Annotated in this window: 62 protein-coding genes and 5 pseudogenes (2 of these 67 only partly in view); 28 read left to right on the forward strand and 39 right to left on the reverse strand. The window is 42.5% G+C overall.

Features of this window, described 5'->3' with window-relative positions:
- The 12 genes and pseudogenes from MKP07_RS41410 to MKP07_RS39495 form a co-directional block, all read right to left on the reverse strand.
- A protein-coding gene (locus MKP07_RS41410; protein WP_317236099.1) for a discoidin domain-containing protein crosses the window boundary here: on the reverse strand, positions 1-38 show its beginning. 1,675 nt of this gene lie to the left of the window's left edge; only the first 38 of its 1,713 coding nucleotides appear in the window; its start codon is at positions 36-38; the stop codon falls past the left edge of the window.
- Between the two features lie 112 nt (positions 39-150).
- Positions 151-582 (reverse strand): alpha-L-fucosidase, encoded by a 432-nt coding sequence (locus tag MKP07_RS25145; RefSeq protein ID WP_240849873.1) that lies wholly within the window; start codon positions 580-582, stop codon positions 151-153.
- Between the two features lie 179 nt (positions 583-761).
- Positions 762-1,226, reverse strand: a complete 465-nt coding sequence (locus MKP07_RS25150; RefSeq protein WP_240849875.1) for a hypothetical protein — start codon at positions 1,224-1,226, stop codon at positions 762-764.
- A gap of 62 nt (positions 1,227-1,288) precedes the next feature.
- Positions 1,289-1,666, reverse strand: coding sequence for a hypothetical protein (locus MKP07_RS25155; protein ID WP_240849877.1), 378 nt, complete (start codon positions 1,664-1,666; stop codon positions 1,289-1,291).
- The gene (locus MKP07_RS25160; protein ID WP_240849879.1) at positions 1,629-2,609 is read right to left on the reverse strand and encodes a family 20 glycosylhydrolase; all 981 of its coding nucleotides are present in this window, start codon (positions 2,607-2,609) and stop codon (positions 1,629-1,631) included. The genes MKP07_RS25155 and MKP07_RS25160 overlap by 38 nt, the downstream gene beginning before the upstream one ends.
- A complete protein-coding gene (locus MKP07_RS25165) occupies positions 2,576-2,803 on the reverse strand; it encodes a hypothetical protein (protein ID WP_240849880.1) in 228 nt (75 codons plus the stop codon). Before MKP07_RS25165 ends, MKP07_RS25160 begins: the two co-directional genes overlap by 34 nt.
- Before the next feature lie 384 nt (positions 2,804-3,187).
- Positions 3,188-4,227, reverse strand: a pseudogene (locus MKP07_RS25170) (DUF4998 domain-containing protein).
- A 36-nt stretch (positions 4,228-4,263) separates the two neighbouring features.
- Positions 4,264-4,697, reverse strand: a pseudogene (locus MKP07_RS25180) (DUF5000 domain-containing lipoprotein).
- A 32-nt stretch (positions 4,698-4,729) separates the two neighbouring features.
- A pseudogene (locus MKP07_RS25185) lies at positions 4,730-5,499 on the reverse strand (DUF4959 domain-containing protein).
- A gap of 19 nt (positions 5,500-5,518) precedes the next feature.
- Positions 5,519-7,450 (reverse strand): RagB/SusD family nutrient uptake outer membrane protein, encoded by a 1,932-nt coding sequence (locus tag MKP07_RS25190; protein ID WP_240849885.1) that lies wholly within the window; start codon positions 7,448-7,450, stop codon positions 5,519-5,521.
- A gap of 33 nt (positions 7,451-7,483) precedes the next feature.
- Positions 7,484-9,196, reverse strand: coding sequence for a SusC/RagA family TonB-linked outer membrane protein (locus tag MKP07_RS39490; protein ID WP_317235891.1), 1,713 nt, complete (start codon positions 9,194-9,196; stop codon positions 7,484-7,486).
- On the reverse strand, positions 9,193-10,599 hold the full coding sequence (locus MKP07_RS39495) for a SusC/RagA family TonB-linked outer membrane protein (RefSeq protein ID WP_317235892.1): 1,407 nt from the start codon (positions 10,597-10,599) through the stop codon (positions 9,193-9,195). Before MKP07_RS39495 ends, MKP07_RS39490 begins: the two co-directional genes overlap by 4 nt.
- A 739-nt stretch (positions 10,600-11,338) precedes the next feature.
- On the opposite strand from MKP07_RS39495, the gene MKP07_RS25200 reads away from it, so the two are divergent.
- Positions 11,339-12,175, forward strand: a complete 837-nt coding sequence (locus tag MKP07_RS25200; RefSeq protein ID WP_240849886.1) for an AraC family transcriptional regulator — start codon at positions 11,339-11,341, stop codon at positions 12,173-12,175.
- A 222-nt stretch (positions 12,176-12,397) separates the two neighbouring features.
- Here the strand turns inward: MKP07_RS25200 and MKP07_RS25205 are convergent, their stop codons facing one another.
- From MKP07_RS25205 to MKP07_RS25240, 8 genes are all read right to left on the reverse strand, one after another.
- The gene (locus tag MKP07_RS25205) at positions 12,398-12,847 is read right to left on the reverse strand and encodes a hypothetical protein (RefSeq protein ID WP_240849888.1); all 450 of its coding nucleotides are present in this window, start codon (positions 12,845-12,847) and stop codon (positions 12,398-12,400) included.
- A gap of 137 nt (positions 12,848-12,984) precedes the next feature.
- Positions 12,985-14,055 carry a hypothetical protein gene (locus MKP07_RS25210; RefSeq protein WP_240849890.1) on the reverse strand — a complete coding sequence of 357 codons (1,071 nt, stop codon included), beginning with the start codon at positions 14,053-14,055 and terminating at the stop codon, positions 12,985-12,987.
- Entirely contained in the window at positions 14,055-15,350 is a 1,296-nt protein-coding gene (locus tag MKP07_RS25215) for a glycoside hydrolase family 2 protein (protein ID WP_240851062.1), read from the reverse strand. Before MKP07_RS25215 ends, MKP07_RS25210 begins: the two co-directional genes overlap by 1 nt.
- A 77-nt stretch (positions 15,351-15,427) precedes the next feature.
- A complete protein-coding gene (locus MKP07_RS25220) occupies positions 15,428-15,709 on the reverse strand; it encodes a hypothetical protein (RefSeq protein WP_240849892.1) in 282 nt (93 codons plus the stop codon).
- A gap of 19 nt (positions 15,710-15,728) precedes the next feature.
- Positions 15,729-16,013 (reverse strand): hypothetical protein, encoded by a 285-nt coding sequence (locus MKP07_RS25225; RefSeq protein WP_240849894.1) that lies wholly within the window; start codon positions 16,011-16,013, stop codon positions 15,729-15,731.
- 146 nt (positions 16,014-16,159) lie between these two features.
- Positions 16,160-16,720: a hypothetical protein gene (locus MKP07_RS25230; RefSeq protein WP_240851132.1), complete on the reverse strand. Its 561-nt coding sequence runs from the start codon at positions 16,718-16,720 to the stop codon at positions 16,160-16,162.
- A complete protein-coding gene (locus MKP07_RS25235) occupies positions 16,603-17,985 on the reverse strand; it encodes a glycoside hydrolase family 2 TIM barrel-domain containing protein (RefSeq protein WP_240849897.1) in 1,383 nt (460 codons plus the stop codon). The genes MKP07_RS25230 and MKP07_RS25235 overlap by 118 nt, the downstream gene beginning before the upstream one ends.
- An 11-nt stretch (positions 17,986-17,996) precedes the next feature.
- Entirely contained in the window at positions 17,997-18,569 is a 573-nt protein-coding gene (locus tag MKP07_RS25240; protein ID WP_240849899.1) for a sugar-binding domain-containing protein, read from the reverse strand.
- A gap of 718 nt (positions 18,570-19,287) precedes the next feature.
- On the opposite strand from MKP07_RS25240, the gene MKP07_RS39500 reads away from it, so the two are divergent.
- The 5 genes from MKP07_RS39500 to MKP07_RS25260 all read left to right on the forward strand — a co-directional run bounded on the left by MKP07_RS39500 (position 19,288) and on the right by MKP07_RS25260 (position 23,985).
- Positions 19,288-19,536 (forward strand): MFS transporter, encoded by a 249-nt coding sequence (locus MKP07_RS39500; RefSeq protein ID WP_262919465.1) that lies wholly within the window; start codon positions 19,288-19,290, stop codon positions 19,534-19,536.
- Between the two features lie 103 nt (positions 19,537-19,639).
- Positions 19,640-20,041, forward strand: coding sequence for an MFS transporter (locus tag MKP07_RS39505; protein WP_262919466.1), 402 nt, complete (start codon positions 19,640-19,642; stop codon positions 20,039-20,041).
- Positions 19,975-20,625, forward strand: a complete 651-nt coding sequence (locus tag MKP07_RS25250) for an MFS transporter (RefSeq protein WP_240849901.1) — start codon at positions 19,975-19,977, stop codon at positions 20,623-20,625. The genes MKP07_RS39505 and MKP07_RS25250 overlap by 67 nt, the downstream gene beginning before the upstream one ends.
- Before the next feature lie 151 nt (positions 20,626-20,776).
- A complete protein-coding gene (locus tag MKP07_RS25255; protein WP_240849903.1) occupies positions 20,777-23,599 on the forward strand; it encodes a DUF5107 domain-containing protein in 2,823 nt (940 codons plus the stop codon).
- 2 nt (positions 23,600-23,601) lie between these two features.
- A complete protein-coding gene (locus MKP07_RS25260) occupies positions 23,602-23,985 on the forward strand; it encodes a hypothetical protein (RefSeq protein WP_262919921.1) in 384 nt (127 codons plus the stop codon).
- Between the two features lie 272 nt (positions 23,986-24,257).
- On the opposite strand, the gene MKP07_RS25265 is transcribed toward MKP07_RS25260, so the two are convergent.
- The 7 genes from MKP07_RS25265 to MKP07_RS25295 all read right to left on the reverse strand — a co-directional run bounded on the left by MKP07_RS25265 (position 24,258) and on the right by MKP07_RS25295 (position 31,890).
- The gene (locus tag MKP07_RS25265; protein ID WP_240849905.1) at positions 24,258-25,862 is read right to left on the reverse strand and encodes a hypothetical protein; all 1,605 of its coding nucleotides are present in this window, start codon (positions 25,860-25,862) and stop codon (positions 24,258-24,260) included.
- A gap of 2 nt (positions 25,863-25,864) precedes the next feature.
- On the reverse strand, positions 25,865-26,737 hold the full coding sequence (locus tag MKP07_RS25270) for an NHL repeat-containing protein (protein ID WP_240849909.1): 873 nt from the start codon (positions 26,735-26,737) through the stop codon (positions 25,865-25,867).
- A 547-nt stretch (positions 26,738-27,284) separates the two neighbouring features.
- Positions 27,285-28,106: a hypothetical protein gene (locus tag MKP07_RS25275; RefSeq protein ID WP_240849910.1), complete on the reverse strand. Its 822-nt coding sequence runs from the start codon at positions 28,104-28,106 to the stop codon at positions 27,285-27,287.
- A 64-nt stretch (positions 28,107-28,170) separates the two neighbouring features.
- Entirely contained in the window at positions 28,171-28,335 is a 165-nt protein-coding gene (locus MKP07_RS25280) for a hypothetical protein (protein ID WP_240849911.1), read from the reverse strand.
- Between the two features lie 160 nt (positions 28,336-28,495).
- The gene (locus MKP07_RS25285) at positions 28,496-28,732 is read right to left on the reverse strand and encodes a hypothetical protein (protein ID WP_240849913.1); all 237 of its coding nucleotides are present in this window, start codon (positions 28,730-28,732) and stop codon (positions 28,496-28,498) included.
- Positions 28,725-30,500 (reverse strand): glycoside hydrolase family 2 TIM barrel-domain containing protein, encoded by a 1,776-nt coding sequence (locus MKP07_RS25290; RefSeq protein ID WP_240849915.1) that lies wholly within the window; start codon positions 30,498-30,500, stop codon positions 28,725-28,727. Before MKP07_RS25290 ends, MKP07_RS25285 begins: the two co-directional genes overlap by 8 nt.
- A gap of 595 nt (positions 30,501-31,095) precedes the next feature.
- Positions 31,096-31,890 (reverse strand): SDR family NAD(P)-dependent oxidoreductase, encoded by a 795-nt coding sequence (locus tag MKP07_RS25295; protein ID WP_240849917.1) that lies wholly within the window; start codon positions 31,888-31,890, stop codon positions 31,096-31,098.
- A 420-nt stretch (positions 31,891-32,310) separates the two neighbouring features.
- On the opposite strand from MKP07_RS25295, the gene MKP07_RS25300 reads away from it, so the two are divergent.
- Both MKP07_RS25300 and MKP07_RS25305 read left to right on the forward strand, forming a co-directional pair.
- Positions 32,311-33,012, forward strand: a complete 702-nt coding sequence (locus tag MKP07_RS25300; RefSeq protein ID WP_240849919.1) for a hypothetical protein — start codon at positions 32,311-32,313, stop codon at positions 33,010-33,012.
- 30 nt (positions 33,013-33,042) lie between these two features.
- On the forward strand, positions 33,043-34,101 hold the full coding sequence (locus MKP07_RS25305; protein ID WP_240849921.1) for a right-handed parallel beta-helix repeat-containing protein: 1,059 nt from the start codon (positions 33,043-33,045) through the stop codon (positions 34,099-34,101).
- Between the two features lie 105 nt (positions 34,102-34,206).
- Here the strand turns inward: MKP07_RS25305 and MKP07_RS25310 are convergent, their stop codons facing one another.
- Positions 34,207-35,130, reverse strand: a complete 924-nt coding sequence (locus MKP07_RS25310) for a hypothetical protein (RefSeq protein ID WP_240849924.1) — start codon at positions 35,128-35,130, stop codon at positions 34,207-34,209.
- A gap of 52 nt (positions 35,131-35,182) precedes the next feature.
- The gene (locus MKP07_RS25315) at positions 35,183-35,572 is read right to left on the reverse strand and encodes a hypothetical protein (RefSeq protein WP_240849926.1); all 390 of its coding nucleotides are present in this window, start codon (positions 35,570-35,572) and stop codon (positions 35,183-35,185) included.
- A 275-nt stretch (positions 35,573-35,847) separates the two neighbouring features.
- Between MKP07_RS25315 and MKP07_RS25320 the strand changes: the two genes are divergently transcribed.
- The 3 genes from MKP07_RS25320 to MKP07_RS25330 all read left to right on the forward strand — a co-directional run bounded on the left by MKP07_RS25320 (position 35,848) and on the right by MKP07_RS25330 (position 38,279).
- Positions 35,848-37,491, forward strand: coding sequence for a hypothetical protein (locus MKP07_RS25320; protein WP_240849928.1), 1,644 nt, complete (start codon positions 35,848-35,850; stop codon positions 37,489-37,491).
- Positions 37,492-37,638: 147 nt separating this feature from the next.
- Complete coding sequence (locus MKP07_RS25325; RefSeq protein ID WP_240849929.1) at positions 37,639-37,875, forward strand: hypothetical protein; 237 nt, start codon at positions 37,639-37,641, stop codon at positions 37,873-37,875.
- Positions 37,845-38,279: a hypothetical protein gene (locus MKP07_RS25330; protein ID WP_240849930.1), complete on the forward strand. Its 435-nt coding sequence runs from the start codon at positions 37,845-37,847 to the stop codon at positions 38,277-38,279. The genes MKP07_RS25325 and MKP07_RS25330 overlap by 31 nt, the downstream gene beginning before the upstream one ends.
- Positions 38,280-38,362: 83 nt before the next feature.
- On the opposite strand, the gene MKP07_RS25335 is transcribed toward MKP07_RS25330, so the two are convergent.
- The 10 genes and pseudogenes from MKP07_RS25335 to MKP07_RS25370 all read right to left on the reverse strand — a co-directional run bounded on the left by MKP07_RS25335 (position 38,363) and on the right by MKP07_RS25370 (position 45,302).
- Entirely contained in the window at positions 38,363-39,193 is an 831-nt protein-coding gene (locus MKP07_RS25335; protein ID WP_394803696.1) for a heparinase II/III family protein, read from the reverse strand.
- A gap of 87 nt (positions 39,194-39,280) precedes the next feature.
- Positions 39,281-39,861: pseudogene (locus MKP07_RS39515) on the reverse strand (heparinase II/III family protein); the annotation flags it as partial.
- Complete coding sequence (locus MKP07_RS39520) at positions 39,819-40,193, reverse strand: heparinase II/III family protein (protein WP_317236102.1); 375 nt, start codon at positions 40,191-40,193, stop codon at positions 39,819-39,821. The pseudogene MKP07_RS39515 and the gene MKP07_RS39520, both read right to left, overlap by 43 nt.
- A gap of 148 nt (positions 40,194-40,341) precedes the next feature.
- Positions 40,342-41,190 (reverse strand): heparinase II/III family protein, encoded by an 849-nt coding sequence (locus MKP07_RS25345; RefSeq protein ID WP_240849932.1) that lies wholly within the window; start codon positions 41,188-41,190, stop codon positions 40,342-40,344.
- Complete coding sequence (locus tag MKP07_RS39525; protein WP_262919467.1) at positions 41,121-41,705, reverse strand: heparinase II/III family protein; 585 nt, start codon at positions 41,703-41,705, stop codon at positions 41,121-41,123. The genes MKP07_RS25345 and MKP07_RS39525 overlap by 70 nt, the downstream gene beginning before the upstream one ends.
- A complete protein-coding gene (locus tag MKP07_RS39530) occupies positions 41,671-42,360 on the reverse strand; it encodes a heparinase II/III family protein (protein WP_262919468.1) in 690 nt (229 codons plus the stop codon). The genes MKP07_RS39525 and MKP07_RS39530 overlap by 35 nt, the downstream gene beginning before the upstream one ends.
- Before the next feature lie 125 nt (positions 42,361-42,485).
- A complete protein-coding gene (locus MKP07_RS25355) occupies positions 42,486-42,695 on the reverse strand; it encodes a hypothetical protein (RefSeq protein WP_240849934.1) in 210 nt (69 codons plus the stop codon).
- Between the two features lie 38 nt (positions 42,696-42,733).
- Entirely contained in the window at positions 42,734-43,015 is a 282-nt protein-coding gene (locus MKP07_RS25360) for a hypothetical protein (RefSeq protein ID WP_240849936.1), read from the reverse strand.
- 89 nt (positions 43,016-43,104) lie between these two features.
- Positions 43,105-44,292 (reverse strand): heparin lyase I family protein, encoded by a 1,188-nt coding sequence (locus tag MKP07_RS25365; protein ID WP_240849938.1) that lies wholly within the window; start codon positions 44,290-44,292, stop codon positions 43,105-43,107.
- A 26-nt stretch (positions 44,293-44,318) separates the two neighbouring features.
- Entirely contained in the window at positions 44,319-45,302 is a 984-nt protein-coding gene (locus tag MKP07_RS25370; protein WP_240849941.1) for a glycoside hydrolase family protein, read from the reverse strand.
- Between the two features lie 637 nt (positions 45,303-45,939).
- Here MKP07_RS25370 and MKP07_RS25375 point away from each other — a divergent pair.
- The 17 genes and pseudogenes from MKP07_RS25375 to MKP07_RS25450 form a co-directional block, all read left to right on the forward strand.
- On the forward strand, positions 45,940-46,512 hold the full coding sequence (locus MKP07_RS25375; protein ID WP_240849943.1) for a carboxypeptidase-like regulatory domain-containing protein: 573 nt from the start codon (positions 45,940-45,942) through the stop codon (positions 46,510-46,512).
- A 20-nt stretch (positions 46,513-46,532) separates the two neighbouring features.
- Positions 46,533-46,709 carry a TonB-dependent receptor plug domain-containing protein gene (locus MKP07_RS25380; RefSeq protein ID WP_240851066.1) on the forward strand — a complete coding sequence of 59 codons (177 nt, stop codon included), beginning with the start codon at positions 46,533-46,535 and terminating at the stop codon, positions 46,707-46,709.
- Positions 46,710-46,758: 49 nt separating this feature from the next.
- Entirely contained in the window at positions 46,759-47,055 is a 297-nt protein-coding gene (locus MKP07_RS25385) for a hypothetical protein (RefSeq protein ID WP_240849945.1), read from the forward strand.
- Complete coding sequence (locus MKP07_RS25390; RefSeq protein ID WP_240849947.1) at positions 47,034-48,953, forward strand: SusC/RagA family TonB-linked outer membrane protein; 1,920 nt, start codon at positions 47,034-47,036, stop codon at positions 48,951-48,953. The genes MKP07_RS25385 and MKP07_RS25390 overlap by 22 nt, the downstream gene beginning before the upstream one ends.
- Positions 48,954-48,982: 29 nt before the next feature.
- Entirely contained in the window at positions 48,983-49,183 is a 201-nt protein-coding gene (locus MKP07_RS25395) for a hypothetical protein (protein ID WP_240849950.1), read from the forward strand.
- A gap of 160 nt (positions 49,184-49,343) precedes the next feature.
- Positions 49,344-49,754, forward strand: coding sequence for a hypothetical protein (locus tag MKP07_RS25400; RefSeq protein WP_240849953.1), 411 nt, complete (start codon positions 49,344-49,346; stop codon positions 49,752-49,754).
- Positions 49,694-50,605: a RagB/SusD family nutrient uptake outer membrane protein gene (locus MKP07_RS25405; RefSeq protein ID WP_240849954.1), complete on the forward strand. Its 912-nt coding sequence runs from the start codon at positions 49,694-49,696 to the stop codon at positions 50,603-50,605. Before MKP07_RS25400 ends, MKP07_RS25405 begins: the two co-directional genes overlap by 61 nt.
- A gap of 148 nt (positions 50,606-50,753) precedes the next feature.
- Positions 50,754-51,077: a RagB/SusD family nutrient uptake outer membrane protein gene (locus MKP07_RS25410; RefSeq protein ID WP_240849956.1), complete on the forward strand. Its 324-nt coding sequence runs from the start codon at positions 50,754-50,756 to the stop codon at positions 51,075-51,077.
- A gap of 62 nt (positions 51,078-51,139) precedes the next feature.
- A complete protein-coding gene (locus MKP07_RS39535) occupies positions 51,140-51,808 on the forward strand; it encodes an alpha-L-fucosidase (protein WP_262919469.1) in 669 nt (222 codons plus the stop codon).
- Complete coding sequence (locus MKP07_RS39540; RefSeq protein WP_262919470.1) at positions 51,808-52,581, forward strand: alpha-L-fucosidase; 774 nt, start codon at positions 51,808-51,810, stop codon at positions 52,579-52,581. The genes MKP07_RS39535 and MKP07_RS39540 overlap by 1 nt, the downstream gene beginning before the upstream one ends.
- A 417-nt stretch (positions 52,582-52,998) precedes the next feature.
- The gene (locus tag MKP07_RS25420) at positions 52,999-53,874 is read left to right on the forward strand and encodes a heparin lyase I family protein (protein WP_240851067.1); all 876 of its coding nucleotides are present in this window, start codon (positions 52,999-53,001) and stop codon (positions 53,872-53,874) included.
- Positions 53,875-53,919: 45 nt separating this feature from the next.
- On the forward strand, positions 53,920-54,165 hold the full coding sequence (locus MKP07_RS25425) for a hypothetical protein (protein ID WP_240849957.1): 246 nt from the start codon (positions 53,920-53,922) through the stop codon (positions 54,163-54,165).
- Positions 54,166-54,194: 29 nt separating this feature from the next.
- Positions 54,195-54,776, forward strand: a complete 582-nt coding sequence (locus tag MKP07_RS25430; RefSeq protein ID WP_240849959.1) for a DUF1961 family protein — start codon at positions 54,195-54,197, stop codon at positions 54,774-54,776.
- Between the two features lie 23 nt (positions 54,777-54,799).
- On the forward strand, positions 54,800-55,495 hold the full coding sequence (locus tag MKP07_RS25435) for a DUF6250 domain-containing protein (protein ID WP_240849960.1): 696 nt from the start codon (positions 54,800-54,802) through the stop codon (positions 55,493-55,495).
- Positions 55,496-55,959: 464 nt separating this feature from the next.
- Positions 55,960-56,511: a sulfatase family protein gene (locus MKP07_RS25440; protein ID WP_240851070.1), complete on the forward strand. Its 552-nt coding sequence runs from the start codon at positions 55,960-55,962 to the stop codon at positions 56,509-56,511.
- Entirely contained in the window at positions 56,472-57,116 is a 645-nt protein-coding gene (locus MKP07_RS25445) for a sulfatase family protein (RefSeq protein ID WP_240849963.1), read from the forward strand. Before MKP07_RS25440 ends, MKP07_RS25445 begins: the two co-directional genes overlap by 40 nt.
- A gap of 89 nt (positions 57,117-57,205) precedes the next feature.
- Positions 57,206-57,671, forward strand: a pseudogene (locus MKP07_RS25450) (ROK family protein); it runs 472 nt beyond the window's last position.

The following is a 57,671-nucleotide window of genomic DNA, read 5'->3' on the forward strand; positions in this document are numbered from 1 at the left end:
CGGCCTGGTATTTCCCGGGGATTGTGCGCTGCGTATATTTACTTAGGTTTCCGTACAGTCCTTCCGCATTCTCAATCTGAAATAGGTCCGCCGGCGATAAATAGACACCTAATTTTAAGCCATATTTTTTGCAGGATGCAGAAAGGTCTTTTAATACATCCCCTTGCCATTACGAAAGCCGGTTGACATGATGCCATGTTTGGTATAACGGCTCTGCCAAAGCACAAAACCATCATGGTGTTTTGCCGTAAATATGACCATCTTCATCCCGGCGGATTTCATTGCGTCACACCACTGGTCGGTGTTCAATTCTTTTAAATCAAATATAGCGGGATCTTCTTTGCCATTGCCCCATTCCATGCGTGTGAAAGTATTGGGACCAAAATGCACAAATGCAATAAATTCATTTTTCAAAGCTGCCAACTGGTTTTTTGTTGGGACAACATGGGCCGCTTTCTCAATAATCCGCTCTTTGCTATCCGAAGCATCAATACGAATGGTATGCTGAATTTTATGAGAAGCCGATTGCCCATAAATGGCAACTGACCAACAGCAGGCAACAACAGATAATATGAAACGCATATAAAAAATATTAAGCAAGTGTTATTCGATGCATTAAGCACCATTGTTGATAAACATTGAACAAGAGGTGCTTCTTTAACCGGTCTGCGGGAATCCTCCCCAATCTGTTTTCATTCACTCCGGGGCAAGCGAACAATTCAATCCTCTTAACCCAATTTTTAGTACAAGTACTATACGCCTTATTTAAACGCCCGGTAACCCGGGCCCGGTTCATTGATTTCCGTCCACTTTCCATCCTGGTTAAGTTCTACCGGTACCAATGCAAACATCCAGTTCTGTTTTTTATAAGATCGTTTTGATACCACTTCTATATCGTTCCAGCCTTTCTTTAATGAAATTTTAGAAGGCTTTCTGGTCCAATAAAATTCCTCGTCGGTAAACGGGATTTCATTGGCTGGCGAAAACCAGGTGTGCTCCAGATACCGATAGCTGCCTGGTGAGCTAAACACGGGCGCCGGTGCAGCAACCCCATTTATTTTAATGTAGCCTCCATTAGCGTCCCATTCGCCCGTTTTGGGTAAACCCGCGCTTTTTCGTGTAGAACGCTCGGGTGTTTCAAAACCTATCCAGGCATTGATGTTTTTTGCCTGGTCACTGTAAATTTGGGTGGTTAAAACAAGAGAATCTCCTCCTGGTTTTTTCAACTTTCCAAGTTTAAGAAGGTCATCAAAATTAATTACACCGCCGGTAAATTTTCCAGCGCCCTTTATTTCCCACTGCAGGTTGCTAAATTTCGAAAATGGAAACGCTTCGTTCTTAAAAAACGGTCCCGGTGGTTGGCCAGCCTGTTTTCAAACTCTCTGAAATATTTCCATTCCATCGTACCATATTCAGGTGTAAGGTCCTCAAAAATACTTGCGTTTTGCCGGCCGCACCATATGGCTTCGCTGTAGGCTATCATGCCGGGCCAAACCGGGTTATGTTTTAGGATATTGTTTTTATTGTCAACACGGGTATCAGGCCAGCAGCATAATATACCGCCCAGTGCTAATCCTTTTCCCTCCGGTTGGTTACAGATCTGGTGAAAAAATACCGCCTGGTCAGGGTTAGTGCATCGGCAGCATTGAATTGAGGTAGCCGGCATAAGAGTCTATAAAAGGGTGCGTGATTTTTTCCAATTTGGAAGGCGTAATGTCATTCCACAGCTGTTTAATCACTTCATTATTTGCCTTTAAACCCGGGCTCCAAACCATAGCCTTGCGCCCGTTTGCTTTGAGCCGTGCACACATGCGATCAATAAACTGATCCGGATTGGGGATATGTACCTCATCGGAACCGATATGTATGACCGGGCAATCTTTCGCAGGGATTTCCGAACAAAACTCGTCCAGCAGTTTTTCAAGCACGGTCATCCCTTGTTCCGTTTCCATTTTAAAGCCAAATGTGGTCTCAAAATATTCGCTGTGGCCGGGCATATCAAGTTCCGGTATGATCCTGATGTGACGTTCTGCCGCGTATTTTATAATTTCACGTATCTCATCAAAAGAATAAGATCTACCTTCATCTCGACCTGCTTTTCTAAACCCCGGATCATTAAGCTGTGGGAAAAGCTTGCTCTCGGGTCTCCAGGCCGGATTGTCGGTTAAATGCAAATGAAAAGTGTTGTATTTGTATGATGAAAAGCGATCCAACTGAACTTTTAGTGCACTAATTTCTCTAAAATTTCTACCGGTATCATGCATAAAACCGCGGATGGAATAAGCCGGCCAGTCTGTTATAGTACAATTGGGCAGCGATCGTATCTTTTGTTTTTGCATGATCAACTGTCCGATCGTTTGCACACCATAAAACAACCCGGCAGCATCAACGCCTGTAATTTTTGCCGAGTTGGTAACGATGCTTAATTGATAACCTTCTTTCCTGATTTGGAGGTTGGAATCGATGTTTAGTAGAAAGCCCCCTATAGGAGGCGGTTGCAAATTACTAACAGGAATGATATTGCTGTTGACCCCCACGTTAGATAAAATTTTCTGCAGGGCCAGGGCTGTGTTCTTTACATTGGCGTTATCCTGGTAATAAATAGCCATGTTTTTCGAAGTATAAAGTTCCCTTCCTTCCAGGTTACTTTTTGAGGATATGGAATAAGGGAAACAGGTGCCGCGGCCAGTTCGCCCAGATCGTGGGGCGATTTCCAGGTGCCTGACAGGTTTTGCATGATTGCCTGACCCCTGGCTTGTCCCCCGAAAAGTACAATAACCAAAGCGATTATTATTTTTTCCATTTTTTTATTTTAATCCGAAACAGTTCCTGTTGGCATCATTACATGGCTTAAAACAAACGGGATAGGTCCGGGTAAGAACCTGGCAGGCCTTTTAACCAGGACCCATACCTGATTACCGTACCGGTAAAACCAGGCATAGAACCAACATTTAAATAACAACCAGGTAATGGCATGCGTATTTTATCGCAGCTGCAAATGTATTCATCTGTCCAAAGCAAAAGGTGCACAATCGATTGCATCGGCTGCATCTTTGTAACTTATACTAAAATGCTACAATGATTTAAAACTTTACGGCAGCCCGCATTATTATTTCCGGGAAAATAAGCTGAGGTTAAACAATATGCTGCTTCATGCTGTGCGTATTACCGGCTATAACGGAGCGTTTTAAATTCGCTTATATACAATACTTCCCCTTCTGAAAAGATTAGACGTATTAGAATAAGTGAAATTTACTGTGAAGCTTTTCCCGATTGGATCAAATGTACAAGGACCATTTGCAGTAATGGCTACACTTGCCTCTGAACCGCTATTAGGCATAATAGTAACACTATTATCCTCGTTAACCCTAAGATACAACGTAAGCCCCGTGTTATTAAACACCGGCAAAATGGTTTTGAAAATATTATTGCCCTGGTAGGTAATATCTTTATTTTCATTGACCGGCTCTACAGGATTGGGCTGCCTTTCTAAAGTACCCGTACAAAGAAATGTACCTGCAATCTTAGCAGCGTAAAAAATATCTTTACCCTTAATAGTATCTGTACCTGAAACCCAGAAAGTATCTATTGAATTTCTTACCGGTATGTAAGAAGATCGCACCAGAATATTTTCACCTTCTTTCCAGTCAGGCAGTACAATAGTTGACGAATCCGGGTGTAAGAAGGTGTTCACAACAACACCGGCGTTATTTTTATAGGTAAGCTTTGTGCTCACCTGGATGGTGTCTCTTACTTTAGCAAATCCTAAGATAAGTTTGTCTGAACTATTGATCGTTCTTGCGCTATCTGTGCGGTTCCTCAACGAACTATTATAGATAGCTCCATAAACTCTTACCGAACCTAATGTTTGGCCTATAGAGCGGTTGCCTGCTGCATCGTAGGTGTAAATTGTGAAATCCTGTACATATTCTCCCAGCCCGGAAATTGTACTCTTTAATACCTGTGCCGTTGTTTCGCCATTAGCCTGTACAACCAGGAGTCGCGTCGCGAGTTATAGTAAATAACATATTTTGTAATACTGGGATCTGAGCTGGGGTTCCAGGTAAGTTGTACACGTTCATTACCCGGATTGGCTTTTAGGTTCGTAACAATACCCGTATAGATAACCTCCTCGCCATTCAAATATTTATCATAATTGTAACCTTCTTTATCGCACGCAACAAGGGCGAGAACTAAAATAAGAAGGCATGATATTTTAAAAGACATTGCTGTAAGTTTAATATTATTGTAATTCTGTTTATTTCACCGGGGGTCGCCGTAAAATCTCATTTCACTAATGGCTCCGTAGGTATAATTTCCCCATGTAGATTCCACCGATACTCTTATGAATTTAACCCGTGGCGCATTGATGGGTACGTTGAAGTCGAAGCCGCATCCCAGGCAACATTATCGGCGGTAGTGGGAGAAGAAGGTGCATTACCTGAAGGCGGATTTGGTACTACATAATTACCAAGATTAACCCAATCGCCTGAAACCGTACCTACGGGTACACCTTTAGGAAGCGCTATATCTGCCGGAACGTTTTCATTGGACCCCCAAATGGCGAACTCCTTCGCGCTTTCAGCAGCCCAGCGACCTCTGTCAGTTCGCCCCCAATAACGAAACCTGCTTAATTTTGCTTCTATGCCAATCCCGAAAGTGCATGTATAGGGATAGGCAGAAGCCGCGCCAGACAAGACAGCGGTGTGCCATACGTCAACAAAAGTTGTTATATTATTCCAAAGACGATTGACCGTATAATTGCCGTCATAGGGTGGTTTATCTGTAGGTAACGTGTATGCAAAAACTTGCTCCTGTCAAGCGCTACTTCAAATAAAGGCTCTATGGTTTTAAAAAGTGTGTCTGATATATTGCCAAAAGCGTCCGTTACATAAGCCCCTATCTGCTTCGGAAGAGTGTCCAGCCCCGGGTGCTATACTGAATGTTTTCGAAATTATTAAAGCTCTGCTCGCGTATAACGTACCTGCCAAAAGCAGGATCATTATACACCATCACCACACCAATATTTTCTTTAAGGATATTGGTGGCTGTAGCAGTAACACCGGCAAAATCTGCATTGAGTGACAGGGTCTTCCGCACCAGCTGATAGGGCGGAATATCGGGGTGAACCGTTACAGATACAGGGTCAGATTCTATGCCTGCCCGCGATACCACTTTCAACTGCACCTGGTAATCCTTTGATTCAGCAAAACCTTGTACCAGGGTGGTGTCGCTGTAGTAACTTGATTTACTTTGTCTTTTAGCTCCTGTTTTTTCGTTTATGACATAGTCGGCTTTTACGTATAGTATATTGGTAGTTCTGGGAAGGGTATAAGTAATGATTGCAGCTCCATTTAAATTTTGCACTTTTACGTTGGATATGGGTTCAGGCTTCGTTTTATCTGTTGAAACCACCTCATTGCCCTGACCCACTTTAGTGCAGGAGTTGAAGAATGTCAGAATTAAAAAGGCAAAAAGTATTAAAGGCTTATTTTTCATTTTGAATCAGTTTAATAAATTACCATAAAGGATTTTGTACATTCTTTTTGTTATTAAGGATCACCGCATCCGACAGGGGCCATAAATAATCTCTTGAGGTAAATGCCGGTATAAATTGAGTTACGGGCTGATAGAATCCCTGTGCCGTTGTTTGCCTGAAACTCCATCCCTGTATAGGTTTGGAAAGCGCCACCCCCATTTCCTTCCACCTTCTCAGATCCCAACCAGCCTGCGCTTCAAAACATAGCTCATTTCTGCGCTCCCGGTGTATGATCGACCTTACGCCTTCTTTATTGCTTACTGTGCCGGGCGATTTAGAAAAATTTGTCCATGATTCCAATACACCCTTCAAACCTGCTTTGGCCCGTACCTTGTCCACATATTCAAAAACTTCTGCAGAGGGGCCATTGGCTTCATTCAGGCACTCTGCATACAGCAGGTATAGTCCGGATAGCCTCATGCGGGGCAAACGATAAGGCTCAAAGGCCGGCAGATCTGTTCTTACGTAGGAAGACAGGTAGTGGACTAATTTTTTAGGCCAGATAGCAGTAATATTTGTTCTAAAATTATCCATCGGACCGGATATGCTTCCCTGCCCTTTGGCCTGCACACTTACCATAGCATTAGAGTTAAGCGTGCCGCCACCGAACCAATAACCGCCATCAAAACCGATGCTGGCATAATACCTTGGTTCACGGTTAAAATTGGCTTTTATGGTCTGGTAATTGGGTACAACATAGAATTTGTGTGCAGGGTCCGATGTTTGAATTGAAAAGCGGCCTGTGTAGTCCCATGTTTTATCATCTTCAATTGGCACCCCGTTATTAGTGTAAAATAATTCTGTTGTGGAAATGGGAACAGCTAATGTGCCGGGAGCATTATAAGAATTTTCCGAGCCGGAGTTTTCTATATAAAGACGCGGTAAGCTTTGGCCCTGGAAAGGAAATATACCATTTAAGGCCCAGATCAACTCCGGGTTAATATCCCATTTCTCTGTTACTGCATTTTGAATGGTAAGTAATCTTTTAATGGAATCTGATATGTTAACAATGGATGCATTAGGTATAAACTCATACAATTTTTTATTGACCGCTGAGGCCTCATCGATGGCAGCCTTACAAGCAGCAGCAGCGCTAATCCATTTTTGATTATCATAGGTTGGATTGAATAGCTGACTACCTTCTTTGTCTTTAAAATCCAGGTAGTCAGGATTTCCGTTAAAAAGCGGGCTAGCTGCCGTCGCCAGCATCTCTGCTTTAACAGATAGTGCAATTAATTTAGTGATCCTGCCTAACTCATTAGTAGGATTGCTGATCTGTTGCGGCAGATCTGTAATGGCCTCATCCATAAGCTGCACGGCATATTTAAAAACTTCATCCACAGGTTCCCTTCTCAACTGTAATTCTTCAGCAGAAGCATCTATTGCGAAGTTTTCTTTGTATAAAGGAATAGGGCCGTACAATCGGGCCAGGTAATAAGTATAATATCCTTTTAAGAACTTTACCTCAGCTATCCACCGCGCTTTTTCAGTAGCTGTAAGGTCAATGGGCTTATCAATATTCTCAAGCATGATATTGCACCGTCGAATTGCTATGAACAGGTTAGTGCCGCCATTGGTACCCTGCCAAAAGTTCAATACAGGGCTATTGATATTTTGTACGTTTCCCCTGGGCAATTGCAGGTAAACGCCCAGGTTTCCTCCCAGTTCTACCGGGTAAGTGAGTTCCCCGGCACTTAAAAACCCAATATCTGATGCAACGCCTAAAGACTGGAGGGCCGAATAGCAGGTGAATAAATAATTTTCTGCTTCATTACGGTTCCTGAACGCATAGTCCAAAGTACCCACATTAGGAGGTGTTACATCTAAAAATTTCTTGCATGAGGAAAGACTGCCGGCAAACATTAATGCTGCAATAAATAATTTTATGGCTGAATGATATTTTCTAAACATGTTTCTTTTTTTAACGTCAATACGATAATTGTTTTAAAGCCCAAGGTTAATACCTAAACCATACTGCCTTTGTAACGGATAATTAAATGCATTGCCACCCAACTCTACATCCCATAACTTAAAGTTGCTGAAGTTAAGCAGGTTGGTAGCGCTTAGGTAAATGTTTGCCTTGGCTAAATGCACTTTCTGCAATAGGCTTTTGGGCAGAGAATAGCCTAACTGTGCATATTTCAGCCGCAGGTAATTGCCGTTTCGTATCCACCAGGTGCTTTGTTGCATGTTGTTTTCTATCAATGCTGCGCTGGTGGCCATGCGTGGGTATAACGCATACATATCCTGATTATCAAAATTCCAATGGTCTTCGGCAAAAGCCTGTAACAGGCCCGTCTGTCCGGTGTAACCGGGACCCACTACAAAAGGACTGGTGCGTCTTGGGTCGATAAAAAAGGAAGTACGTGCTGACCCCTGGAAACGGGTACCAAAATCGAATCCCTTATATAAAACCGTAAAGCCAAAACCATATGCAATTTGAGGGGTAACGGGAAAGCCAAAAGGAGCCTGATCTGCAACAGTTATTTGTCCGTCCTTGTTAAGATCACGGTATTTGATGTCGCCTCCCATGACTGTGCCGGTACCAAAAATCTGTTTGGGAGATGCTGCTGCTTCCTTATCATCTGTAAAAAGACGTTCAGCAATATAGCCAAAAGGCTGGCCCAGGATAGTATTATTGATATACCTGTAGGATTCAGGATAGTTGGGTTCTTCATAACCAGTATAGCGTCCCTCAGAAAAGGTGAAATTACCCATGAACTGTGTGGTAAGTCCGTTCGCAAATGTTTGAGTATAGTTGGCGGTTATATCAACGCCACTGGATTTGGCTGATCCGAGATTTGCGAAAATATTCGCTTCTAACCCGGTAGATTGTGGTACCAGGCGCTGCAGTAATATATCTTTGGTATTTCGTGTCCAGTATTCGGCAATAAGGTCGAGTTTTCTGGCAATGGTCAGGTCAATTCTATAGTTGGTACCTATAGCACGTTCCCAGGTAATACCAGGGTTGGGGTAATTTCTGATAGAAACGCCTGGTTTACTGATAATATTATCGGTGCCAAATGTAGCGGGTGCCCCGCCCTGCAGATTTACATCAGAAAGATAAAAGAAGCGCTGGCTTCCAATATCATCTTTACCTGAAGCGCCTATGGTTGCACTTAGCTTAAGAGCGCTGATGATTTTTGAAATGCCATCACCCCAGAATTCCTCTCTCGACACTACCCAGCCAAGCCCACCGGTTGGGAAATAGCCAAACCTGTTTTGTTCGGCAAATCTTTCACTGCCATTGTATCCAAATCCATGTTCGAATAGATATCGTCCTTTGTAAGTATAATTAAACCTACCTGCTAATGTCAGGTTTCTATACGGCAAGGCATATTGCAAACTGGGTAATTGTGTAGCAGGGTCAACTCCATTTGCGTTGATCGTTTGCATTCGAATACCCACAAAATCAATATCCACCTTATGATCTCCAAAAGTGCGGGCAAAGTTTATATTTCCCTGGAAATGAATTTTGGCTGAGGCATCTTTTCTGCCGGGTGTGTAATTAAGGTATTCGGTGGCCTGGCCCGGGGCTGAGTTGATCCATGTTAAATTGTAGGTGTTCGTTGTTCTATCATAACCGGAGGGTAGGGTTACTGTATAATAGAAAGGATTATAAGCCATTTGATAATCGAAATAGGAGTAACGGTTCACGTTAACAAATCCGTTGAATTGAAGTCCTTTTGTAATAAAATCCAGCTTTTGCGATAATTAATTTTGGCCTGCATGGTTGAGGTGGTAAAAGTTTTAAAACCTCTCAACATGGCGGCGTATGGGTTATAGTATTGTAAGGCTGTATTAGTGCCACCTGAACCGCCTGATCCGTTTCCAAAAAGAATATGCTGGGTAAGCCGGTTAGCCGAATCCGGCTCATAATAGGGTGCGAATAATACCGGGCTGGTGTGCGTGGCCTGGCCGTATAAATCAGTCGAAAAGCTGGCGTTGTTCGTGATAGGTCCGCTATACTCGTTGAAGTTGCCCCACAGGTCTACCGACAATACTGTAGATTTGGTAAGGTTCATATCTGTATTGCCCCTTAGCTGGTAGGTTTTAAAATTTACATTATTATTAAAGTCGTTCAGATCACTGCGTTTAAGATTGCCATTATCTACATTATAGGTACCTGATACAAAATAGCGGGCTGTACTACCCCCACCACTTACACTTGCCGTACCTTTAAAATTGTTCGTTCTTTTCTTGAAGAGCAGATCCAGCCAGTCTACTGCGGGATAAACGTAGGGGTTACTTCCCGGGGCACCATCTATTGTTTGCTGCGTGTTATAAATTTTATCTGCAGAAAAGAAATCAGGCTTAAATGGTGGACGCGCATTTTCTGCATAATTATAAACTTTCATATAAGTAATAGGATCAGCCAGTTCAATCATACGTGTAGCTTCAGAAATGACATTATCTATTCTAAGGTCGATGCGAGCCTTGCCTTCCGCTCCACGCTTGGTAGTAACCAGTATCACTCCATTAGCACCCCTGGAGCCGTAAAGAGCTGTTGAACTGGCATCTTTCAATATGGAAAAACTGGCTATGTCATCTACCTGCAGGCGCGCCAGGTCATCTAATGAGAGCTCGATGTTATCAATTAAAACAATAGGGTTTTGACGAAACCCAAAAGATGTTGCGCCCCTTACAAAAAAGTTGGAATTATCCAGGCCGGGTTGCCCGCTTTGCTGAAAACCAACTACACCCGCTACCTGCCCGATTAACGCATTGGTAAGATTGCTGGAGGGCGTTATTAACTTACCTGGTTCTATCGTAGCTACCGAACCCAGAACCGCTTCCTTCGCCTGTTTTTTTCCAAAAGCCGTAACAACCACCTGCTCCATATCGTTTGTAGTTGGTAAAAGACGTATCACAAACTGGTTAGTAGTTTCAGTTACTGAAATTTTTTGTGTAATGAAGCCCACCATTGAAATGCTAAGCTGTGTACCTGCTTCAACATCAATAACAAATTTGCCGTTGACATCAGTGGTGGTGGTGGTAGGGGTTTTACCCAAACTTTCAACGGTCACACCAATAAGGCTCACTCCCGCCGAATCCACCACAGACCCGGTTACGGTTTTTTTATGGTTTGTGCAAAAGCATCGCTTTGTATCAAACTGAAGACGATAGTCAACAGCAATAGAAGCAGCTGAATTCTTTTTTTCGCATAGCAATAAAAAGTTTGAGTTTTTAAAATATTTACAAAGTAATGTTCAGCATCAGGAAAAGGAAATGGACTAAAAAGGGCTTTTTATGGATATTTGTTTGAAACAGTTGTTTTCGTTTTTAACACAGCGTTAACCTAGTATTTTTCACCGTACATCATCATAGGATCGTCTATTTAATTAAACGAATTGTCCATAAATCAGGTTTTTAAAAGCAGCAGATGTTACCGTATATTGTGGAAACAAAACAACGGATATGGGTACCCGCGTGCCGCATTGGGCAAGTATCATCAACAGGACTGCATAAATAGTATCCATAAATCTCTTTGCACACGGTGCGGCGTATTGTGAATTATCTCAGTTAGCACCCTTATGCCTATTGATTCTAAGCGGGAAGGTTTTGAGATAAATTAATAGCCATACAATTTTTAACCAACCTGGTAAATGGGGGCGCGTGCAATCGGTTGCGCCGTATTTTTAATTCATTTGTAATTATCTTCAAAGGGTGTGAACTATAGTGATTAGCTTTTAAAGTATATCCTAAGTAGTTTGCGTAAAAAGACGGTAGCTTGAAAATTTAATTAAGTCAAATGTTTATTCGAAAAAAGATGGCTTTACTGCTCAAAAAGCCATTGTCTTGCCCCAACCGGTTATACAGCAGTGTGAGCAAAATGAGTACATTTCTAATCTGCATGTCACAGACATAGGATTTTATCCTAAAGCAGCATTTCATTACCGGCGCAGGGAGCATGGATCTCCGCAAAATATACTGATTTATTGCACTGATGGAGAAGGATGGGCACAAATAGATCGGCATAAGGTGTCCATTGTACAAGGGCAGTTTTTGATTCTTCCACAGAACACGAAACATGTGTATGGCGCCAGCTCCAACAAACCCTGGTCGATTTTTTGGATGCATTTCAAAGGTAGCACGGCACATGTATTAACTGACATCCTGAAAGCAGACGGAAACAATTTCCTGGGAACCGTACCTTACGACGAAACGAGAATCCATATTTTCGAGAATATGTACACTACTTTGGAAACCGGTTACAGCGATAGCAATTTGTTCTTTGTAAGCATCTTGGCTCAGCATTATCTGGCATCATTTTGTTTTCCTTATTTGTTTACCCGTCCTACACCGTCCGAAGAAAATGAGATAGATTTTTCAATACGTTATATGAGAGAACATATCGACGAGAACATAACCGTTGAAGCTTTGGCTAAGAATGTGTATCGTTCTCCTTCTCATTTTTCAACGCTCTTTAAAAAGAAAACAGGTTTTCCGCCTTTAGAATATTTCAATCATATCAAAATGCAACGGGCCTGCCAGTTACTGGAGTTTACCAACTTGCAAATAAAGGAGCTTGCGTCGAAAATCGGTTTCCAGGACCCTTTCTATTTTTCAAGGGTATTCACCAAGACTATGGGTTTGTCGCCGGTACAATACAGGAAGAGAAAGCAATTTAAATAAACAGCTTCACATGTATGACAGAATCCTACTGGCAGATTTGAGTAAATTAAAAGGTTTTGCAAACCGGGTTTATCACCTACGCTATTCAAAAGAGCAAGCCATCCTGGCATAAATATCCCTTCCAGTTATCATAGAATTTTACCCGGAAAGCAGGGTTAATCGTTTTTGAGAGTTTTTCACTTAGATTCATTTCGTTAAGCAAACCAAATGTGTAGCTCAACACTAACCGGTCAAAAACCGGATATTTTCTGCAAAGTTTAACCAATATTTTTTTTCCTCTATTGATAGTTTTTCAATTAAACAGCAGTATTGCGCCAACGAAAGAATAATGTGGTTCGGAGTAATCTTTTTGAACAAAAACAATACATCAAGTAATTGTAAATAGGGAAGGTTTTGATGACTAATTACATTGTATTGCCTTCGAAATTGCAGAACATAGCCTTGAATCATTTTTTGAGTAAAAGCCACATGCCCAAACAGAAATATCTTCCCGTTTATAGTAAATCCAAGTCTGTCGATGATATCACAATCAATTTTGTAGTATTGATTGGAATGCTTGCTATAGCTCCGGGCTTTATTTAAACTTTGGCTGGTTTTAATGTCTCCTAACTGCAACGTTAGTATTTGATGCCAGTTTCCGGTTATAATAAGATCCTTTTCGGCAGGTGTCATAGCGTACTAGTGTTTTGTACTACTGACTATTCACATCATATGAATGCGGGGAAATATCTGGAAGCGTAAGTGATTTTCCTTCCTGGTGTAAACAGACAGTTGTATTTCTTATAAACCATGTTAAAAAATTATGGATGCTATTGCATATTAAATAAGCTAAAAATATCCTGTTTTGTTAGTTTCACTAACGGGTTAAATGCATCGCTTGCCACATATTCCATAAGGCTGTAACGCAGTTGCGCTGCTGCTGGCCGCTTATCAAGGTCAGTATGTATATCCATTGAACAAATAATTAATTTTCCTGTACCTGCTTTCACTTCGAAAAGCGAGGCCATATTCCGGTTCTTAAAAAAATTGTCAATTACTCTTACTGTTGGTTTTATCTGTACGGGCAGGCTATCGATGATCATCGATTTAGATCGCATCACCAGGTCCCACCACTGCCAGTTAGAATGTGTTTCGGTGGGGAAGTGGGTAAACGCCTTGCTCGCACTGTCTATTAATAATCCCATAGAACCAGGTTGATTGGGGAAATGTACGGGACTCCAGAATACGGACGTATACCGGCCGGCAACCCCTTTAATGGCGGAAGTATCAGGATTTAACAGTACGTTTTTACCTTGTTTCAAAAGTGCCATGGCTTCATCAGGCGAAGTGGTAAAATGAACAGCAGCAGCATTATTTTCAGCAATGGACGGATATACCCATACCGGCCACTCATTATTATAAGTCGTGTTCCTGATGCCCACTTTAATGGTTAATTTTTGGGCTGTAACAATATCCTTCAGGGCATATTCGATATCCCCGATCTTATTATTATTCCCGATAGCAATTTCGCCTACCCTCCATTCACCTTCACCCAAAGTTTTTCCAGATGCGTCAGCTACCGTCCAGACTACAGTAGCATTTTTCAGGCTTGCATTGGTGAAATTGGCTATTTCTATGCTGGCTGTAAAGTTTTCGGTTGAAACGTAGGTTGCTTTATCAAACCTTGCTAAAGCAACTACGGGACCACAGAAGCGGGAAAACTCTTGCGCTGATATAGCGCCTTTACTATCCCAAAAAGCATCCAGCAGGCCCACCAAAGCCGTACTTTGCCCGGGAAAATCATGCAGATCCAAAAGCTGGAATCCGCTCATGCCCGGTGTTTTAAGCGCGCGCTCTATTTCTTCTTTATACAAGCTGGCTGCCAGTTTTCCGCTGGCCATCAGATAACTATTTGCCAGAGAAAGCATTCCCTTTTTCTCAAGGTCTTTTTTACAGCTATGAAGTTTAAGGGCTCCAGTACCCCTGTGTATTTTTTAATTTCCTGCATATTGGGATATACGGAATATTGACCTATTTCATGAGATATAATAGGAACAGGTATACTGTCGATAGATCGCCGGTAATCAGAGTTAAAGGAAGGAGCTTTATCATTAAAGATACCCTGACCTCTTACCCAACCCTTGGTTGTCCATTGCGTAACGTAAAACTGATCCTGCGGTTGAGGCCAGCTTTTCTGTCCAAAGGAGAAAGAAGTGGTCGCATATAGTCGCCGGTTGTCCTGGCTTTTGAGATCTTTTACCAGGCCGTTGAGCCAGGTGAAGTTGCCTTCCAGCTCATTGCCCATACTAAAGAAGCAAAAAGAGGGATGATTGCCATAACTATTTAAAATAAGCTCCGCCTCCTTCCTTAAAAATTGTTGTGTGCTGTCTGGGTTTTTGCGAATAGTTGCCCATAGCGGCAGTTCAATTTGTAAATACATCCCGAGTGAATCTGCTACGTTAAAAGCTGCTTCCGGCGGGCACCAGCTGTGAAAGCGCAGGTGGTTCAGTCCATAGCTCTTTGCAGTTACCATTACCTTTATCCAACCTTCTTTTTGCATGGGAGGGTGCCCGGTCAATGGAAATATATTACACTCCAGCGTACCGCGCAGGAAAATCCGGTTATTATTGATCTGCAGAAGGCTTTGTTCGTTGGTTACCTTACGCATTCCAAACCTTGCCTGGTAGTGATCCATAACCTTGTTGCGTTTTACCAGCTGTACAGAGGCTGTGTATAAATGGGGTGCAAATTCGTCCCATAATTGAGGGTGGGGTATAGGAAGCGCCAGATAGGTGTTGTTGGGATCAACGGCAATATTTTTATGGGCTATGTTTTTGCCCTTAAAATAAATAGCAACCTTTAATTGGTTTTCCTGCGATATTGCTGTGTTATCCAGCTTTATCATGAAGTTCACTTTTTGACCATCGATATCAGGAGTGATTTTTACCTGTCTAATGGATTGTTCCTTTGCTTGAATTTCCATTTTTCCGATAACTCCGTTCCAAATGATTTGGGTACCATCTGTATATGCATGAGTGGCATCGCCGATTTGATAATGCTGCCTGTTATCTATTGCCAGAACGATGGTATGCTTTCCAGGGCTCAAAGGTGGCAGCTCAAATAGTTGGGGCGTACTCAGGCTCTCGGCTGTACCTGCTTTTTTATTATCTACCCATACAGTAGTTTTCCAAATCACACGTTCCAATAACAGCTTTAGTTTTTTGTTGTCAAAACCACCTGGAATCTGGATCTCCCTTTTATACCAGGCAGTTCCTATAAATCTTTTTTACGCCAAAGGTTTCGCATAATATCCTTATTCATAAAAGCGGTGACTACTTCGGGTGTGTAGCCAATACCTGCATCATCAAGTGTTCCGGGTAGTTTAACCTTTTGTATAAAGCGGTCTGCCGGGGGAATTGTTGCTGCGTACTTGTCAGAAGAATCGATTGCAACCCTCCATTCGCCGGAAAGAGTAAGTTGGGATTGTGCCTGAATATGAATGACAACCACGCATAGAAAAAATACAATGCCGGATCTGAACAGTAATAATTTCATAAATTCAATTAGCTTTTATTTATTTAAATATGCCCTGTACTTTTTCAGCTTTAACAATGGTAGTAGGGTTGAATGCATTGCTATTAATATAGGAAGTAAGGCTGTAACGAAGTTGGATTGCTTCCGGGCGCTTGTCATTATCTGTTAAGAGGTCAATGCCTGTTATCAGTAATTTTCCTTTACCTACGCTGCATTCAGCGATCAGGCCCAGCGGGCGCGCAGAAAACCAGTCATCAATTACTCTTACAATGGGTTGTAATCCTACCGAAAGTGAATCCAGAATAATTGCATTGGAATGACTCATGGCATCCCACCATTGCCAGTTGCTATGATACTCTGTAGGAAATTCCTTTAATGCGGGATGTTGGGGATTGCATAAAATACCGAGGGTGTGAGGAGCCTGACCGCCGGTCCATGATGTATTCCAGAATATGCTGGAGAATCCTACGGCTATATCACCACCGGCTTCTTTTTTAAGCTTCCTTTTTTAGGCGTAAGTAATACTTTGCCTCCATTTTTGAGTATTTCTAGGGCTTTTTCATTTAGGTGTTGTGTAATGAAAACATCAGAAGGGCCGGAAGGCAAAATTGCAGGATACACAAAAAAGTCCCAGGAGTTTTCATAATGAGCAATATTAACCGTCAGCACAAGACGCGATGGCCGATCTATTTGTGACAACGATTGTTCGATAGTACCTGAAACTAACCCGTTTCCCAAAGGAATATCGCTTTTCTTAAACTGACCTTTAAATAGAATCCTTCCGCTTTCATCCCGGATGTTCCATTGAGGAGTGACATTTTTTAAGATGCCCGCACCAAACTGTGCCACCTCTACCGCAACTTTAAGCGTTTCGTTATTTTGAAATACCATTTTGGGGAATCGTGCCAGCGGTACTACAGCATTACTAAACCTGCTGTATTCTTTGCCGGTAACATATCCCTTTTCTTCCCAAAAAGGGTTAAGCACTCCCACCAGCGCAGTGCCCTGTCCGGGAAAATCGTGTAAATCCAACAGCTGAAAACCTCCAAAATCTTTAGTGCGTAGTGCTGCCTCAATATCGGCTTTATAGCAAAGTGTTTGAAGTTTACCGAGGCGAGTAAAAAGCTGTCTGCCAGGTGAAGCATACCGCTCTCTTTCAAACGGTCGCGGAAAATTTCAAAGTTTTTGGCTTTTAAAATACCGGTATATTTTTTTATCTCCTTGAGATCAGGATAAACGCACCACTGGCCAATTTCATGGCTCACTGTGGGGTGTTCCCATTTGGAGATGATATCTGTAAAATCGTAATCGCTGCGTGGCGGTTGTGCATTGATAATACTGGTAAGTCCTGCTCCCCATCCCTGTATTCTCGGCGCGATATCATTATTAAAATCGCTTTCCTCCATTAATGGCCATCCGGCGGCGGTAGTGTATAAACGGCGGGTATCTTTCTGCTGCCAATACTTTACAAAGTCAACAAGGTATTCTTTGTAACGTGGGGTATGTGCCGGTTCGTTACCATAGGTCAGCATGGTAAATGATGGGTGGTTTCCATACATTTTGATCATGCGATTACTTTCATCGTACAACCATTTGTCAATGGGTTTCCCGTCGCCAACACCAGAACCGGTATTCGCCCAGGAAGACACTTCAACCTGCAGGTAAAAACCTAATTGATCGGCAGCTGTGAAAGCGGCTTCGGGCGGGCACCAGGAGTGAAAGCGGATATGGTTCAATCCGAAAGAACGGATCGTCTTTAAGATACGTAGCCATTCTTTCACATCTGTTGCAGGATAGCCTGTTTTAGGGAAGATGGCACATTCCAGTGTGCCTCTTAGTAGCACGGGCCTGCCATTGATCGTAAACTGCCTGCCGCGGGTTTTAAAATCACGCATACCAAATGTTGATATTTTTTCATCAACACCGGAAGCCGTTCGCAGCGACACTTTCAGTCGGTACAAGTTAGGTGAAAACTCATCCCATAAAAGCGGGTTCTGGCCCATTCCGTAGGTAAAAGTAGTAATAGTCGTATCCTTGTTAAATGTAATTTTCTTTAACCAGGGTTTTAATTGAACCGTGCCGGGACCGCTTACCGATGTTTCCATTTGCCCGGTTGTTATATTGGATGCATGATTCACTGTAGAAACCTTTACCGTTATTCCCTTTGCTTGCAGGTTGGGATATACCTGCACATCGTCAATAAAAATTTTAGGTTTTGCAATCAACTCAAGCCGGCCAATCATACCGTTCCAGTTAGTTTGTGTATGATCTGTGAGGCTGTGTGAGTTGGGACCCACATTAAGTTCTTTTATGCGGTTATCAACCCGTATCGTGAGCTGATGGATTCCGGGGTAAGCTTTTGCGAAATGGAAAAAATTTGTGGGGTTCCCATGCTATTCTTCATACCTATTTCAACCTCATCAATCCAAACGGTGGTTTCCCAATGAGTTCTTTCCAAAAAGAGCTGTACTTCTTCTCCCGACCAGGAAGCAGGGATGGAAATTGTTTTTTGGTACCAGGCAGCCCCCTTATAGTATTTAACAGGCTGAAGCCAAAAGGGAATCTTTATATTGCCGGGTTCACGATACTTCGCATAGGCTGGTTTTGTAAACCATGATTGATCTACTATTTGGCCGGTCCAGGGCGTACGGATGTTGATGTCATTGCCTTTAAAGTTAGTGGTCATGGAGCCGGGCAAGGTTACCTGGTCTGGCAATTTTTTGGTAAACCATTTATCGGAAACACCCATATCCAATGAATCAATTTGAAAACGCCAGTTACCGGAAAGGTTGAGCGTAAGATCAGCGTCGTTTTGCCCAAATGTACTGATCGCCTTTACAAGGCAAAGAAGAAGAAGTCCGTAATACCGGTTAAAATTCATTTTATGTTTTTATTTTATTGAGGTTTGTTCATTGGGTACGAAATGTTTTGAATGCCTTTGACACGCTTTATCACAATAATCTACAATTTTCAGTTTATATTTTTCAAAAGTACTAAAGGGGTATAAAGATAAAAATGGAGGTTACTTTGAATCCGATGGATAATTTCATGGATCTCCTTGCCCGATTCTCATAACAGCATTTTATAAATTTACTTTTACCGGACTAAGCTGAGATGCTTTGAATTGCTTTGTCTATTCATCACCGTTAGCGGTACCCGATATGCGTATTAATAATGATAACAGTTAGGGCGATTGTAAGTGCATCTCCAAAATAAATGACAATCTTTAATATGAGGTTCGAAAAATTCATAGGTTTGATACATGACCATTTCTTTGCTGTACGCAGCAGCTGTGCACTGGTAAAAAACACGTAAAACGAATGTCCTGGTCGTATCTCTAACTTAAAAGAATGCCAGGGGTAAAATGCTAATCGCAATCGCTTTAAGATTTTAGTTAAATGTGCTTCGATAAAAGGTTGTAGCAATACGTTTATAACAAGCTGAAGCAAAACGAAGAACTAGAGGACGATACAGATGATAACCGGAACAATGAGTATTGGGGCAACTTAAAAATCATAGTAAAGTCTATATTTTTAATTATCCAATCCATTTTATTGACGGCGTTTTTAATCACCTTCGCATACAATTGCTGTTTTAATATGATAGATAAACAAGATTCTTTCAACGCCGCCTACATTACGGGCATTTCCTTTATTGCTGCATTAGGCGGCTATTTATTCGGATTCGATTTTGCCGTAATTGCCGGCGCCCTTCCTTTCCTGAAAGAGCAGTTTCATTTTACAGATGTGCAGGAAGGATTTGCGACAGCCACCCTTGCATTGGGATGCATACTGGGTTGCCTGGTTGCCGGTTCTATATCAGGCAGGTTTGGCCGTAAAAAGCGCTAATGCTGGCAGCGGGTATTTTTCTGGTGTCTTCGCTGGCAATGGCCTGGGCCTACAGTAGTACCACATTTATCATCGCACGTTTTTTGCAGGTATCGGCGTTGGTATGGCTTCCGTGCTCTCGCCCATGTATATCGCTGAAACAGCTCCTTCGCAAATGCGGGGCCGCATGGTGGCTATCAACCAGCTCACCATTGTAATTGGAATACTGGTTACTAATCTGGTAAACTATTCTTTGAGGAATGAAGGTGATGATGCGTGGCGATGGATGATGGGTTTGGGGGCAGTACCATCTGCGCTATTTTTAATAGGCGTTATTTTTTTGCCGGAAAGTCCTCATTGGCTGGTTAAAGCCGGCGCTGATGAAAAAGCAACGGAAAATTTGCAGAGGATCGGGGGGCTGGATATGCCGCGGATAGCCTTGCAGCCATCAAAAGATCTTTGCAGGGGGAGAGCACAAAAACAAACTACAAAGACATTTTTAGCAAAGCGGTGTGGCCTTCTGTGATGATCGGAATGGGGTTGGCGGTATTTCAGCAGTTTTGTGGCATAAACGTGGTCTTTAATTATACTACAGCTATTTTCGAGAGTGTTGGTTTTAATAAAGAGGACCAGTTGATGCAAACAGTTTTTATTGGTGCTGTTAACCTCGTCTGTACGCTGGTAGCTATATGGCAGGTAGATAAGCTGGGTCGCAAACCACTCATGCTCTTCGGCGCAGTAGGGTTAAGTATTTTGTATATTATCAGCGCTATACTGTTACAACAAAAATCGGCTGCAGCCTCATGGACATTGCTGGCGGCCATTGGCGTTTACGCGATGACTTTAGCCCCGGTAACCTGGGTGCTTATTTCAGAAATTTTCCCCAATAAAGTGCGCGGAGCAGCCACGTCAATAGCTGTAATAGCGCTTTGGCTGTCCTATGCTGTGCTAACCTTTACATTTCCAATTTTAGCAAAGAGGTTAGGCGCATATACTCCTTTCTATATATATGCCTGCATTTGTATAGCTGGCTTTTTCTTCGTTAAATGGAAGGTGAAAGAGACCAAAGGCAAGTCCCTTGAAGATATGGAAGCGGTATTCGGGCACTGATACAACAATAATAACAATCGATCTTAAAAGTAAAACATTCAGATATGGTAACTGCCTGGCAGGAAAAAGTAATAATACCCACCTACAAGACCGGACAACCGGATAAAAACCCAATGTTTAAAACCGGGTATATCAGGGCAGTAGCGGAGTAGTGTACCCACATGCCGTAATTGATAAAGTGTTTGATGAAAAAGAAGACCGGGAGTGGATAGGGCTGTTTCTGGAAAACGAATATCTTAAGATTATGATATTGCCGGAACTGGGAGGACGCATACAAATGGCTTATGATAAAACGAATGACTATCATTTTGTATATTATAACCGTGTTATTAAACCTGCACTGGTGGGACTCGCCGGCCCGTGGATCAGTGGCGGTATAGAATTTAACTGGCCTCAACACCACCGTCCTTCTACTTTTGAAGCCACCGATTTTTCAATAGCAGAGAATAAGGATGGAAGTAAAACAATTTGGGTTAACGAATACGAAAAAATGTTCGGCACCAAGTGCGCACTGGGCTTTACATTATACCCTGGCGTTGCTTATATCGAACTACATGCTCAGTTATACAACCGAACCCCGTTTCCCCAAACATTTTTATGGTGGGCCAACCCGGCAGTTGCAGTAGACGAACATTATCAAAGTGTTTTTCCGCCCGATGTTCATGCTGTTTTCGATCATGGTAAGAGAGATGTAAGCTCTTTTCCGATAGCTACCGGTACCTATTATAAAGTAGATTATTCACCCGGAACCGATATCTCACGTTATACAAATATTCCGGTGCCTACTTCCTATATGGCGGTCAACAGCGCGTTTAATTTTGTTGGTGGATATCATCATCAGCGAAAAGCGGGCCTGATGCATATTGCCAATCATCATATCAGCCCTGGGAAAAAACAATGGACCTGGGGATGCGGCGACTTTGGAAAAGCCTGGGACCGGCAGCTTACTGATGAAGACGGGCCTTACTTTGAACTGATGTGTGGTATGTATACTGATAATCAACCGGACTTTGGATGGATAATGCCTAACGAAGCGCGTGACTTTAAGCAGTATTTTATGCCTTATAAAAATATTGGTTATGTAAAGAATGCATCCATTTCTGCTATGATCAACGTCGAAGGTGTAGCTGATAATGAAATACAGGTTAGTGTTTATGTAACCCGTGCGCAAACAGTACAGATTGTACTGAAACATAAGGGGGCTGAGGTATTGAAGGATGTTGTGGCATTATCCCCGCTTACCACCTACTCCCGAACGCTTACAAATGAGGAGAAGATCGAACTGAATCATCTCTATGCTGCTGTATTAGACGAACAGGGGACATTATTAATAGACTATAAACCTGTAACACGCCAGGGAGAACCCATTCCGGATCCTGCTAAGCCTGTTGATGATCCAGCGGAGATTGCGTCTAATGAGGAACTTTTCCTGGCCGGATTACATCTGGAGCAATACCGTCATGCTACTTATGCTCCGTTAGACTATTATCAAGAGGCGCTGCGCAGAGACCCTTCCGATATCAGGTGCAACAATGCCGTGGGCCTGTGGTATTTACGCAGGGGACAATTTGAAGTAGCAGCACCCTACTTTAAAATTGCTGTAGAGAAACTGGTTAAGCACAATCCCAATCCTCATGACGGGGAACCTTTATTTAACCTGGGCCTGTGTTTAAAATACCAGGAGCAATATGATGAGGCTTTCTCCTACCTATATAAAAGCACCTGGAATGCCGCCATGCAGGATAAAGCTTATTTATACCTGGCTTATATTTCGGCTATAAGGTGTGATTGGAAGCAGACCCTGGAACTATCTGAACAATCCATACTTAAGAACTATAATGGCTTGAGGGCAAGACATCTCAAAGCTATAGCACTTCGTAAACTGAATCGTATCGCCGATGCGATCAGTTATTGCTATTCGACGCTTGAAATAGATAGCTTCGACTTTGCAAGCCGGTTTGAACTTGCCCAATGCTATAAGATTCTGGGTGATAACCTGGACATGAACAAAGCTATTCAGCAATTACAACAGCTGATGCAGGGCCGTCATTATACATTTATTGAAATGGCATTGCAGTATGCAGAAGCGGGCTTATACCAGGAGGCCCAGGACCTGTTGGCAATAAATCCTGGCACAGCTACAGAGCCGCTATCACTGTATTACCAGGCCTATTGGAGTAGTAAGCTCGGCCATCATGATAAAGCTGTAGAATGGTTTCATAAAGCATATAAGCAAAGCCCGGACTGCGTATTCCCTAACCGTATTGAAGATATAAAGGTGCTGCAACACGCAGTAACGCTTCATCCTTCAGATCATAAAGCTTTATACTATTTAGGAAATTATTTTTATGCTAAACGGCTTTATGAACAGGCTATCGAATGCTGGGAGCAGTCAGTAGCTCAAAACAATACTCACGCTACGGCACTGCGTAACTTAGGCATCGCTTATTATAATAAAGCGGATCAAAAATCTAAAGCGCTGCAAATGTTCGAAAAAGCCTTTGCTGCGGATCGTTCTGATTCCCGGGTATTGTTTGAACTGGACCAGTTGTACAAGCGTTTTAACAGGTCGCCCCAGGAGCGCTTGTCTATCCTATCTCAATATTTTCCTCTTGTCCAGGATAGGGATGATTTATATATTGAGTATGTTAGCCTGCATAGCGTGACTGGCCAATTTGAAAAAGCAAAGGAGCTGTTAGCTGCCAGAAATTTTCATCCCTGGGAGGGAGGGGAAGGTAAAACATCCGGCCAGCATGTTTTAATTCATGTAGAGCTCGCCAAGAACGCCTTAAGTAAAAATGACCTGGAGTTAGGGAAGCATTGTTACAATCAGCGCAAACTTATCCTTCCAACCTGGGAGAGGGTAAAATATATGGAGCTCAGGAGAATGATATTTCGTACTGGCTGGGCTGTTTATACCAACAAAAAGGCGATGAAAATGCGGCTGAAAAATATTGGCGGGCAGCATCAATAGGTTTGAGTGAGCCCGTGGCCGCAATATTTTATAACGATCAGCAACCTGATAAGATATTCTACCAGGGTTTGGCTTTACAACAATTGGGAGAGGCTAACGAGGCCAGTCAGCGTTTTGAAAACCTGATTTCATACGGAAGGGCACATATAAATGATAAGGTTAAAATGGATTTTTTTGCAGTATCCTTACCCGATTTAATGATTTTTGATGATGATCTGAATTTGCGGAATATCTTACATTGTTATTATCTTATGGCGCTTGGCTATTTAGGCCTCAAAGATTATGAGTTAGCCACGCTTTATTTCGATAAAGTACTGGAGTTGGATAAAACACATAGCGGAGCTATTTTGCATAGCGAATATGCAAGACAAGCCGTGCTGCTATAGTGCATATTGTTGAGCAGGAAGAATTGAATTACAACCTAACCTGTATGGTCAATTCGCGGCTTACAAAAGCAGAAAGCTGGCGGCTAGCTCCATCGTATCTGAAATATCAAATGACGGTTATTGGTGTCAACTTGAAAGAAGATGGAAACCCTGGCTTGGAAAAGCCGGGGGCCATCTTACGTTTTAAACCAAACTGTTCATTATTACTAATATCAAACCCAGATTTGTTATAGTATAGAATGTATTGTTGATCTTATCGAAACAAGCACATTTTATTTTTGATGAACCTGTATCACTTTCGAATAGTTAATGTCTCCATTAATATCTACCTGTTTGATCCTGAAAAAGAGTTGTGAATGACTGTCCGACAGCAGATCTTTAGTGTTTTTATTACAACTCACGGCGAATATTCCCATACCCATCCACAACATAGACAAGTGTAGCCATTTGTTGCGCCGCATACCTAACAGTAACAGCAAGCCCAACGTAAACAATGTAACACCCCACATCATCGTTCCATTAAAAGTTTTGGAAAAATTATAACTTAAAGCCTGATCACTATTGCCGCCTGGCGCCAGGGTTTTTACTTCACCGATCTGTAGGAAATGGATCCCGTCCTTCGAGGCCTCTATTTCATAGTGACTGCAATTTTTCTCTGTTAAGGTTTGCCAGTTAATAACCAGTTGTTCATCGGTAAGTGTAGCCGTAATGATGCCAAACACTACCGGCAAGGCAGTAGAGAAATTAAGATTAAAGGCGGCAGGTGACGGGTCTTTTACACCGGCCAAATCTACCGACGAGAAGTAAAATCGGGTAGAGCTGGTTCCACCCGGTACAGCTGTAGCTTTAATACTCAGCTTCGCAGGATCGTAACCGGGTATTCTGAAGCCGGGTGTAGTAATTGTAATACCATCATATATTAACTCAAAGCCATTGGTAGGAAGGCTATCAATAATAATGGTTTTACCCGCCCAGCTTCCCTGTGCCGGCTGATCCTGCGGATCGCTGCCTCTTAATGGTGTATCCTCCAAAGAATAAGTTGTGCCATTTTGAGGCGCACCTGTTATGGATTTAGCACCAGCAATACTTTCAGGAGCCTGTTCAATTCCAAAGTTTACACCGGTGAGATTAACGGAACCGACCGTAACGGGCGTTTCACCATTAGTAATATTGCCGTCATCAGGTGCTGTGGAATTGCCAATAGAAGTGTTTAAATGAGCAAAACCATCCGGCAGCATAGTGGCTGGTTTGGGATTACCCGCTACACCCTGAACCTGGGTTAACTGTATCGTGTAGTTGCCTGGATTTAAACTGGGAACAGTATAGGTTCCGGTGCCAGGATTAACAGTAACACTGGCTACCACATTACCTGTTGCAGGATCAATCACATTAACATATATCGGCACCGATGTAGTGGGTACAGATCCATCTGGCGTAGTACCCCCATTCATGTCGTTGAAAACAGTACCGGTTATGGTGAAACATCCCGGGGTTGTGGTAGCGTCATTGGCGGCGGGAGTTGCCGGGTTATTGGTAGGCAGCTCATCATTAGGAAGGTTTAATATCTGAACGCCATTATACTTGATAAAACCCTGCCCAATATAAGGAGCAGTACCCGTTGCACCGCTATAGGTTAATACAAGGGTAGCAGCTTCATCTTTATACAATACACCGCTTCCCGTTGCTGCCTGTGTACGGGTGCCGGTTGGATCCTGCGATTTGATCAGTAGCCCGCTTCCGGTTCCCAACCGGATAGAATCGATTTGGAACGTATTCAGCGCAATTCCATTTAATGTAGCACTGCTAAGTGTTAAGCCCGAAGGATTGGGATTTCGGTAATGAGCATTAATGGCATGAAAGTCACCGGTATTGCTCACCGTTACGGTAAATGAAACAGTACCCCGGCACAGTTTCTCGTGGCAGTATTGATAGCAGTGATACTGGGTGCCGGCGCAGCGCAGGATGCAAAGTCAGAAGAGCTGTAATTGTTGGTTGAAGAAATATCGGTAGAGGCACCGGTATTGGTGCTTACTTTAAAAGAGCCACTGGTACTACCTACGATATAATTACCACTTGATAAAAAAGCTACTGACGAGGGACTGCTGGATAGGGGTGCAAATGATTGCCCTGCAAGCGATAAGCCATTGTAGTTGCCGTTGGCATCATACTGGGCCGGAAAAATGGCTAATATATTAGCATTGTTAAAGGCGCCTGTTAAATTACCCAAACCATCAAAAGCAATATCGCCTCCGCTAAATCCTCCGGGTGAAGCTACTCCGGGAACCGTCAAGGTTCCAAGACTTACAGCTGCTACAGCAGGCGTATTGGGATTAAAACGATATAATGTATTCGTGCTGCTATTATGAAAATAAATATTTCGGTCAACAGGATTGTAGGCAGCTTTATTAAAATTGGATGCGGTAGTTACACCGCTGAACGTAGCGTTAGTTGTACCATAAGTATTACCGGAAATATTATACGAAAATATTTTTGGAACCGGATCAGTGGCATTTCCGCGGTTGGCAAACCATAAGATATTGGTTGTAAGATCAAGTGCTGCAGCACTTGTTCCCGCCTGGCCACCCGCGGCAGCCATGGTTGCAGCAGCACCTCCACCAAAAATGTTAGTCACAATGGTTGTGCCCACATCTGTTGTGGTATCAAGCCTTACCAGCGTTTGCTGATTGGCACTGGATATAGCGTATACAACACCTGTAGTACACTGCGCATTAACTACTTTGCCGGGATTCATAAAAAGCCCAACAATGACACCAATAAAAGTTTCTTCATTGCATTTTTTGTTTAAAAGTTATCGGTCAGGGGGCTATACGAAAACAGGCTAAGCTTACCAGGTGTTTAAAGCTAAACTTTCCAGGTCAGATGAATTCACTGCGAAATTATAGCAGGAAGGGAAATAAGTATTACACTTTATTGCCCCAAACCTACACTATTTTATCAAAGCCAGACCCGAAATGGCCTCAGGAAATGGCCATTCTGTTATAGAGAGTCATAAATACGGGTAGTAGAATAATAGTGTTACAAGATGAAGATGGCGTAGCGAATGGTATACAACCACTTTCATAATCACTATGTAAGACAAAGGCTTTATCCTAAGAAACATAGAATATGAAATTTAAGCTAAAGCGAAAAGCGACCATTACTGTCGCCTTTCTTTTTGGTCATGAACTTTTCAGGTGTTAAGATTTCTGGTTAATTATGATAACAAATCTTACCTACATACTTCTAACCGGCAGCATTGCAAAAAATGCCGGTTCATTTGGTAGAAGATCGTTGAGAACCTAATCTTCTTCCACTACTGCTATCTGGTTCACCAGCAGTGGCGCCGGTCCGTCTGATACAAGTTCTATTTGTACTTTTCCATCATTAGTATCTTCGCGCATCATAAATATTTTGATCCATTTACCACTAACGGGTATCGTGCCGGTTTTCAGTTCCCGGCCTTCAATCGTAATGGTGCCCTCACCTTTTCTTTTGGCGTCATTGATCAGGTACAGATAAATATATCCCTTTACGCCTGCAGGAGGCTGCAGGTTTATCGAAAAATTAGTTCCATCCCAAGCCTTGCCCTGCGGTTGAGACACGGAATAAGCGGACGTAATATGATATTGATATTTTTTACCAACCACTACACTGTCATCAGCTGCTGCCCAGTCTTTGGCTGCTGAAACATTGGCAGCCGCTTTTACAAAAAAGGCTGCATTTTGAAATTGATTAGGTAATGGGGTAGCGGGTACTGCTTCCGGCACCGTAGCAAGTGTTGTTTTCAGCAGCGTTAGTGGTAGCTGTTCACGGGGTGCAAAAGCCGGACTTTTCATATAAGCGATCAGGCTGTAAAATAGTTGGTGTGCATAGGCGTTGTTCTTTTGTTTCAGCGCATATCCGCATATCAACAATTTTCCATTACCCACTTTTGTTTCAAATATGCTACCCAGCTTTTCATTGTAATGAAAGTCTGAAACAGGTTGAGCCAGAGGCCGGAAACTTTTTGGCATATTGGAAAGATTAAAATAACGTGCGCCTGGCATTGCTTTCAACCATTGCCAATTGGTAGCGTTAGTGGTTGGAAAGAAACGAAATGCCTCGCTTTTATTGTCAATCATTGACCCCAGCGTTTGATTGCTTTGACCAGGAAAAAACTGGCACTCCAGAATAAGGGGGTAAAACTTACCGGAGCCGATGTTTTTTGCTGCCTAATTTATTAGCCACCAGTAGTACTTTTCCGCCTTTATCCAAAACGCTGTCTACCTGTTTATTCCACTCTTCACTTACATAAATGCCATTGGTGTTGACAGCTTTTTCACCCTCGGGAGGAATATATAAAAGTCCCAATGGTTGCTATAACTCTTATCTTCAAAATATAATCGGAAATTATACTGAGCCGCTTCCTTCGGAAAACCTGCCAGGGATAAGGTGAGGCTGTCAGCTTTGGTAAGTTTTCCCTGGCCGAAAAAATTCTGTGCTGCTACACCCTTGTGAAGCACTTTGCCCTTCATGTCAGTGATCTCCCATAACAATTTTTTTGTACATCCGTCTTGTAATTATTAGCGACTTCCATACTCAATTTTAGCGTATCATTACTCGTGTAAGTGAAAGTTTTTATTCTTATCAGGGGTACTACAGCATTGCTATAACCCCTGAAAACCGATGGAGCAGTAGTTCCTTTATCTTCCCAGAAAGCATCGAGCCAGCCAACAAGCGCCTCGCCCTGTCCCTGGTAATCACTCATACTCAGCATTTGAAAACCTGCACTCGGGGGCCAGCATAATGTTTTCGATATGATTTTTATATAATAGCTGTTGCAGGGCTCCGGTGGCTTTATGAAAATCGATGTCCTGGTTGGCAATACCATTTTTTTGCACCACTAATTTAAAGCCTTCCAGGTTTCTTGCTTTTAAAACTCCTTTATACTTTTCTATTTCCTTCCACTCAGGGTACACCGGATACTGGCCTACTTCATGTGCAATTATGGGTATAGTGGCTTTAAGGTAATTAGCTTCCAGGCCTGCATCGGTCCGGTTCATGCTATTGGCATAGGTTCCACCCACATTGGGAATATTATGGGTGACCATATAATCATCTACAGGCATTATTTTCCGGGCGGTAGACACGGCATATAAACGGCGTGGATCTGCAGATTTCAGTTTTTTTACCCATTCCTGCATCACGTCAAAATCAGAATTACCCAGCTCGTTGCCAATACAGAAAAACAGGAAGGAGGGATGGTTGCCATATTCATCTATCACCCGCTGCATTTCGGCCTGTACAAAGGCATCGGCATTGGGGTTTTTACCCAGGCCCTGGGGATAACCCTTGGTATTCATTTCGGGACGATCTTTTTGTTCGCCTGCCATCCACCAGTCCAGCCATATAATTTCCGTCTGGATGTAAATGCCTAATTTATCTGCCGCTTCGAAAGCAGCCCTGGGTGGTGTCCAGGAGTGAAAACGAACCATATTTAACCCATATGCTTTATACTTGCTGAATATAGCTTCCCAGTCTTCAATATTGCAGGATGGGTAGCCGGTTAAGGGAAAATGTACGCAATCGAGATTGCCACGCATAAATGTTGTCTTGCTATTAACCAAAATTTTATGAGTGGTTGTTGAAACATTTCTAAAACCTATTTTGTCTTTCCAGGTTGAGATATTGCCGCCTTGTTTAAGGGTAAGCGAAACCTCGTAAAGGTTGGGGTCAAACTCGTCCCAGGATTTTATATTTTCTAGTCCATCTATTGTCCAATCAATTTTTACATGTTCAGGATCAGCGGCAAATTTTTTCGATGCAGTGTGTACCTGTTTACCGGTTTGCAGATCTTTTAAAGAAGCAGTGAGAATGATATCATCTGATGTGGGGCTGGTTAAAAAAGTCTCCAGTCGCAGGGATTTCTTTTCTGCATCCGGGTAGGTTTTGACCAGCCTGATAGCAATGGGATTTTCGGAGTGCAATTCCAGTTTACCAACGATGCCGTTCCAGATAGTTTGTGTATATTCTGTATAGCCATGCCCCTTGTCACCAATATTGTGGATCAGGTCGTTATTGACACAGATGGTAAGTGTGTGAGCACCCGGTTCCAGGGTACCAAGGTTATGCCGGTGCGCTACATATAAGGGTGAAAGTTTGGAAACAGGGCGCCCATCAATAAATACCTGGCTTTCCCATAAAACACGCTCCAGGAGGAGATAGGTGTTCTTACCTTTCCAGTCTGCAGGAATATGTATTTGCCGCTGATACCAGGCCGGCCCAATATGTTTAAATGCTCTTGTAAGAATGCCATAGTCTGATCCGATTGTTTTAGATCCCAGTCCCGCTTCATCTGTTGTGCCCGGCAATTGTATAGTTTGTGTAAATTCAGCAGGGGGCTTATGCTGATTGTAATACAAGCTATCTGCATCTAATCGAATCTTCCATGGTCCTGCAATAGATATTTTATCTTGGGCACTACAGAAGGTTATGCATCCCAAAGCAAGCACAGTAAGCAAATATTTGAACGACATGTTAAGTTGTTTATAAAAAAATAAATCCGGTCATAGATCCTGGCAGCATAGAAGCACCAGCCTTCTCATAATAATCGCCGACCTTAGCAAATGAAAATAATGCAAAACCTTTTACGAATTTGTAATTGCTGATTGTTTCATCAAATGATCCATTAGAATCAAATGATTATCCATTTGAGTAAAACCTGTATAGTCAGACTGGTTGCCGGCGGTGTGTTTTGCGAGGTATGTGCCTGAAAAGATGAAGTACTTTAAATAACGGAAGGGTGTATCTCTTTTAAGATCCAATAACTTAATGGGCTATTGCTGCTTCAAATAATCAGCTCTTTAGAGCGTGTACAGAGAAAGGTTTTCATTTTTATGTAGTATCATCATAAAATTGAGATACTTCCAATCATGGAGATTTTACCCACATAGCGGATATTCTTTCGAAGCACTTTTTGAGTAGGGACCTGATCGCTGTCCAATTTTCAAAAGCTGTCAGGAGCGATTGCATTTTAAGCCATTTTGCTTATTATGTATGCGATCAATACCGTGATAGGGCCGCAACTATGCGTGCTTCCCGGTTACTCACATCTGCACATTGGTTCCATTACTACAGGATCGATTTAACCAGTCCGCCTTCCACCCGTATAGCCGCGCCGTTGGTACCGGAGGCCAGGGGGCTGCAAAAATAAACAGTGGTATCTGCTATTTCTTCTACATTTTCAAACCGCTTTAGCAGGGAGCTCGGCCGCATATCTTTAAAGAAATCGGCTTCCACTTTATCTATGGATTGACCGCTACTTTTTGACAGATCTTCTAAAAAACCACCCACACCCTTAGATCTGGTAGGCCCGGGAAGGATGCTGTTTACTGTCACTCTTGTACCTTTTGTTAATTCGGCCAATCCACGGCTAACCGCCAATTGCGCCGTTTTGGTCATACCATAGTGTATCATTTCATCGGGAATAAATACAGCCGATTCGCTGGAAATAAAAATAATCCGTCCCCAGTTCTTTTCAAGCATTTTGGGAAAGCAATGCCTTGAAAGACGGATGCCGCTCATTACATTTACTTCGAAAAATCTAAACCAGTCTTCATCGGGAATTTCCGCAAAAGCTTTAGGTTCAAAAATGCCGGCATTGTTAATAAGAATATCAATCTCAGGTAATTGTTCTATTAAGTGGTTAACCTCGGCTACTTTGGAAAAGTCTGCTGCAATGCCGCTCACCTTAGCATCAGGTACCAGGTCCTGCAGTTTGGCAATACCCTCGTCAACGCTTAAATTGGTTCTTCCATTAATGATGACGGCTGCACCCTCTGATAAAAGTCTCTTTGCAATCGCAAAACCAATACCGGCTGTTGAGCCACTGATGAATGCAATTTTATCTTGAAGTTCTAAATTCATGAGTAGGTTAATTTATGAATACGGACTCTGAAATACTTGAACCTAAGGTAGTTTAAAAATAGTATCGAACACCTTTTAAACAAAAAAAGTGCAGGAGCGGGTAGGCCCGAAAATTTTTGACTATGTATATTTTTGAAAGCTATATGATGATAAGGCTGATTACTTTTGGGAGGTTGGAATTGGTGCAAACGATTGATCAATGGCTGGTAGCGCTTATACGGTAACTTTAAATTTTAAAGCAGTTTCCGGTTACAATGTGCGAAAGAAAAGTTCAGGTTCAGAGCAGAGCAATAGGGTAGACCGGGACAGGCCTTTGGGACAAAAATTTTAACGGAAAATGCTTACTAACGAGTTGGTTGGTTGCAACAATCTGGACTCGCCAGTTGCCATAACTAAACCAGCAATAAACAGAAGAGTTATATGAAAATGTTAAGTATTGCAACGCGTAAAATTGCAGGGATAAGGGCTTTTGCTTTTCGTCTTTTATTGGTGATTATGATATCTGGTTTGGTTACAGTAACAACCCGGGCTGCTAATGATACAATTTTGTATCGTTTGGATGATATGGGAATTGTTCCCAATACAGGCGCAGACATGACTCCTTTATTTGCCCGGGCAATGGAGCGCATCAAAGCCAATCAAAAGAAAGGCATTCCGGTTTCAGTAAAGATGAAGCCCGGACGCTACAATTTCTTCCCGCAAAATGCAATCCGGAAGAAACTATTTATTTCCAACCATGATCAGGATAATCCCAAAACAATAGGGCTGGCTTTTGAAGGTCTTGAAAATATTACTTTCGATGGCGGCATGTCCGATCTTATCTTTCACGGGCGAATGTTACCGGTATCGATGGAACAGGTTAAGAATTTTAAGCTCAGGAATCTCCGGATTGATTTCGACCTGCCACATATTTGCCAGGCAGAGATACTGGAGAATGATACCGTCAATAATATTATTACATTGAAAACTTCAGATTGGGTAAAGTATAAGATCAGGGATAGTATTTTTTATAATCAGGGTTCCGACTGGGAGCTCAACCCATCATCCGGAATTGCATTCGACAAAACTACCCGTCATATTGTTTATAACACAAGTGATGTAAGCGTTGCTTTAAAAAAGTAGTGGAAGTTCGCCCCGGCGTAATTAAGGCGTTTGGCTGGAAGAAAAAAACTGGCACCTGGTATGATACTGGCCATGCGCTCCTGGCATCGCCCTGCACCCGGTATTTTCTTAGATCACGGCAAAAATGTTTTCTTTGAAAATATTACGGTGCATTATGCAGAAGGAATGGGATTGCTGGCGCAGGTTTCAGAGAATATTACACTCGATCATTTTAATGTGGCCTTAAAAGGCGCCGGCGATCCCCGCTATTTTACCACACAGGCCGATGCTACGCATTTTTCCGGATGTAAGGGCATCATAAAGTCTGTCAGCGGATTATATGAGGCTATGATGGATGATGCCATTAATGTACACGGTACTTACCTTAAAGTTGTTAACCAAAAGAACGATAAAACTATTGTTGTTCAGTACATGCACGGTCAATCATATGGCTTCGAATGGGGTTTGCCGAAAGACCAGGTGCAATTGGTAAGGAGCCAAACGATGGAGGTAGTTGGCAATGCAAATACCATTCGCCGGATACGGCCTTTAGATCAGCCAACTGTGGCGGGAGCTAAACAATTTGAGATTGAATTTACCGATGGTATTGAAATCCCCGTTGCTGATTCATCTGGTTTTGGAATAGAGAATATGACATGGACGCCGGAGGTTTATTTTGCGCACAACACCATCCGGAACAATCGGGCCAGGGGATCTTTGTTTAGTACACCCAGGAAAACAGTTGTCGAAAACAATACATTTGATCATACCTCCGGTTCGGCTATATTACTTTGCGGCGATTGTAACGGATGGTATGAAACCGGGGCCTGCCGATCGGTTATCATTCGCAATAACCGGTTTATTAATGCCCTGACAAATATATTTCAATTTACCAACGCCATCATTTCAATTTATCCTGAAATACCTAAGCTTAAAGATCAGCAAAAGTACTTTCATTCGGGTATTATTATAGAGCATAATAGTTTTGAAACCTTCGACAGGCCTTTGGTTTATGCAAAGTCGGTTGACGGGTTGCTGATCAGAAATAACCAAATAAAAACCAATCAGCAATATCCCCCATTTCATCCTAATCGATATCCTTTTTTTTGAACGCGTGAAGAATTATAAGGTGATTGATAACCAATTTGATTATAGATTCGATCCGCTGCAGCATATTAAAGTTGCTTTGAAATAAGGGGGATGCGGCAAACAGAGCTATTTGTTGATGGAATGATTATCCGGTAACAGAATTACAGGGGCGTTGTTTTCTAAATTGACAAGCGACAGGGCCTTAATGCTTCCTATCCCCGCAAATGAAACATTAACACCATATATCTTTCCAATAGGGTTCAGGTATCGGGTAGTAAATATTTTCTTTTGATCGATCCAGATACTGACTGTCTTGTTTTCTACTCTGAATTTGAGGTAAGCACCCTTACTTAAGTCGGCGGAAAAATCCTGCATGTCGTCCCGGTCGCCATAACGAAACCATTCTGAGAACCGCGCTTCAATCCATGCTTCGCAGCCTTGTTTGTGAATAAAAAAGTAGTGCGAGGTTTTTTCACCGTATATGTAAATATATAAAGGAGCACAACGAACACCCACACGATCCGGAGATGTAAATAATTGTGTAGTTAACTCGAAATTATCACCACTTACATCGAGAGGTTCAGCACGGATGAATTTCACAAAAAAGTATGAGTGGTATCTATACCCGCGAAATGTAAGGTTGCTGTATTTACCTGCAGCGCTTTTATTAGATTGTTGTTGAAGCTCTATAGGATAAACGCGCGTGGTATCCCTGGGGCTGGTTGCTGTGGCAGTCCATCCATCAGTTTTAAGGTATACCACTGATGTATCAAGTATTTTATCCTGGTATCTAAGTAAGGCATAGTAGCGACCCGGTATCTCATAATAGTGTGAAAGGGTTGTATTCGGTGCAATACTTTTTCTTGCTTCTCCATCTCCAAAATCTATGGTAAACTCGTTTTCAGCATTATAGTTATCAGGGATCTTCAGTGAAAACAAGGCAGAATGAGGTGTTTGCCCTTCCGGATTTTTACATATTAGTTTTATATCCTTAGGTAACGCTGATTTTGAATATGTAAAAAATAATACTGTGGAAATTACTGTTGCCATTACTATACCGATTAGCAACCAGGGGAAACCGAATTTTACCTGTTTGTTATGCTCAAAAGGGGGTGAGGCAGGTCGGCATTTCCAAACTCAGTATGTTGATTACCTGGTTCACTTTTCGCTTTCTCATTGTTCGGGGAGATAGGCTTAACACCTCATGACTATCTGCAAAAGACTGCCAGTCTTTAAAGCCCGCATATTGCGCCAATGCATCACGTGTAGCTTTTTGAGGGTAGTAGCGTTCGGGTGTTTTTAATTTTCCAAAGATTCGTTTTAGCGTGTTGGGGCTGATGGATATATCTGTTTGCCTGCGAATCTGACCATTGAGCAACTGGTAATCGCTGTTTGTCCACTGACCTATTTGCTTACTATTAGATTTTTCTGATACCAGCTGACAACATAAATCCAGCAATTCAAAACCTTTCTCATTAACTGCCTTATCCATACTAAGAAATAAAAAAAACTAAGTCATTGGTTTACATAAATATAAGTTGTCCAAAATTTTGTCTAGCGGTTTGTGCAGGCTAAGATTTGGAAAGTTATTCCTTCCAAAGTTAAGTTTGTTAATCTGGTTTAACGATTACAGAAGAAGAAAATATTTGCTATATGAATACGGAAAGCTGTTATTCTGAGTGTCATTATTTGATCTTCAAATTGGGGTATGATTAAATATTATCTATCACTATACTGCAAAGAAGTAAGCATTTTAAAAAAGTAACGATGAATTTTTTCAAAACAAAAATAGTAAAGGCAACCTGTGTAATAGCCCTGAGTATCGGCATTAGAGATACCGCAGGGCAGGCAAACGGGAAGCCCGTATACATTAGCGGTGTATACCCGCACCTCGCAGTCTTTAACGATAAAAATACCACCGGATGCGGCGATATTAGCGGGAGCTTCGATCCTAAGTCGGATGGTTTTGAGGGAGGCATTGGTGCCATTGTGCCCTGGGCCAACCAACTATGGATGGTAACCTATTCGCCTCATTGTCCACTGGGTAGTTCAGATAAATTGTACAGCATCAGCAATGATTTGCAAATTACCACACACCCGGAAAGTATTGGCGGTACACCGGCCAACCGGATGATACACAAGGAATCCAATCAGTTGATCACCAGCAGTTATTTTATAGACAGTAAGGGAAAAGTGAGGGTCATTCCGTTTTCAAAAATGCCGGGAAGAATGACGGCAAATGCCCGGCATCTTACAGATCCTGCGAATAAAGTATATTTCTACGATATGGAAGGAATGCTCTATGAGGTGAATGTGTACGATCTTTCCGTAAATAAATTATTCAATAAACCGGTTCCCGGATGGCATGGTAAAGGAGCCTATACTTCCCAGGGATTACTGGTGGTAGCCAATAACGGAGAAATTGCAGCCCATAAAACAGAACCCGGAGATATTAAAGCCGGTTCACTAAAGCCCGCCAACAGTGAAGAAATGGGCGTATTGGCCAGTTGGGATGGACATGACTGGAAGATTGTAGAGCGTAAGCAATTTACCGATGTTACAGGTCCCGGCGGCATTTACGGGGCGCCTGATAACCAATCACCGCTTTGGAGTATTGGCTGGGACAGGCGTTCCGTGATATTGAAATTATTGGATGACGGTGAGTGGTACACGTATCGTTTACCCAAAGCTACTCATACCTACGATCACCGCGGCGGCTGGTATACCGAGTGGCCCCGTATCAGGGAAGTCGGTAATGGTAGAATGCTGATGGACATGCATGGTATGTTTTATGATTTTCCTAAAACTTTCAGTAAGAAAAACAGCGCCGGTATTAAGCCTGTAAGCACCCATCTTCGCTATATACCCGATTTTTGCGAGTGGAATGGAAAGCTGGTGCTGAGTACAGATGAAACTACTATGCTGGAAAACCCGATGGCTGGCCGCTCCCAATCTAATCTTTGGTTTGGGCAATTCAGTGATCTCAAAGAATGGGGCGCTCCCAACGCCTGGGGCGGGCCCTGGGTTAACGACAGCGTAAAAGCAAATACGGTATCAGATCCTTTTTTGGTGAATGGCACCGAACAAAAGATGCTGCATTTAATACATAATGGCAAAGAACCTGTAACCTTCACCATTGAAACAGATGCAAAAGGCAATAACGAATGGAAGCTGTATAAAACAGTAAGGGTGGGTGCCAACGGGTATAACTATCATGTTTTACCACAAAACTTTTCAGCTAACTGGATCCGTTTTAAAACCGATAAAAATTGTGTAGCATCTGCTTATCTGTACTTCAACGGCAAACCACATGCTGCCGCTGCCGCGCCTATGTTTGCAGCCCTGGCAGATGCCGCAGATAAAGGGGGCATTCAATGCCGGTCTCATTCGCCCGGCAGGGCACAATACTAACCTCCAGGTTTTACCCATCCGCGGTATTAACACAGGTTATGTGGAAGTAAATGAAAAGTTGGAATTTATAAGACCCGCTACAGATAGCTCAATTGAAATGAAACGGCTCATGATGCTCAAAAAGATTTTGAAATAGACGATGTCTCTGTGATCGTAAAAGACAAAACAGGCACCTTCAGGTTACCTAAAGGTGATACGGCTTTCGACCAACCTTTTGATGGAAGTTGGCCACGCGGCAGGAGGGAAGTGGAGTCCGAAAGGCTGATGTTAAATGCCCACGGCAGCTTTTATGAAATTGGCCGTGAGGCAGGTTATAAAGCTATGCGTCCTGTGGCTACACACACAAAAAAATTATGGACTTCTGCACCTGGCGTGGGTTATTAGTACTGAGCGGAACTAAAACAACAGCAAAAGCGGACGGGCATTATTTTACATCAAGAGATAATAATGGCTTATGGTTTGGCGCTATTGACGATCTGTGGAAATTGGGTAAGCCTCGGGGAGAAGGCGGCGTTTGGAAAAACACGGAAGTGAAAGCCGGTGAAGCTTCTTTACCTTTCTTAATGACGGGCTACGATAAAAAAACAGTTACACTTACCGCAGATAAGGATGTGAACATTAGTTTGGAGGTAGATGTAGACTTGAATGGTTGGCAAATATATAAAAAGATAAAGGTGTCCGCAGGTAAAAAGGTTACTCATGTTTTTCCCGATGGTTATAGTGCCCATTGGTTAAGAGCTATAGCGGACCAGCCCTGTAAAGCTACCGTTTGGTTGCAATACGAATAGCGGTTCTTTCTCAGGGCTGGCTGGCATAAAAAAATCGAAGTTCTAAACTCCGATTTTTTGTGTGCACAGTTTTTGAAATAGTGTCAATATAGCTTTGCTTTTACCTTACTCTTTTTCCCGTCAATACTTATGGTAAGATTGATGTTTCCTTTTTCATAATCATTGCCCTCGTTTTCTTTGATAGTAATTTGAGGCACTGTATTGCCACTGTATGGGCAAAGTATGCTTACAAATTGTTGTGTCTGGGCATCAGTCTTCGGCTTCTCAAATGAAAAAGCAGGTCGTTCCGTCTCCTTCATATACTCGTAAGAAACTTTACTTTTTTCTTCTGCCAATGATAGGTTGTCGGTATTCAATGACTGTATTAAAAGGTTGTTCCCGTCAGGATAACTGGTATACACTTTTTTACCAGCCTTATCAAAAACAGGGTTGCTGTCTTCTTTTAATTGGAAGTGCACACTTAATGTACCTGTAGCTTTTCCAATGGCCCTGTCAACGATTAAGAAATATTGTTGGTCAATAAATAATATACTGCGCTGATGGTTCAATTCATTGTAACTGGGATTCGTATAAGTCAGCACATCCAGGTAATCACCGGCCTGCCATTTGTTTTGAACCGCTTTGGTTACAACCATATTCTGGTTATCGAGTGTTAAGGTATTATGTACCCTGGTTTGCCGGTACCAATCTCTCATTTTGTTAATTGCAGCATCTCCGCTATATACGTATGCGCCTGCATCCGGAGTGAAGTTTCTTCCCTTTACCCAAAGTTCAAACGTGCCGTTATCCGGCTGTGCATGAAATTTTCCCGGAGGACTTGCCTTTAAAACCATTACGGTAGATTTGTTATCCCAGCCGTTTCTGAAGGTATAAAATCCCGAAGGTGTCAACGCACTCGACAGATACCCGGGCAATTGCCCTTCTTTACCTTCTGTTGCAAAATATTTGATGAATTGATTATCAGGGAAAACTTCAGACCAGCTCTGGAAACGCCTTACTCTTTCTTCTTTTTTAACAAGCCAGGCATCGCCAAACATAGGATTATTATAATCGGGGAAAGAGATTTTCGCCGTAGCCACGATCATTTCTTCTATGGTTTTGATATAACCGGGCGGAAATTCACTTACGAGTCCTGACATTTTTGCTGCATTATATCCCTGAGAAAAATATCGATAGTAGCTACCTGGTAAGCAGGTGAAAGTTCCCATTGTATGCCATCAGGATACACCTGTTTAACAATCTCACGGTTGAGCACTTCTATGCCGCTCCTGCGCCATTCGCCGGCCATTTTAAGTTCCGGAAAAAATGAGCCTGCGCCTAAAACACGTTGGGCCTCAAACAATAAATGATTGCCTTCCTCACTATAATGTTTTGGAACATAATCTGCCTGTTGGTTGTAACTATTTAAGAAATCGAGTAAAAATGCAGGTGTAAAATTCGAAGAAGTAACAAAAAGGTTAAAGGTTCCTGGCAAACTCTGCAACCTTTCGGATACCTCCAGCGGACGCCAGGCATAACGGTCGTTGTCTGCAGATAAACCTAAAGGATTTTTTTCATCCAGTCCCTGAATTGAAATATCCACTCTTTAGCATACTTTTCATCTTTGCTGCCACGGTAGGCCAGGCCCATGGCCTGCCACCAGGTTACACGGTGCAATTGCCAGCGTACTTCATTGTCTTTTACCGGCCAGTATTGCCAGTTGATATCTTTTCCATAATCATAATAGCCATATCCTTTTTGTGGTTGAAACAGGTGTTTTAATGCGTTATCTGCTTTCTCCTGTTGTGCTTTGCCAATTAATACTCTCTTAAACCTTTCTTCATCTCCTACATTAAAGTCAGCATGTTTCACGTTTTTCCGGTTGCGGTAGTAGTGCAATAAAGCATTAGCCGCATCGCCATATTTTCCTTGTATAAAAAGCTGATTGACCCTTTCAAGTCCGGGGTAGGAAAGGTTTAGCGGCCAAAGCTTTCTTTAGTAATAAGGCGCTCCTGGGCACTTCCAGTAATAAAAACGCATATCAACAGGACTGCGAGTGCGGTTAATCTTTTAATAATTCTTTTCATAGCTGGTTTGTTGAAATGGTTCTTGACTTTCCGTTGATAGTTAATGTTAAATTGATGTGGCCTTGAGCGTAGCTATGGCCTGCATTTTCTTTGATTAAGATTTCAGGAGGCTTACTGCCATTGTAAGGATAAACGACCGTTACAAAAGTTTGAGCGGATGTATCTGTTTTCATCTTTTCAAATACAAAAGCCGGTCTTGGCGTTTCTTTCTGATATTCGTAGGAAACAAAGCTTGCTTCTTCACGCATCTTCACGGGGTCGGAATTTAAATTCCGGATAAGCAGGTTGTTGCCGTCATCGTAAGTAGTGTAGGCCAGGTTGTTTTGTTTGTCCAATACAGGATTAACATCCTCTTTAAAATTAAAATGAATACCCAGTTTGCCGGTAGCTTCTCCAGATGCCTTATCAATAATGATAAAAAAGGATTGATCTACAAATAGAAAGCTGCGCTGGTGATCCAGCTCTTTATAGCTGGGATTGGTATAGCTTAAAATTTCCAGTGTACCTGCTTGCTTTTTCCCAGTGAGGGGGAAGCGAGTTGTCTCCCATTTTCTCAACTTTGCATCATTGGTAATATTTTGATCGTTCAGGGTTAGTGTTTGATGGGCTTTGGTGCTGCGGTACCAGTCTCGTTTGGCATTTTCATTATTACCCACATTGGCATATACAAAACTGCCTGCATCGGGCGTGAAATCACGGCCTTTTACCCAAAGCACAAAATTACCATTATCAGGGTGGGAGTGGAATTCGGCGGGCGGACCCGCTTTGATCTGCATCACCGTCGATTGCTCATTCCAGCCATTTCTAAAGGCATAAAACCCGGCATTTTTAAGCGCGCCGGACAAATATTGGGGGCTTCACCCGATTTTCCGTCTGTAGCAAAATACTGTATCTCTTTATTTTCCGGAAATGCCTGGCTCCAGGTTTGATAATTATTGAGCATGGTTGCTTTCGTAGTAAGAAAGGAATTGCCATATAGCGGAAAACTATAATCGGGGAATGTAAATTTAGGAACCGCCAACACCATTTTCTCTACCCAATTGCTGTAACGTTCAGGAAATTCTTTTTGTAAGCCTGCATCTTTTACCATTTTTAAGGCGCGGAGAAAAGTGCCAATGGTGCCTATGTGATAGCCAGGTGATAGTTCAAACTGCATTCCGTCCGGATACACCTGTTTCACGATTTCGGCGTTTAACACGTCTATACCACTTCGGCGCCAGGCGCCAGCGTTTACCATTTCAGGGAAACTGGTGCCGGCCAACAACAAGTGTTCGGCTTCGTACAAACGGTGATTGCCTATATCGGTGTAATGGGAAATGACATAATCAGCCTGCTCCTTGTACGATTGCAGAAATTCCATTAAAAACTGAGGGGTGAAATGGGGGAGTTAATAAACTGGTTAAAAAAGACGCCCAGTTGTTGAGCCTGAACGAAACCACGAAGGCTTTCCAGGCAAATTGTTGATCATCGGGGTGCGCGCCCTGCCTGTTTTTTTTAATATAATCCTGCACCTGCAAAATCCATTCTTTGGCATATTTTTCATTGCCTGTGGCCAGATAAACGGAGGCCAGTGACTCCCAGAATGTAGTACGGTGCAAAAAGGTGGATAGTAGTTGGTCCTGCACCGGGCGGTATTGCCAGTTGATATCTTTGCCATAATCGAAAGTTCCATAACCTTTGTGGGGCTTAAATTTATGTTGCAAAATATCATCAGCCAATTGTTGCACATTGGCATTGACATGTTTGCCTGTAGCCTGCACAGTTAAAGCTCCTTTGCGGCTGCGGAAATAGGCAAGCAAATGTTGGGAAGCACCTTCATAATCTTTTCCGGCAACAGCCTTAGCCACTTGCTGCATACCTGGATGCTTAAGGTTGAGTATGGCGAAGCTTTTAGCAGCGAGTTGGTGTTGTTGTGAAACAGCAACAAGGCCCGTTAACTGCAAAGCAATGGTAACCGTTAGCGCCTTTAAGGATCGGAAGAAGAAGATCATCTGTAAAGCGTTGAATAAAGTCATGATAAAAACTAAAATTCTAAATATTTATTTAGGTCAATGGTAGGTGACGATGTCCTTCCACCAGTCAGCTAATGAAGCCCGGTGGCGTCTTCAATTGCATTTTTTGAGTTTGAAAAACTAATGTGTTACTCAGTAACCACGTTAACAATTTTAGAATAACCTGCCTTCCCGTTTATATCTACCTGTTTAATTCTTAAAAATAATTTATCCTTACCATTGATCAGGGCGTCATTGTATTTATTGCAGGAGATAGCGAGCGCTGTAAATACAATCAATGTTGTAAAGAAGATGATCTTAGAGTGCCTCTTTATGCCAAAACCTAAAAATCCCAGCAACAGCGGCAGGCTGATTAGCGTGGCTATATCTGCAGCGGCTACAGTAGCTTCATAGCTCTGAGGTTGAGATGAATTGCCTTTTTTGACGGAATGGTTTTGATGGTAGTAAAATGTTGTCCGTCTTTTGATGCCTGTATTTCAAAATAACTGTTATTGGTTTCGTTAAGACTTTGCCAGCTTACCAGCATCCCATTGTTTTTAAAAGTGGCATTTATGGAGCCAAAATTTACCGGTAACGTTATAGGGAATACTGTTCCGCTAAATGCAAAATTGTCGATACCTACCAACCCTCCGCTAGCTGTTGCACCATACCAGTACATCCTGAAAGTGATTTCGCCGCTTGTTGAAATATTGGCCAGGTCAAAGATTGTAGTATTGCCAAAATTACCGGTATTGGCCGGGTCATCGCTTACGGTAACCGCGCTGAAATATTGGTGGCAAAATTATCAAGACTGGAGCGTAATACGTAGGTGTTAGGATGGGTGGCTCCACCGGTTCTCCAGTAAAATGTCATATTGCTAAAATTGAGTTGATAGCCTGCTTCTGGAGCGACTTTAAACTCATAATACTCGGTATTATCAAACGGGCTGGGTGTGGCTACCGTACCGTTTACCCATCCGCCTAGTAAATACCTGCCGCTCAAAGTAGCTCCACCCGCAGGGGTTAATGTGGTACGCGAGAAATCGGAGCTAGGCGATGTGCTGTTATTAACCAGGTTAGCAGCTACCACATCGTTGGCAGGAGAGTATGGGCCTGCCTGGTATGCAGGGTTATTATCTGTAATGGGATTGTTCCAAAGTGCGATAGGTGCGCTGTTATTGTTCAACTCAAATATCCTGATGTCATCATGATAAATGGTATGGGTAAGACCTTCCTGTAGCCCGTATAGTCCCCATTTAATATAGCCAATATTACCAATGCCGGGGTCGCCTGCAAAAGTGTTGTAGTTGGTTGAGTCATCTACCATCGTAAAGTCACTTTGTCCCGGCAGTTTCATGTAGGTTTTGATATAGCCCGTGGCATCCAGGGTCCATTTGGCGTCTATCCTGAAATGAATCCACTGGTTATAATAGGGCCGTACATCGGCCAGAAAATTGTATACCTTCGAACTGTTTACATATCTCAGCCTTAAGGCGTTTCTCGCTACACGCAATTGCAGGGGAACTCCCGAATCGCTTTCAGAATTGCCGGATACTTTTAGCTGGAAAACATTCGTTTCGTGTATACCACCCGAGACCCAGGGCGTCCAGTCTTTAAGCAAGATGCTGAATTCATAGCGCCGTTCATCGCCCGGCTGAAACCGGGCGGGGAGATAAGCAATCGCGTCCGCTTCGCTTCTCCAATTGCCGTCTGAATAGTAAGCAGAATCACCATACGCTATTTTATGGGCGATGGCCCAATTGCTGCCGGCACCGGGTTGTACCATAAACGCAGCATCGGTTGCCGTAGCATGGGTAGCAGTTACCCCAACGATACCTGAATGGGTGGTGCCGTTCTCATAATTAACGTTAAGTAAGGTGTTGGTTACTGTTTGGGCGAAAGCCGGGAGCAAGGCAACACCTATAAAAAATAAGATGGTCAGGAATCGTTGATACATATGATTATATTAAAAGGGTAGAAAATTTATTTTATTTTCTTCAGCATCGCATATCTTTTAAGCGCTTCCAGGTAATAATAGTCAGCGTAATCCAGGGGCGTATCAATTTCTGAATTGTATAAAAAAGCGCCCACGCTATGTTTTAAAATAAAAAACTGGTTATCGCCCGGTTTTGCCAGGTAGGTATCTGAAGACAGAGACTTCAGTATATCTTCGGCGTAGTTATAATATTTTCTGCCATCGGGTACATATTGGCTCAGTTCCAGCAAGGCTGAGGCAATTACTGCGGCAGCTGAGGCATCTCTCGGCGCTCTTTCGGCAACATCCATGGCATTGTGCACGTCAAAATCCCAAACAGGTATTTTGTCTTTAGGCATGCGGGGATGCGTCATGATAAACCTGGCAATGTTCTCCGCCTGGGCAAGGAACTTCTTATCCTTCGAATTCCCGTAGCACATTGTGTATCCATATAAGCCCCAGGCCTGTCCCCGTGCCCATGCCGATTCGTCTGTGAGGCCCTGGTGTGTTCTTTTGGCTAACACTTTGCCCGTTTTAGGGTCATAATCCATTACATGGTAAGAACTGAAATCTTTTCTGAAATGGTTTTTTATGGTTGTATGGGCATGAGTGCTTGCAACCTGTGCATACCCGGGCTTGCTAAACTGCTTTGCGCCCCAATATAAATATTCCAAATTCATCATGTTGTCGATAATGACAGGATAGTGCCATTTGCCAAAATCCCATGAGCGGATCACCCCAACTTTTGGATCAAAACGGGCCATCAGGTTTTTGGCACCATCGGCCAAAGCTGGCAGGTAAACCGGATCTCCCGTAATGCGCCAGGCATTGCCATAAGAGCAATATAGCATAAAGCCCAGGTCGTGGGTATCGGTAATATGCCGCACCGAGTCAAGAGCCAGAGTAAATCTTCTGGCTTCTTCGGCAAGCTTTTTATCGCCGGTAAGCTCGTAGCCAGACCATAAGGATCCCGGAAAAAGCCGGTGGTCCAATCGGTGTAAGGGGCCAGGCGTACACTTCCATCCGGGTTTATGGAGCGTGGGTTTTGGCCGGGCTCATATTTTTGTGCGGCTTTAGATAATTGTATACCTGCTGTTCTTATGGCATTGGAGAGCCAGGCATCCTGGGCATAAAGATGAGGCGATGTTATACAGCATATAATGAAATATAGAGCTACTGTTAATTTGGCAGTGAACCGATGCGTCATGGATGGAGATTTTATTAAGAGTTTACCTTCAAATGGCAGTGCTAAAATTACCATGGTAAGGTGCATGAAGCTTTCGGAAATTGATTTATTCTATTAAAAAATGATGAATGCGCGGGAAAGCAACCAAATCAAGTTTAGAAGGCGCTAATTTTTTTTAGTACAGGCGAAAAAAATAAAAGTATTTGTAAATCAATTTTTTACATATTTTTTGTTATTGGTGTTGGCGTAGCTTCATATATTGTAAAGCCCTATTCATCAAAATTGATAGCTTTTTGGACGATTGTGAAACACAAGGAGTAAAATCGGGGCTATATTCGACAAAGCTTGATCATACTGACAACGTTCAGGGGTAGGCCTGAATAACGCATTGCTCTTGATTGATAAAACTGCTACGACAATTTGTCGTTGATTAAATAATATTTATGGGCAATATCGCCGTGAACAGGCCGGCTCATAAAACTTCAGCGATGTGGATGTTCAATTTTAATGTTTTAAACAAACCGGAAAAAATGAGAAAATTTTTGATGCTGCTGTTCATTTTAGGATGTGTTCCTGTCGCTTTCAGCCAGCAGGAAAGAACAGTTGGAGGACGTGTGGTAAATGCTTCCGACGAGCCGCTTGTTGGAGTAAGTGTAACGCTTAAAGGCTCGGGTAATACCTCGCTAACGAAATCTGATGGCACTTTTGAAATGAAGGTCACCCCGGGCGCTGTGCTTAGCTTTTCTTATATAGGATACCTGCCCCTGGAGCAGGCGGTAGGCGATAAATCCGAATGGACCATTGTACTGCGTGAAGAAGACAAAAGCCTTGAACAGGTAGTGGTTGTGGGTTACGGTACACAAAAACGAAAGGACTTAACCGGTGCTGTTTCTTCGGTAAGCGGTACCGAGTTGGCTAAAGTACCCGTTCAAAATGTAGGACAAGCGCTTCAGGGCCGTTTGGCCGGCGTACAGGTAACAATGTCTGACGGAACACCGGGGCTGAACCCTCCATAAAAATTCGTGGCGGTACGTCCATTACTCAAAGCAACGAACCCCTGTACGTGGTCGATGGCGTTCCTCAAACAGAGGGCCTTAATTTTCTGGATCCCATGGATATTGAATCTGTAGATGTATTGAAAGATGCATCGGCTACAGCAATATATGGAGCAAGGGGGCGAATGGAGTGGTGGTTATTACTACCAAGCAAATAAAACCGGGAAAAGTGTCTGTAAACTATGACGGGTATGTGGGCGCAAAAAAGTGAGTGGCAACATACCGGTTATGACTCCCTACCAGTATATAATGCTTATGTACGAACGCGCTGATACGGATCCGGAGCGGCAACGTTTCAATACTTTTTACGGGTCATTCGATTCTTTAAAGATCCGTTACGAAAATCAGCCCGGTATAGACTGGCAAAAAGAGGTTTTTGGTCAAACCGCTTATAATCAATACCATAAAGTGAGCATCAATGGCGGCAGTAAAGAAACAAAATTTAATTTGTTTTTTGCCCGTATAATAATGACGAGGGCATTATGCTTAACAGCGGTTCCGTAAAAAATATTGCCAAGCTTACTTTGAATCATAAAATAGGGAGCCGGTTTACGGTGAATGCTATAGTAAACTACTCTAATCAAAAGATCACCGGTCTGGGTACGCAGGAAGGGGGTAACGCCCGCTTAAGTATGTTGCAAACCATGTTGCAATACAGGCCAACTACAGGTTTACTGGGAGCAGACGAAGAATTGCAGGAATATGAAGTAGATCCTTTGGACCCTAATCCTAATTCTCCTGCCTTTCAAAGCCCGTTGGTCAAAATAAGAACACAACACCGGGAGCGGGTAATAAAAGCTTTAAATGCAAATGCAACCATTCAGTACAATTTAACGAAACAACTGACCTACCGGGGCTTAGTGAGTTATACCGATAATAGCAATAAAGCAAAGGAGTTTAACGAAGCTACGTCCTTGTTGGCTATCAGGAGCGGAGGTGCTAACGGCGAGATAGGTCATAATATAGGTTCACGGTTTAATTATAATAATACACTGACCTATTCAGCCACGTTCAATAAAAAGCACAAGTTGGATGTTACTGCAGGGCAGGAGTATATCTACAATTATTCAGAGGGGCTGGAAGCAAGGTCTACTGCGTTTCCGGAGGCAAACCTGGGATGGGATGATTTATCTTTAGGTACGGTGCCGGGATTTCCATCGTCTTTTGCCGAAGATGACAAGCTATTGTCATTTTTTGGAAGGCTTAACTATGGATACGGTGACCGTTATTTGTTAACAGCAACGTTAAGAAGAGATGGTTCTTCTAAATTCGGAGAACAAAATGTTTGGGGCACTTTTCCTTCTGTCGCCCTGGCATGGCGTGTGATCAACGAATCGTTCTTAAAAGGTTCAAGTCTCTTTTCCGATCTTAAGTTACGGGTAAGTTATGGCCAGGCCGGCAATAACAGGATCGCTAATTATGCAGCGTTAGGTATCTTTACATCGGGTGTTTACCCTCTGAATAACGCAGTGGTCTCAACGGCCTATCAAAACAATCTGCCGAACCCTTTTCTTAAATGGGAGGCTTCGGAAGCTACCAACATTGGCCTTGACCTGGGTTTTTTGAAACAGCGGATAACGCTTACTACCGACATTTACGACAATCGGTCTAAAGACCTCCTGTTTAATGTACGCATTCCCGCAAGTGCCGGGTTTACAACGCAATTCCAGAACATAGGCACCACTTCGAGCCGGGGCGTTGAATTTACTTTAAATACTACCAATGTGAGAAAAACAAATTTCAATTGGAGCACAAGTTTTAATCTGTCGTTTAATCGAACCAAAGTATTAAGTCTGAGTGATGGAGAAAGATCCATGACTACCAATAGTTACACCACTACTAACGATTTTATATTAGAAGTAGGGCAACCGGTAGGCATTATGTATGGCTATATAAAAGATGGGTTGTACGGGGTTCAGGATTTTGACTATAATGCTACCAATAATACCTATGTACTGAAAGAGGGAGTAGTGAGAGATAACATTACAGTGCAACCCGGGTTTATCAAATTCAAAGACATTAGCGGTCCTGATGGAGTTCCAGACGGTGTGATTAATGATTTAGACAGAACGCGTATCGGTAACGCTAATCCACGTTATAGTGGTGGTTTAAATAACAACTTTAGCTATAAAGGATTCGACTTAAGCGTATTCATGAACTTTACGGTTGGTAATGATATCTATAATGCTAATGTGGTTAATAATGCCCGGTTGGATCTTGACTACCAGAACACTTTATCCGTCTTCAGTAACAGGTGGACGACCATCGATCCGGCTACGGGTGCGCGCGTAACAGACCCTGCGTTACTGGCCTCCTTAAATGTAGGAAAATCGCAGCCCGTATATAATGGTAATGCTACGGGGCGGCTTTATGATGAGATCATAGAGGATGGCTCTTTTTAAGGCTCAACAACATCAGTTTTGGATATACATTGCCCAGGAACTTTGTAAATAAAGCACGGATAGCTAATGCCCGTATTTATTTTACAGCTTATAACCTGCATGTGTTTACGAAGTATTCGGGCTATGATCCCGAAGTGAGCGTGATCAGGACAGCATTAACACCGGGTGTAGACTTTAGTGCATATCCAAGAGCGAAATCATTTGTGGCCGGATTGAACATTTCTCTTTAGTAAATAAATTACTGACATCAAAATATCATCAGATGAAAATATTTTTACGTTTGGTTAAAATTTCCCTCTTTGTTCTTTCGCTAAACTTTATGCCGGCCTGTAAAAAGGCAGTACAAACGGAACCTTATTCTTACTTCACCACATCTAACTTTTTTCAGATGTGAATGAAGCTTATATGGCCACGTTGGGCGTTTACGAAATCATGTCGCAGGAAGCCACATATGGCTGGTATGTTAATTTGCTTTATAATGGTGCAACTGATATCGCACAGGTAAGTCCGGGTACCTCCCCCGATTGGAGAACCATTCCTAATTACCTTGGGATTCCTGAAACAAATTTTTATTACCAAACCTGGAGTGCATTTTATAGTGGTATCGACAGGGCAAACGTTGTGATTGAGAGAATTCCCCAGATGGAACTGTTTAGTAATGGTACTGAGGATGAAAAAGCCCAGCTCAGGCGGATGCTGGGGAAGCTAAATTTTTGCGGGGATTTTATTATTTTGAATTGGTGCGCCTATGGGGAGATGTGCCCTTTAAAACAAGAAGCTCGCAGGCAGGGGATAATTTGAAGCTTGGACTTACAGACCGCTACCAGATATATACACAGGTGATAAATGACCTGAAAGAAGCGGCAGATTTGTTGCCGGCTACCTTACCTGCCGACGAGCGCGTAAATAAGTGGGCGGTAAAAGCTATGCTGGCAAGAGTGGCTTTATTTGCCGGCGGATATTCACTTCGTGAAGATGGCACTTTGAAGCGGCCTGATGATTATAGAGAGTATTATACTTTGGCCAAGCAGCAGATCGACGATGTAGTTGGATCCAACCTTTACAAGCTGAATACGAGTTATGCACAGGTATTTAAAAACCAGTGCCAGCATATACTTGAACCTACAGAGAATATGTTCCAGGTAGCATTTTATAATCCAACAACTAATGCGCGAGCTAATACCAATAACCTTGGGTATTTTAATGCTCCGGCTACGGCTCTCGGAGTGTATGGTACTTCTCTTAACAGGTGTTTTACAGTACGACCTTTTTATAACAGCTTTGATACACTTGATTGGCGCCGCGATTTTGCTATTGCCACTTATGCTATTGATGCAAACGGGTACAAAACCCAGCTTTGGTCTGCAAGGGGTGATGAAAGCTGGACGGTTGCCAAATGGAGCAAGGAGTACCAAACCAATTCACTTCTGGAGCGTACCTTAACACATATCAATACCGTTATAATGAGATATGCTGATGTATTGCTGATGCGTGCAGAAGTCGAAAATGAGTTGAATAATGGTCCGAATACTGTTGCCTACGAAGCTATCAATCAAATAAGAAAAAGAGCATTCGGCGTTGACCAACCCGGTAGTAAAATTGAAATCAGAATAATTTCCCAGGGTTCGGGATATATGCAGCTCCCCGTGTAGAAATTTCAGGTGGCGGCGGTACCAGTGCGGCAGCGGCCGTAACACTCACATCAGGAAGAGTAGCTACTATTTATAATCTTAGCGGCGGTTCTGGTTACACATCCGCTCCGGCAGTTACCCTTGTCGGGGAGGTGGTACTGGCGCTGTATTGCAGGCCAGGCTGGTAACCAAAGCAGATGCAGGTAGGGCAGAACTGGTTGGCGGGCTTTCCAAGGAACAGTTCCTCGCCGCTATACAAAACGAAAGGGCATGGGAGCTTTGTTTTGAAGGCATGAGGAGAGCTGATCTTGTTCGTTGGAACCTCCTGGCCACTAAAATAGCAGAGACCAATACCAAAGTAAAAGCCATCCGTTCCAACTATAACTATCCGGCTGGTACCAATTTCGTTGCAGGAAAACATGAGTTATATCCTTTTCCACAAAATGAAACGGATGTAAATAAAGCCATAACAAGGCAAAATCCTAAATATTAATAATAGCATTCTGATCAATAAAATGAAAACCTCGTTATCAAAGTGCACCGGAGAATCTACTAATGAAAAATTTTAAAAAATTAGCTTTATACACGCTTGTGTTTTTGCCGCTTTTAGTTGCAGCTCAGGAGGATATTTATGATCCATCTAAAGAATATGAATATCCCGGCGACCCGCTCGTAAAAGAAAAGCTTGATCAGTGGCAGGATCTGAAATTTGGGGTAATGTTACACTGGGGTGTATACACTCAGGCTGGCATACCTGAATCATGGGTGATCTGCGGAGAACCATGGCCAAAGCGCGATAGCACATTGAATTATGAAGCCTATAAGAAATGGTATTGGGGACTTTCAAAAGACTTTAATCCTACAAAGTTCAGTCCTGAAAAATGGGCAGAGAGCTCAAAAAATGCCGGGATGAAATATATCGTTTTTACAACTAAGCATCACGATGGCTTTAGCATGTTCGATACCAGGCAAAGTGATTATAAAATTACAAATGGCCCCTTTAAAAATAATCCCCAGGCCGATGTCACTAAGTATATTTTTGATGCTTACCGCAAAGAAGGGTTGATGATCGGCGCCTATTTCTCGAAGCCGGACTGGCATTCGCAGGATTTTTGGTGGGACCGCTTTCCAACACCAACGCGGAATATTAATTACGACCTGAAAAAATATCTGAGAAATGGAAACGGTTTAAAGATTTTACTTTTAACCAAATCAGCGAGCTGATGGGCAATTACGGCAAAATAGATATTTTGTGGTTAGATGGCGGATGGATCAGGCCCGGATTAAAAAGTGAGCTGGAGCGTAAAGAATGGGGCCTTAACGAAAGGGGCAGGGCCAATTACCCCAACTTTAACCAGGAGGTAGACATGCCGCGCATCGCCAAAATGGCAAGGGAAAAACAGCCTGGCATATTGGTGGTAGATAGAACCGTGCACGGCCCTTATGAAAACTACCGCACACCAGAACAGCAGATTCCTGTGGAGCAAATAAATACACCGTGGGAAACCTGCATCACGCTTACCAAAGCATGGAGCTATCGTAAACCTGCCGAAGAAAAAGTGAAATCTTCTGCCTGGGTAATTCACACCCTGGCTGAAATCGTAGCAAAGGGTGGCAACATGTTGCTAAGCTGGGGACCAACACCCGAAGGTGAATTTCCCAAAGAAGTAGAAAAGCCATTGGAAGAAGTAGGTGCGTGGCTGCAAAAAAATGGCGAAGCGATTTACGGAACAAGAATAACAGAAAATTATAGAGATAGTACAACCAATACTACCTGGTTTACAAATTCAAAAGACGGGAGAAAGAAATACGCTATTGTGTGCATTAAAGATAGCGAAATTATTCCTGTAACCCTAAAATGGAAGGGCAATCTGCCTGCAAAAGGCAATAAAATCAGGTTGCTTTCCACCGGTAAAAATGTAAGCTGGAAAGTAGAAGGGGAACAAGTAGTTGTATCAGTTCCTAAAGATCTGGTAGGTAAAAAACACAGGCTTTAGCATTTGCTTTTTAACCTTTGAAATAGAGGAGCGGCTTTCCTGAAATAAAATAGCCGTGATTGAGTGGAAAAGCTCAGAAAGTTGTACTTTTTTCTGTATGCAGTGACAAAACCTACTCGGCTCAAGTGGTAGATACTGTGCCCGGTGCAGCCCAATAAGATTAGGAACATCGGTATGGAATGGCAGACCAAAAATTTTAAAATATGAACGCTAAAAAAGTTTTCTTTTCCTGGTTGCAGGAATAGCTTCCGCCGCATCAAGTTGCGGCCAGGTTAATAAATCTGTCCAGGTAATCAAAGAGGGAACAATACGAAAAATCGACTGGCGACTCAGCGAACAAAAAAGCATTGTAGCTCCCGGACAAATTCTGGACGGTCAGTTTATTCAATTGGCGATAAAGAGCCAAACGGTATTATTATCGAAGACACTAAGAACAGGCTTAATGGCAATGCAGTTTATAAATTCGTATGTACCGGTGCGGCTAACCGTATTGAGCTTTCCTCAACTTTCGGAACCCGGGAAAACCTAAAGGAATATGCTGACGAAGAGATTAAAGATTTATCAACCATCTTTGATGCTTATATCAATTCTTTTCATGGCAACTATGGAGATGTGGTAACTTATGAGTGGTATACGAGGTTCCCTGAAGCAGCATCTCCGACAAAGGGCGGTATTATAGCACAAATACATGGCCGCCCGGATCGTACGCTGCTCATTAATCCCGGAGGACAAATGGTCAAATCGTCTGTCAAAGAAATGACAGCTATGTTAGATACCATGTATTTTGACAAGCATATCGGCAAAAGTCTCAAAACAAAAGAACCCAATGGATGGCTGGTAGATGCTGCTGCAGGTGGGCCGATAGCTGAAATGAGCTACCGTCCTCCTCATTTATATATGTTGGTACGCAGTAGTGCCGAAAGAATATCTGATAGCGAAACCCGTACAAGACCATATCCTGGTAAGGTGCAGGTAGGCCAGGTAATAGGTGAAAATGGTAAAACAGGATTTTTGGCTTTTGCTGAACCGACAAGTAAAGTGCCTGTTAACAAATGGATCCGTTTTAAAATGGAAATCAAGTACAGCAAATATAGCCGAACAGCCGATAAGGTACTGGAAAGCGGGTATATCAGGGTTTGGATGGATGACCAGGTTTTGTGCGATATCAAAAATGTTGACATTGGTAAAAATGATGAACTGGGTCCTTATTTTAAATACGGTATTTATAAGCCATTCAAAGACGGCTTCACTGTAGAGCACAGTGGGTTCAAAGAAACCATACAAAAAAGATAGAGCGCAATTAAGAATAGTATTCAGACAAACGAACCTAACCGTATCATGAATAAAGCATTTTTAGCAGGTTTATTGATCTTTCTACATCTGGCGATATATGCGCAGGGTGTGGAAAGCAAAAAATTAATCTGCAGCTACCATTTCAATAATAGCAGTGAATTAAAAGACTGGGAAATAGAGGGCGAAGGTCGATCTTTTATTCGTAAAGGGAAGCTCATTTTAGAGCCGCTCCATTTTCAGCTGTTAAAGAAATTAATGGAAGACGGAAGTATTTCAAAAAAAATAATGTAGAAGAATATCAGCCCTATATTATCAAAGCAATGAAACAAAAGTATGGTAAAGACATTTCCCGGTATTATGCAAACGTTGCATCAAACGAAGGCCCTGATAACAGCGAAACACAGTTTTTGGGTGGTAGCTTTAATATCTGGAACAAAAAATTTCCAACGGCCTCTAGCTTTTCTATAGAATTTGATTTCCAAGCGCTTTATCCCACACCTCTGCACATGATTATGTTTTCGGCCTGGGGCATCAACGGATCTGGAATCTTCGATGAAAAGCTTCCCTTGCGCTATGGTCTTTCTACTGAACTTATGACCGGGCAACTTAACAATTACCGCATTTCCTATTTCGAACCACAACGCAAAACGGCTAATTTACGCAAGGCTCCCGGTAGAAAATTATTGTTGGAAGGGAACGACATTGTTTCTGCAGATCCACGTAAAACCTACCATTGTGAAATAAGGAAGATTGAGGATCAAATCAGTTACATCATTGATGGGAGAACTGTTTTTATTTACAAGGATGATAAGCCTTTAGCAGGGGGCTATTGGGGGTTCAGGTTGATGCCCTGTGCTAGCGGTGCGTATGATAATATTAAGGTCTATAACTACAACCCGTAAGCTTATAAACGTGATAAATAAAAGTGAGCATTTATAGAATAAAAATACTAATTACCGTTGTCTTAGGTTTATGGATCTTTCCGGCATTTGCACAAAAAAGCAGGCTTATTTTTCAATCAGATTTTTCCAGGCCATTGGATTGCCGCACCTGGATAGCAGAGATTGATAATCTTCCAGGACATACCTCTACGGTGTACACGCACAAAAATGCGCTGGTGTTAGATACCTGGGGAGGCGTCACAGTTTGGTTGAACAAAAAATTAAGCGGCAATATACAAATTGAGTATGACAGGGTAGTGCGAATGGGGCAGCAATGTAATGACCGGGTCAGTGATATGAACCAGTTCTGGATGGCTACAGACCCTAAAAAAGACAGCCTGTTTACGCGTCGTGGAAAATTTGCCGAGTATGATGACCTCTCCTTATACTATGTGGGTGTTGGCGGATGGTACAATAGCGCGACCAGATTTAGAAAATATCTGACGCCTGCCTCAAAACCTGTGATAAAAGAATATACGGATAAGAAGCATTTGCTGGAGGGCGAAAAAATATATCGTGTTAAAACAATAGTAAAGGATGGAACGACAAGCTTTTGGCTTAATGGAGCGTTGTATTTTGAATATAAAGATCCGTCACCATTGACATCCGGTTATTTCGGGTTCAGAAGTTTACAATCACGGCAGGAAATCAGGAATCTCAAAATATATGCTCTTGAATGAGCAGTTATATACATCTTCAAAAATCTGAACCTGTACAATCTCGATAAATAATGTTTAAGAAAGATCATCGCCTTTGGCAAAAAATAGCAATGACAAAAAGTTTCATCCAGGTACATAAATAAAGCGCTATACAAACCCAGGTTAAGGAATAGCTCTGATTTTATTTTAATGAAACAAACTTTAGAAGTCGTGGATATAATAATGCCAAAATCTTTTCGTCAAATTTGTAAGTGTTTTAAACATATCTGAAACAGTGTTTTTGATTACAATTTTATATTCGCCCCGATGATACACTTAATGAAAGCAAAATATATTTTCATATCGTTGTTGGTGTTGTTAATCGTTTCGGCTAAGGCGCAAACCTCGTCCAGGCCTAATATTCTGATCATCATGACAGATCAGCAAACGGCAGATGCTATGAGTATTGCCGGTAATAAAGGGTTACACACGCCGGCTATGGACAAATTGGCAAAAACGGGGTTCGCTTCACTAAAGCCTATTGTGCCCAGCCTTTATGCACGCCATCCCGGACAGCAATTTTTAGTGGAAAAATGCCTTTCGAAACGGGCTTTGTGGGTAATGTGCCGGAGAGAGATGGCCTGTGGCCGGACAGCTTGCTGACAATGGGGAAAATTTTTCAGAATAGTGGTTATAGAACAGGGTATGTAGGTAAATGGCATTTACCCATCCCTGCTAAAAAAGTCAATCAGCATGGTTTTGAATTTATAGAAAATACCAATTTCTTAGATTATAACGATGCAGCCACACCTTCTTTTTGCGCCCGCTTTATCAAAGAGAATAAACAAAATCCTTTTTTGTTAGTAGCTTCTTTTTTAAATCCACATGATATTTGTGAATGGGCCAGGGATGAGGAGTTAAAAATGGATGTGCTTGAAAATGCGCCCCCAGCCCATCAATGCCCTCCATTACCGGCCAACTGGGCAATCCCCAAAATGAACCGGAAATATTACGTGAAGTGCAAAAGAATGTGGGCTTCCGTACTTATCCATCGGTAAATTATACAGCCGATAAATGGCGTCAATACCGCTGGGCCTATAACCGTTTAGTAGAAAAAGTAGATAAGTATATTGAAATGGTTCTGGCTTCATTAAAGAAATATGGGGTGGAGAAAAATACCATAATCATTTTTACTGCAGATCATGGAGATGGCTATGCGGGTCATAGCTGGAACCAAAAACAGGTTTTATATGAGGAAGCAGCAAAAGTCCCTTTTATCATTTCTAAAATGGATGGCTCCATAAAATCACGTACCGATGATATGTTGGTGTGTAATGGAACAGATATTATTCCTACTATATGCGGTTTAACAGGCGTACAGAAACCTCACAATCTAAAAGGGGTGGATATTAGTAAAAAACTGACGGAGCCCTCAAAAAATCTGCGCGATACTTTGGTTATAGAAACTGATTTTGCCGATAATGAAAAATTACTTGGCGTCAGCGGCAGGGCAGTTATTACCCGAAATTTTAAATACATTGTTTATAACAACGGAGCCATCAAAGAGCAGTTATTTGATCTCTCCAAAGATCCGGGGAAATCACTAACCTGGCCGTTCAGGCCAGCCATAAAACAAAGCTGCTTGCCTTGCGTCTTTACTTAAAACAATGGTGCGCAAAAAATGGAGATCCATTTGAATCAGGGTTATAGTTTCACAATAAATAAAATAGGATAACCAGTCCGGCAATAATTATGCACCATAATAGGATAGAACATCAAGCAATAGGTATTGACGTAGGAGGATCTTCTTTAAAATGCGGGCTTGTCACCGGTAGCGGTGAAATAGTACATGCGCTAACCCTTTCATTGCAAGAGGCAAAAACCGAAGCCGCTGTTGTTCAACTAATAGAAAACGGTATTGCTGAATGTACGGGCGCTACCCAACTTCCTGTTGCTGGGATAGGGATAGGCTTTCCCGGCATTATCGAGGATGGGGTTATTATTGGAGGCGCGGTCAATTTACCCGGATTCGATCATTTTCCGCTTGCAGCTATCCTGTCCGATTCTATAAAAATTCCCGTATGGATCGATAATGATGCGAATATGATGGCCCTGGGGAATGCGCTTATGGCGGGGCCCGTGATTGCGATGATGTAATTTTTCTGACGGTTGGCACGGGTATCGGGGGAGCTGTTTTGGTAAATAAAAAAATTGTGGG

Source organism: Paraniabella hibiscisoli (assembly GCF_022512515.1).
Classification (GTDB): domain Bacteria; phylum Bacteroidota; class Bacteroidia; order Chitinophagales; family Chitinophagaceae; genus Niabella; species Niabella hibiscisoli.

Excerpts from the sequence above, each read along its gene's own strand:
- MKP07_RS25145 (WP_240849873.1), bottom strand. The coding sequence starts at position 582 with ATGCGTTTCATATTATCTGTTGTTGCCTGCTGTTGGTCAGTTGCCATT.
- MKP07_RS25155 (WP_240849877.1), bottom strand. The coding sequence starts at position 1,666 with ATGCCGGCTACCTCAATTCAATGCTGCCGATGCACTAACCCTGACCAG.
- MKP07_RS25160 (WP_240849879.1), bottom strand. The coding sequence starts at position 2,609 with ATGGCTATTTATTACCAGGATAACGCCAATGTAAAGAACACAGCCCTG.
- MKP07_RS25165 (WP_240849880.1), bottom strand. The coding sequence starts at position 2,803 with ATGGAAAAAATAATAATCGCTTTGGTTATTGTACTTTTCGGGGGACAA.
- MKP07_RS25190 (WP_240849885.1), bottom strand. The coding sequence starts at position 7,450 with ATGTTTAGAAAATATCATTCAGCCATAAAATTATTTATTGCAGCATTA.
- MKP07_RS25205 (WP_240849888.1), bottom strand. The coding sequence starts at position 12,847 with ATGACACCTGCCGAAAAGGATCTTATTATAACCGGAAACTGGCATCAA.
- MKP07_RS25210 (WP_240849890.1), bottom strand. The coding sequence starts at position 14,055 with ATGGCCAGCGGAAAACTGGCAGCCAGCTTGTATAAAGAAGAAATAGAG.
- MKP07_RS25220 (WP_240849892.1), bottom strand. The coding sequence starts at position 15,709 with ATGAAATTATTACTGTTCAGATCCGGCATTGTATTTTTTCTATGCGTG.
- MKP07_RS25225 (WP_240849894.1), bottom strand. The coding sequence starts at position 16,013 with ATGAGTCATTCCAATGCAATTATTCTGGATTCACTTTCGGTAGGATTA.
- MKP07_RS25240 (WP_240849899.1), bottom strand. The coding sequence starts at position 18,569 with ATGAATTTTAACCGGTATTACGGACTTCTTCTTCTTTGCCTTGTAAAG.
- MKP07_RS39500 (WP_262919465.1), top strand. The coding sequence starts at position 19,288 with ATGATAGATAAACAAGATTCTTTCAACGCCGCCTACATTACGGGCATT.
- MKP07_RS39505 (WP_262919466.1), top strand. The coding sequence starts at position 19,640 with ATGGCTTCCGTGCTCTCGCCCATGTATATCGCTGAAACAGCTCCTTCG.
- MKP07_RS25270 (WP_240849909.1), bottom strand. The coding sequence starts at position 26,737 with ATGAATCCCGGCAAAGTAGTTAATGCGCAGTGTACTACAGGTGTTGTA.
- MKP07_RS25275 (WP_240849910.1), bottom strand. The coding sequence starts at position 28,106 with ATGATTGACAATAAAAGCGAGGCATTTCGTTTCTTTCCAACCACTAAC.
- MKP07_RS25285 (WP_240849913.1), bottom strand. The coding sequence starts at position 28,732 with ATGAGTGATTACCAGGGACAGGGCGAGGCGCTTGTTGGCTGGCTCGAT.
- MKP07_RS25290 (WP_240849915.1), bottom strand. The coding sequence starts at position 30,500 with ATGTCGTTCAAATATTTGCTTACTGTGCTTGCTTTGGGATGCATAACC.
- MKP07_RS25295 (WP_240849917.1), bottom strand. The coding sequence starts at position 31,890 with ATGAATTTAGAACTTCAAGATAAAATTGCATTCATCAGTGGCTCAACA.
- MKP07_RS25300 (WP_240849919.1), top strand. The coding sequence starts at position 32,311 with ATGAAAATGTTAAGTATTGCAACGCGTAAAATTGCAGGGATAAGGGCT.
- MKP07_RS25310 (WP_240849924.1), bottom strand. The coding sequence starts at position 35,130 with ATGGCAACAGTAATTTCCACAGTATTATTTTTTACATATTCAAAATCA.
- MKP07_RS25315 (WP_240849926.1), bottom strand. The coding sequence starts at position 35,572 with ATGGATAAGGCAGTTAATGAGAAAGGTTTTGAATTGCTGGATTTATGT.
- MKP07_RS25320 (WP_240849928.1), top strand. The coding sequence starts at position 35,848 with ATGAATTTTTTCAAAACAAAAATAGTAAAGGCAACCTGTGTAATAGCC.
- MKP07_RS25330 (WP_240849930.1), top strand. The coding sequence starts at position 37,845 with ATGGACTTCTGCACCTGGCGTGGGTTATTAGTACTGAGCGGAACTAAA.
- MKP07_RS39525 (WP_262919467.1), bottom strand. The coding sequence starts at position 41,705 with ATGGAATTTCTGCAATCGTACAAGGAGCAGGCTGATTATGTCATTTCC.
- MKP07_RS39530 (WP_262919468.1), bottom strand. The coding sequence starts at position 42,360 with ATGACTTTATTCAACGCTTTACAGATGATCTTCTTCTTCCGATCCTTA.
- MKP07_RS25360 (WP_240849936.1), bottom strand. The coding sequence starts at position 43,015 with ATGTACTGGTATGGTGCAACAGCTAGCGGAGGGTTGGTAGGTATCGAC.
- MKP07_RS25365 (WP_240849938.1), bottom strand. The coding sequence starts at position 44,292 with ATGTATCAACGATTCCTGACCATCTTATTTTTTATAGGTGTTGCCTTG.
- MKP07_RS25375 (WP_240849943.1), top strand. The coding sequence starts at position 45,940 with ATGGGCAATATCGCCGTGAACAGGCCGGCTCATAAAACTTCAGCGATG.
- MKP07_RS25390 (WP_240849947.1), top strand. The coding sequence starts at position 47,034 with ATGCTTAACAGCGGTTCCGTAAAAAATATTGCCAAGCTTACTTTGAAT.
- MKP07_RS39535 (WP_262919469.1), top strand. The coding sequence starts at position 51,140 with ATGAAAAATTTTAAAAAATTAGCTTTATACACGCTTGTGTTTTTGCCG.
- MKP07_RS39540 (WP_262919470.1), top strand. The coding sequence starts at position 51,808 with ATGGGCAATTACGGCAAAATAGATATTTTGTGGTTAGATGGCGGATGG.
- MKP07_RS25425 (WP_240849957.1), top strand. The coding sequence starts at position 53,920 with ATGAATAAAGCATTTTTAGCAGGTTTATTGATCTTTCTACATCTGGCG.
- MKP07_RS25430 (WP_240849959.1), top strand. The coding sequence starts at position 54,195 with ATGAAACAAAAGTATGGTAAAGACATTTCCCGGTATTATGCAAACGTT.